The 57,671-nt window shown below is 42.6% G+C and carries 47 protein-coding genes (2 of these 47 only partly in view); 24 read left to right on the forward strand and 23 right to left on the reverse strand.

Translation table 11 applies throughout. The annotated features are described in order from the left end of the window. The 6 genes from ccsA to B151_RS0102155 all read left to right on the forward strand — a co-directional run. Positions 1-951, forward strand: the 3' end of a protein-coding gene (ccsA, locus tag B151_RS0102130; RefSeq protein ID WP_020401944.1) for a cytochrome c biogenesis protein CcsA. Its footprint begins 1,545 nt before the window's first position; 951 of the gene's 2,496 nt are visible here — the last part of the coding sequence; the start codon falls outside the window, past its left edge; the stop codon is at positions 949-951. 128 nt (positions 952-1,079) lie between these two features. Next, entirely contained in the window at positions 1,080-1,706 is a 627-nt protein-coding gene (locus B151_RS0102135; protein WP_157470644.1) for a hypothetical protein, read from the forward strand. A gap of 210 nt (positions 1,707-1,916) precedes the next feature. Next, on the forward strand, positions 1,917-2,771 hold the full coding sequence (locus B151_RS0102140; protein WP_020401946.1) for a 3-hydroxyacyl-CoA dehydrogenase family protein: 855 nt from the start codon (positions 1,917-1,919) through the stop codon (positions 2,769-2,771). Between the two features lie 227 nt (positions 2,772-2,998). After that, entirely contained in the window at positions 2,999-3,205 is a 207-nt protein-coding gene (locus tag B151_RS0102145) for a hypothetical protein (RefSeq protein WP_020401947.1), read from the forward strand. Positions 3,206-3,270: 65 nt separating this feature from the next. Then, a complete protein-coding gene (locus B151_RS0102150; RefSeq protein WP_020401948.1) occupies positions 3,271-4,383 on the forward strand; it encodes a 6-bladed beta-propeller in 1,113 nt (370 codons plus the stop codon). After that, complete coding sequence (locus tag B151_RS0102155) at positions 4,376-4,801, forward strand: TlpA family protein disulfide reductase (protein ID WP_020401949.1); 426 nt, start codon at positions 4,376-4,378, stop codon at positions 4,799-4,801. Before B151_RS0102150 ends, B151_RS0102155 begins: the two co-directional genes overlap by 8 nt. 23 nt (positions 4,802-4,824) lie before the next feature. Here B151_RS0102155 and B151_RS0102160 read toward each other — a convergent pair whose 3' ends face one another. Then, complete coding sequence (locus B151_RS0102160; RefSeq protein ID WP_020401950.1) at positions 4,825-5,478, reverse strand: hypothetical protein; 654 nt, start codon at positions 5,476-5,478, stop codon at positions 4,825-4,827. 29 nt (positions 5,479-5,507) lie between these two features. Here B151_RS0102160 and B151_RS0102165 point away from each other — a divergent pair, with 29 nt between their 5' ends. Genes B151_RS0102165 through B151_RS0102190 form a run of 6 tightly spaced genes read left to right on the forward strand, consistent with a single transcriptional unit; the run spans position 5,508 to position 19,036 of the window. Beyond that, positions 5,508-7,094, forward strand: a complete 1,587-nt coding sequence (locus B151_RS0102165) for an NFACT RNA binding domain-containing protein (protein ID WP_020401951.1) — start codon at positions 5,508-5,510, stop codon at positions 7,092-7,094. Further along, complete coding sequence (locus tag B151_RS17725) at positions 7,091-7,654, forward strand: shikimate kinase (protein ID WP_020401952.1); 564 nt, start codon at positions 7,091-7,093, stop codon at positions 7,652-7,654. The genes B151_RS0102165 and B151_RS17725 overlap by 4 nt, the downstream gene beginning before the upstream one ends. Continuing rightward, positions 7,647-8,738, forward strand: coding sequence for a 3-dehydroquinate synthase (gene aroB, locus B151_RS17730; protein WP_020401953.1), 1,092 nt, complete (start codon positions 7,647-7,649; stop codon positions 8,736-8,738). The genes B151_RS17725 and aroB overlap by 8 nt, the downstream gene beginning before the upstream one ends. A 7-nt stretch (positions 8,739-8,745) precedes the next feature. Next, positions 8,746-13,455 carry a translocation/assembly module TamB domain-containing protein gene (locus B151_RS0102180; RefSeq protein WP_020401954.1) on the forward strand — a complete coding sequence of 1,570 codons (4,710 nt, stop codon included), beginning with the start codon at positions 8,746-8,748 and terminating at the stop codon, positions 13,453-13,455. A gap of 10 nt (positions 13,456-13,465) precedes the next feature. After that, positions 13,466-15,631 (forward strand): ribonuclease R, encoded by a 2,166-nt coding sequence (rnr, locus tag B151_RS0102185; RefSeq protein ID WP_020401955.1) that lies wholly within the window; start codon positions 13,466-13,468, stop codon positions 15,629-15,631. 21 nt (positions 15,632-15,652) lie between these two features. After that, positions 15,653-19,036 (forward strand): peptidase MA family metallohydrolase, encoded by a 3,384-nt coding sequence (locus B151_RS0102190; RefSeq protein WP_020401956.1) that lies wholly within the window; start codon positions 15,653-15,655, stop codon positions 19,034-19,036. A 14-nt stretch (positions 19,037-19,050) separates the two neighbouring features. On the opposite strand, the gene B151_RS0102195 is transcribed toward B151_RS0102190, so the two are convergent. The 7 genes from B151_RS0102195 to B151_RS0102225 all read right to left on the reverse strand — a co-directional run bounded on the left by B151_RS0102195 (position 19,051) and on the right by B151_RS0102225 (position 26,543). After that, positions 19,051-20,187 (reverse strand): type IX secretion system plug protein, encoded by a 1,137-nt coding sequence (locus B151_RS0102195; protein WP_169332174.1) that lies wholly within the window; start codon positions 20,185-20,187, stop codon positions 19,051-19,053. A gap of 148 nt (positions 20,188-20,335) precedes the next feature. Beyond that, positions 20,336-21,166: a diaminopimelate epimerase gene (gene dapF, locus B151_RS0102200; RefSeq protein WP_245550337.1), complete on the reverse strand. Its 831-nt coding sequence runs from the start codon at positions 21,164-21,166 to the stop codon at positions 20,336-20,338. Continuing rightward, positions 21,163-22,344, reverse strand: coding sequence for a DNA polymerase III subunit (locus B151_RS0102205; protein ID WP_020401959.1), 1,182 nt, complete (start codon positions 22,342-22,344; stop codon positions 21,163-21,165). The genes dapF and B151_RS0102205 overlap by 4 nt, the downstream gene beginning before the upstream one ends. A gap of 6 nt (positions 22,345-22,350) precedes the next feature. Then, entirely contained in the window at positions 22,351-23,016 is a 666-nt protein-coding gene (locus B151_RS0102210) for a heme exporter protein CcmB (protein ID WP_020401960.1), read from the reverse strand. Between the two features lie 80 nt (positions 23,017-23,096). Further along, positions 23,097-24,581: a class I adenylate-forming enzyme family protein gene (locus tag B151_RS0102215; RefSeq protein ID WP_020401961.1), complete on the reverse strand. Its 1,485-nt coding sequence runs from the start codon at positions 24,579-24,581 to the stop codon at positions 23,097-23,099. Between the two features lie 4 nt (positions 24,582-24,585). Continuing rightward, positions 24,586-25,656 carry an o-succinylbenzoate synthase gene (gene menC / locus B151_RS0102220; protein ID WP_020401962.1) on the reverse strand — a complete coding sequence of 357 codons (1,071 nt, stop codon included), beginning with the start codon at positions 25,654-25,656 and terminating at the stop codon, positions 24,586-24,588. Continuing rightward, a complete protein-coding gene (locus B151_RS0102225) occupies positions 25,656-26,543 on the reverse strand; it encodes a 1,4-dihydroxy-2-naphthoate polyprenyltransferase (protein WP_020401963.1) in 888 nt (295 codons plus the stop codon). The genes menC and B151_RS0102225 overlap by 1 nt, the downstream gene beginning before the upstream one ends. A gap of 276 nt (positions 26,544-26,819) precedes the next feature. Between B151_RS0102225 and B151_RS0102230 the strand changes: the two genes are divergently transcribed. From B151_RS0102230 to B151_RS0102245, 4 genes are all read left to right on the forward strand, one after another. Further along, positions 26,820-27,830, forward strand: a complete 1,011-nt coding sequence (locus tag B151_RS0102230) for a glutamine synthetase beta-grasp domain-containing protein (protein WP_020401964.1) — start codon at positions 26,820-26,822, stop codon at positions 27,828-27,830. A gap of 151 nt (positions 27,831-27,981) precedes the next feature. Beyond that, entirely contained in the window at positions 27,982-28,320 is a 339-nt protein-coding gene (locus B151_RS0102235) for a tRNA-binding protein (protein WP_020401965.1), read from the forward strand. A gap of 67 nt (positions 28,321-28,387) precedes the next feature. Further along, entirely contained in the window at positions 28,388-28,840 is a 453-nt protein-coding gene (locus B151_RS0102240; RefSeq protein WP_020401966.1) for a DUF2141 domain-containing protein, read from the forward strand. A gap of 73 nt (positions 28,841-28,913) precedes the next feature. Then, positions 28,914-30,125, forward strand: a complete 1,212-nt coding sequence (locus B151_RS0102245) for an ABC transporter permease (RefSeq protein ID WP_020401967.1) — start codon at positions 28,914-28,916, stop codon at positions 30,123-30,125. A gap of 22 nt (positions 30,126-30,147) precedes the next feature. Here B151_RS0102245 and B151_RS0102250 read toward each other — a convergent pair whose 3' ends face one another. The 6 genes from B151_RS0102250 to B151_RS0102275 form a co-directional block, all read right to left on the reverse strand. Next, entirely contained in the window at positions 30,148-30,426 is a 279-nt protein-coding gene (locus tag B151_RS0102250; protein WP_020401968.1) for a GNAT family N-acetyltransferase, read from the reverse strand. An 80-nt stretch (positions 30,427-30,506) separates the two neighbouring features. Further along, positions 30,507-31,343, reverse strand: coding sequence for a 1,4-dihydroxy-2-naphthoyl-CoA synthase (locus B151_RS0102255; RefSeq protein WP_020401969.1), 837 nt, complete (start codon positions 31,341-31,343; stop codon positions 30,507-30,509). After that, on the reverse strand, positions 31,340-32,161 hold the full coding sequence (gene menH / locus B151_RS0102260) for a 2-succinyl-6-hydroxy-2,4-cyclohexadiene-1-carboxylate synthase (RefSeq protein ID WP_020401970.1): 822 nt from the start codon (positions 32,159-32,161) through the stop codon (positions 31,340-31,342). The genes B151_RS0102255 and menH overlap by 4 nt, the downstream gene beginning before the upstream one ends. Continuing rightward, the gene (gene menD / locus B151_RS0102265; RefSeq protein WP_020401971.1) at positions 32,158-33,873 is read right to left on the reverse strand and encodes a 2-succinyl-5-enolpyruvyl-6-hydroxy-3-cyclohexene-1-carboxylic-acid synthase; all 1,716 of its coding nucleotides are present in this window, start codon (positions 33,871-33,873) and stop codon (positions 32,158-32,160) included. Before menD ends, menH begins: the two co-directional genes overlap by 4 nt. Further along, complete coding sequence (locus B151_RS19295; protein ID WP_020401972.1) at positions 33,860-35,323, reverse strand: isochorismate synthase; 1,464 nt, start codon at positions 35,321-35,323, stop codon at positions 33,860-33,862. Before B151_RS19295 ends, menD begins: the two co-directional genes overlap by 14 nt. Before the next feature lie 247 nt (positions 35,324-35,570). After that, positions 35,571-35,846 (reverse strand): DUF4290 domain-containing protein, encoded by a 276-nt coding sequence (locus B151_RS0102275; RefSeq protein WP_020401973.1) that lies wholly within the window; start codon positions 35,844-35,846, stop codon positions 35,571-35,573. Between the two features lie 178 nt (positions 35,847-36,024). Between B151_RS0102275 and B151_RS0102280 the strand changes: the two genes are divergently transcribed. Beyond that, positions 36,025-37,011, forward strand: a complete 987-nt coding sequence (locus B151_RS0102280; RefSeq protein ID WP_020401974.1) for a PLP-dependent cysteine synthase family protein — start codon at positions 36,025-36,027, stop codon at positions 37,009-37,011. 41 nt (positions 37,012-37,052) lie between these two features. Continuing rightward, positions 37,053-37,376, forward strand: a complete 324-nt coding sequence (locus B151_RS17740) for a DUF3467 domain-containing protein (protein WP_040516394.1) — start codon at positions 37,053-37,055, stop codon at positions 37,374-37,376. A 78-nt stretch (positions 37,377-37,454) separates the two neighbouring features. Here B151_RS17740 and B151_RS0102290 read toward each other — a convergent pair whose 3' ends face one another. Together B151_RS0102290 and B151_RS0102295 are read right to left on the reverse strand one after the other, a co-directional pair. Further along, positions 37,455-38,537: an LptF/LptG family permease gene (locus tag B151_RS0102290; protein ID WP_040516395.1), complete on the reverse strand. Its 1,083-nt coding sequence runs from the start codon at positions 38,535-38,537 to the stop codon at positions 37,455-37,457. Beyond that, entirely contained in the window at positions 38,530-39,957 is a 1,428-nt protein-coding gene (locus B151_RS0102295) for an LptF/LptG family permease (protein ID WP_020401977.1), read from the reverse strand. The genes B151_RS0102290 and B151_RS0102295 overlap by 8 nt, the downstream gene beginning before the upstream one ends. A gap of 254 nt (positions 39,958-40,211) precedes the next feature. Between B151_RS0102295 and sov the strand changes: the two genes are divergently transcribed. Continuing rightward, a complete protein-coding gene (gene sov / locus B151_RS0102300; RefSeq protein WP_245550339.1) occupies positions 40,212-47,525 on the forward strand; it encodes a T9SS outer membrane translocon Sov/SprA in 7,314 nt (2,437 codons plus the stop codon). Between the two features lie 6 nt (positions 47,526-47,531). Here sov and lnt read toward each other — a convergent pair whose 3' ends face one another. Next, complete coding sequence (gene lnt / locus B151_RS0102305) at positions 47,532-49,091, reverse strand: apolipoprotein N-acyltransferase (RefSeq protein ID WP_020401979.1); 1,560 nt, start codon at positions 49,089-49,091, stop codon at positions 47,532-47,534. After that, complete coding sequence (gene rsmI / locus B151_RS0102310) at positions 49,088-49,771, reverse strand: 16S rRNA (cytidine(1402)-2'-O)-methyltransferase (protein ID WP_020401980.1); 684 nt, start codon at positions 49,769-49,771, stop codon at positions 49,088-49,090. The genes lnt and rsmI overlap by 4 nt, the downstream gene beginning before the upstream one ends. Positions 49,772-50,004: 233 nt before the next feature. Between rsmI and B151_RS0102320 the strand changes: the two genes are divergently transcribed. The 5 genes from B151_RS0102320 to B151_RS0102340 all read left to right on the forward strand — a co-directional run bounded on the left by B151_RS0102320 (position 50,005) and on the right by B151_RS0102340 (position 52,969). Next, complete coding sequence (locus tag B151_RS0102320) at positions 50,005-50,391, forward strand: VOC family protein (RefSeq protein WP_020401982.1); 387 nt, start codon at positions 50,005-50,007, stop codon at positions 50,389-50,391. Continuing rightward, a complete protein-coding gene (locus B151_RS0102325; RefSeq protein ID WP_020401983.1) occupies positions 50,375-50,722 on the forward strand; it encodes a hypothetical protein in 348 nt (115 codons plus the stop codon). Before B151_RS0102320 ends, B151_RS0102325 begins: the two co-directional genes overlap by 17 nt. 8 nt (positions 50,723-50,730) lie before the next feature. After that, the gene (locus tag B151_RS0102330) at positions 50,731-51,432 is read left to right on the forward strand and encodes an alpha/beta hydrolase (RefSeq protein WP_157470646.1); all 702 of its coding nucleotides are present in this window, start codon (positions 50,731-50,733) and stop codon (positions 51,430-51,432) included. A gap of 118 nt (positions 51,433-51,550) precedes the next feature. Further along, positions 51,551-52,222 carry a response regulator transcription factor gene (locus B151_RS0102335; protein WP_020401985.1) on the forward strand — a complete coding sequence of 224 codons (672 nt, stop codon included), beginning with the start codon at positions 51,551-51,553 and terminating at the stop codon, positions 52,220-52,222. A 60-nt stretch (positions 52,223-52,282) separates the two neighbouring features. Beyond that, entirely contained in the window at positions 52,283-52,969 is a 687-nt protein-coding gene (locus tag B151_RS0102340) for a TrmH family RNA methyltransferase (protein ID WP_020401986.1), read from the forward strand. 8 nt (positions 52,970-52,977) lie between these two features. Here B151_RS0102340 and B151_RS0102345 read toward each other — a convergent pair whose 3' ends face one another. The 5 genes from B151_RS0102345 to xerC form a co-directional block, all read right to left on the reverse strand. Next, positions 52,978-54,351, reverse strand: coding sequence for a M28 family metallopeptidase (locus tag B151_RS0102345; protein ID WP_020401987.1), 1,374 nt, complete (start codon positions 54,349-54,351; stop codon positions 52,978-52,980). A 95-nt stretch (positions 54,352-54,446) separates the two neighbouring features. After that, positions 54,447-55,421 (reverse strand): M23 family metallopeptidase, encoded by a 975-nt coding sequence (locus tag B151_RS0102355; protein WP_020401989.1) that lies wholly within the window; start codon positions 55,419-55,421, stop codon positions 54,447-54,449. Between the two features lie 84 nt (positions 55,422-55,505). Continuing rightward, positions 55,506-56,540, reverse strand: a complete 1,035-nt coding sequence (hprK, locus tag B151_RS0102360) for an HPr(Ser) kinase/phosphatase (RefSeq protein WP_020401990.1) — start codon at positions 56,538-56,540, stop codon at positions 55,506-55,508. Between the two features lie 19 nt (positions 56,541-56,559). After that, a complete protein-coding gene (gene hpf / locus B151_RS0102365; protein ID WP_020401991.1) occupies positions 56,560-56,859 on the reverse strand; it encodes a ribosome hibernation-promoting factor, HPF/YfiA family in 300 nt (99 codons plus the stop codon). Between the two features lie 41 nt (positions 56,860-56,900). Then, on the reverse strand, positions 56,901-57,671 hold the 3' portion of the coding sequence (gene xerC / locus B151_RS0102370; RefSeq protein ID WP_020401992.1) for a tyrosine recombinase XerC. Its footprint extends 147 nt past the window's final position; the window shows 771 of its 918 coding nt (coding positions 148-918); its start codon lies beyond the right edge, outside the window; the stop codon is at positions 56,901-56,903.

Raw genomic sequence — 57,671 nt, forward strand, 5'->3', positions numbered from 1 at the left:
ATTTTAGCTTCGTCGGCATATAACAGGCCTCTTGTAGATCAAAAAACGGCCCAATATAATGAGGCAGTCAGGCAGGGTGAGGTAACTGATGAGCAGGGCTTCAAGGTTACCCAAACGGAAGAGATGCTTATGTTGGATCTGGATCAGCCGGTATTGGTGGATGGCAGATACATGGTAACATACGAAGGCTACGAGTTGGATAATAAAGTTCGCAGAGGACAGCAAACCTATAAGATCAAGTTTGAGCCTATTGATGGCGGTAAACCTTTTTATATGCATCCTGAAGTTTATCCTATGTTGACCACCTCCTCAGCAGAAAATATACAATGGTCTGTGGATCCGGATGTACGAACAAGGTTGCTGAGTGATATATATTTATATGTTGGAGGAAGTTCTTACGTACAGGAACAAAATGATCGTGTTCAGGAAAATAGAAGCATGATGCAAAATGTGGCAGCCCAGGATACTACGGAGGAAGATCTTGTACAGAAGTTTGAATTTACACCGGGACAATCCATAGATATTGGCAAATATACGATCCGGTTTGTCAATTATATGAAGACTGACAGCACCGAACTGCCACCGAATACTCAAATTGGTGTTCGTGCAGAAATTGAATTGATCCATCCCGCCAGCGACAGGATAGTCACCTTGAACCCTCTATTTGCGGTGTACTCCGAAAATGGACAGAGTTATATCTATTCTCCGCCATCTTTTGCCCAGGAATTTGGACTCGAATTCCAGTTTACTGAGATCAAGCCTCAGCAAAACAGTATAGAGATCACCGTTACAGGGCTTGAAGAAGAATATGAACCGGAATGGGTGCTGATCGTAGCTGACGAAAAACCTTTGATCTCAGTAGTATGGAGCGGTACTTTCTTGCTTATGATTGGCTTCAGTATCTCAATTTTCCGACATTGGGGAAGAGAACGAAAGAAGAACATCGAATAAAGAACATTCAACACCGAACGTTTAACTTTAGCAATTACATGAATAAGCTGGCTAATAGAATTTTTAAGAAAATAAGTTCTTACTTCAAAGTTGGATGTTGGACGTTGGATATTCAAAAACTGATTTTTTTGACCTTCATTAGTTTATTTCCTGTAATCACAGTTGCCCAAACGCAAGATAATCTGCCGTCTCCGCGAGGTGCTTTTTTAAGGTCTTTGGTTGTGCCAGGCTGGGGGCATTATTACACAGATAAAACGGATTGGAATCGTGGGAAATATCACCTTGCCGGTGAAGCAGTGCTGGTACTTACCTATTTTGGTTTGGATATACGGGCTAACAGGCTTGAGAATGATTTCTACACGTTAGCCCTCAGTAAAGCGGGAGCGGACTTGTCAGAAAAATCACGGGATTATTTGATTGCTATAGGTAATTATGACAACCTCAGAGAATACAATGATGCCCAACTTCGGGCAAGAAACTGGAATAGTATTTATCCTGACACCCCGGAGTATCGGTGGAGTTGGGAAAGCAGTGCACAGAGAAGCCAATATCAGGATGCACGTGAGCAAGTGGATCGTAACAGAGGGCAACTCCCAACCTTGATTTCACTGATGGTTGTTAATCGTTTGGTTAGTGGGATAAGCGCCTTTATTAAAGCAAGAGATATGGGTAAAAATCTTCCGGAAGCAAGCTTTTCTTACGTCAATCAATTTGGCCAACAAGGCGTTACTGCAAATCTACGCTTCAATTTTTGATCAGTTTATTCTTTGTGAATTGCTGTAAAATTTCCACTCAGCATATCTACAATTATTTAACTGTTGAACTCATTGCATTCCGCATTTTTGTGATTCGGTGATCACATAGTTCACTGACAAAATATCTGTAAAAACCCGCGTTACCGGCTTGAAAAACGCTTCCAAAACCCCTAATCTGCATAAAATTCAAATCATAAATAAAACATTGAAATGGACGTAAAAAAAGTAGCCGTAATTGGTGGCGGAACGATGGGGAATGGCATCGCTCATGTTTTTGCCATGAGTGGGATATCTGTTAATCTGATCGAAACGAAACAAGAATTTGCCGACCGTGCGCTTTCTACCATCGAGAAGAATCTCGACCGAATGGTGAAAAAGGAAAAGATTGATGAAGCAAAGAAATCGGATACGCTGAATAGTATCTCTGTTTTCCTGAATGTGAACAAAGGAGTGAAGGATGTGGATTTGGTAGTGGAAGCTGTTCCTGAAAATCTTGAGATCAAAAAGTCGGTTTGGAAACAGGTTGACGAAGCTGCACCTGATCATACTATATTTGGTTCGAATACATCCTCCATTTCAATCACCAAACTTGCAGCGCTGACTTCTCGTCCCGAGAAATTCATTGGAATGCACTTTTTCAATCCCGTGCCGGTAATGAAGTTGGTGGAAATTGTCCGTGGACTTGAAACCGATGATGAGACCTATAATGTGGTTGAAGCTACTGCCAAAAAGCTCAATAAAGTGCCGGTTCCGGTAAATGATGCACCCGGTTTTGTAAGCAACCGTGTACTTATGCCGATGATCAACGAAGCCATTTTCTGTGTAGGAGAAGGGGTGGCCACTCCGGAAAACGTGGATGAAGTGATGAAGCTTGGGATGGCGCATCCTATGGGGCCACTGCGACTCGCAGATTTCATTGGGCTGGATGTATGCCTCGATATTTTGAACGTGCTGTATGAAGGGTTTAAAGACCCAAAATATCGCCCGGCTCCACTGCTCGTTAAAATGGTAGATGCTGGAAAACTCGGCAATAAAACCGGCGAAGGATTCTACAAGTACGATTGATTAAAACGTATTTATGATCTGATAAGAATAAAGCCCGACTCCAAAAAATTGGGCTTTTTTATAATATATTAGATTTGGTTTGATGGGTGAATTAGATCATTAGAGAAATGGCTATTTTAAACTAAAGTTAGTTTTATAGGATACTTGCGAAATAGTTTTTTTTTTTTTTTTAATTAAGAACATCGGGGATTTTCCTCATCTAAACCTAAGTTAAAAATGTGAAAGTTATGAATTATCTAAAGTTTATTGTTTCGACCTTAATAATGGTTTTTGCGGTGTTACTTTTTATTAATATTGACGATGCTAATGCCAATATCGAAGGTGATTGTGGTTGGTGGGCACAAGCAGACAGATATGGGAGATATGAATGTGCAGGTCCTGAAGATGACTGTTATGTATTATGTCCAATAGTAGTAACGCCTGAAGAAAACTAGACAGTAAATTAACGATTAAATAGCCTTAGTTTTACTAAGGCTATTTAATTTTACCCTATAAAGTGATGAGAAAGATAATTCCAATCATAGTATTATTATTATTCAATTATTCTTGTACTAAAAGTACTGAAAATCAAGATGAGCTCATTTCAATTAATGATGAGAATGGTAAAACCTTATTTCTGGAAAAGCAAAGAACTATTACATTAGAACACTCAGAACAAAACAGCATTGGAACTCCTTTATATAGAGTAGAATTTAATTCTGAGGATAATCTTTTTTTCTTTAATACAATCAATAGTAGTTTTTTGATTTATGATAAAGAAGGAAGGCTAATTAATTCATTCGGAAGAACGGGTAGAGGTCCTAATGAATTTGAGTTGGTTTATGCATATACAATTGATGAGAATAACAATATATATGTATATGACGATTCTCAGAGATTAATTAAAATTTTTGATAATGAATATAATCTTCAAAAAAGTGTTGAGGTAAATAATTCATCTTATTTCGTTTCTTCTCATGACTTAAAGGTTTTGGGTTCAAATCTAATGATGGGAATCATTCAGACAGATGTAGTAAGTAGCAGAATGGAATCAGGTTTATTGATTCAAAGCCCTCCGCTTTTACTTGCTGACAAATATGACTTAAAGCCCCAAAAAACAATAGGCAAATATGATCCCTATTTGAAAGGAATTGAGTCAACGTACAATCGCCCACTTTTTGATATTGATAGAGAGAATAGTTCAGTTTTATTATCTCATCAAAATTCATACCGTTTTCAGGAATATGATATTGAGAGTGGGAAAAGATTAGCTTATTTCGGTGTTCGTTCAGAATCTTTTGGTGAAGGCAATGAAAGGTCAAGTGCAGGTGATAATAGCAAGGAGCGTTATATGGGAAAAATATCAGAGAGTTCAACTGAAAAAATCTTCTATACAGATTCTTACATAGGAAGTTTTTTTATCAATGGAACTGAATCATGGTTTGATTCTAAAGATTTGTCAGATTTGAATTATCATATCTCTATTTATTCAAGAGATAATTATCATTTAATAGATGTTTTATCATCAGAATATAGGCTTATAGGTGTAAATAAAAATGAGCTTTACTTCATTGAAGATGAAGATCCTTTAAATTTTAGAATTGGTGTTTACAAAATAAAACAAGATGCGTGAAATTTTATTTATAACGCTGATTTTTTTTGCATTTGGGTGTTCTGAATGGGAATCTGGTACAGACTTTAAAAATGCTTTGTATGATTTGAATATTGAGTTCAGTGAAGAAGACTCTACGCTATTTCTTTTTACTTCTGTAAATGAATGTACACCCTGTAAAGAAGAATTATATTATTGGAACAATAAAGAAAACAATGATCTTGACTTAGTTTTAATTGTATCTGAAAGATACAAATCAAATTATGAATCTTTTATCAAAAATAACGATATAAGTATCAAATCTTATCTTGATCAGGATAACTTATTTAGAAAGAGGGAGCTAATTCCATTGGTGCCATATAAAGTGTTGATGGATGAAGGCCAAATTTTAAAATTAGGAGAATTGGGATACAACAGGCTACCTAATACCAGTCTATAACAAGAAATAATGTTTACTAAAAACTAAGCCGCAACTGATTCTTCCAAAATTTCATCTGAAAGGTAGATTACTTTATTCGCTTTTAACAAAAGGTCGTGCAGTTTTCGTCCTACCAAATGTTTTACTTCATTCAGGCTTTTGGGAGAAGTGAGTTCGTATTGAAAATAAGAAATCAGGTTGATGGCTGATAAGTAACGGCCATTCTCATCCCCGTCAATTTCGATGTGCCAGCGGGTGATGATATTTTCATCTTTCAGCAGGTCGTTTACTTTTTTACTGATCGATTCCATCCAGCGGCTTGCTCGCTCTACCCGGTAGTTGCCGGCTTCACCGGGCATTTCAGGCTGACAAAGATCGATATCAAACAGCCAGCTCATTTCCACATCAATGGTTGGGGGAACCGCTGATTTTGTAAGCGTTTCGATCTTTAAAAAAGGATGGCTATCCATGCCGTCAAGTTCCTTGGCCATGGTAGTTTCCCGAAAACTGTCCCAATCAAAATTGATGGAAAGCGAATGCATGTAATTGGAAACCTTATCCAGGTCAATGATTAATTCTAAACCGGTTGCATGAATCTTGTTATCTTCCCAAGTTCTGAACTTGGTCGTTTTTATCCCTCTTTTTCCCAGTTGTGTTTCTACGGTATTAACAATAGAATGGAAGATCGGATAGTGCATGAAACCTTGAATTTCCCCTCTGAATTTAAATGAATTATTACGAACTAATATACTTAAATAAGGCCCTCAAAAACAAGTTGGTTGGTGGGCATATTGAGCAGGCTGTAAGTCCTTATAAGAACTTTATTGAATTTTTTATTCGAACAAAATCAGATAGTTATCGTCTTTGTTTCAGTACAGCCCCCGGAAATATTGCCTTATATCTGGATAACTACAGAGGAGCCAAAAAAAGCAACACGATCAATTTTTTTGAAGAATTGTATGGATATGAGATCACAAACATCACCATTCCGGAAACCGACCGTTGGCTGTATATCCATTTTAAAAATGGCGCAGTTCTGTACTTTAGGTTGTTCAGTAATCGTGCGAATGTATTTTGGGTGAAGGACAACCAGGTAAAAGCAGTGTTTAAGGAATATGATAACATCGGGGATGAACCTCCATCACCCCAAAAACTGGCGGTTTATAAAGTGGAAGAAGACATCAGTCGAAAAAGTACCAAGAATAAGATCATTGGGATCAATGCGATGTTTCCGCGGCAGAATATTCAGGAGTTGATCGAGCATTTTGAATTGGACGATTATTCGGTAGAAGAGCTCCAGGATTGGGTGAAAGAAGTGTGCCAAAAGCTGGAAGATGAACCGCACCCGAGATTGCTGGAAAATGGAGAGACAACGCTGTTTTCGGAAGAAGTCTTGCCGGTAAAAACGGAACAGGAATTTGAGGATGTAAATCATCTGATACTTCATCGCTATAAAACATATTCGAGAAATCAGCGGCTCAAACAGCAAAAATCATCCTTACTGAAAAACTTGAAGCGAAAGATCAAAAGGCTGGATTCCGGTTTACGAAACCTTGAGCAGGCAGATAAAGGCCTGGAACGAGCCGAGAAATATGAACAATGGGGACATCTGTTGATGGCAAAGGCACATTTGGGAGACCTCAACAAAGAAGAAATTGAAGTTGAAGATCTTTATAACGAAGGGCAAAAAGTAACCATTCCGCTCGAAATTGATCTCGATATTGCTGAAAATGCGCAACGGTATTATAAAAAAAGTGCCGGCGCTGAACGATCTTATGAAGAGGCTTTGAAGCGAATTCCCGAAATGGAGAAGGAGAAGGAAAAAGCAGAAAAATTACTTGCAGAAGCTGAAGCCATTACCAATTTATGGGCTTTCCAGGATTGGGAAAAGGAACATGAGCATGAACTTAAGGCGTATCGAAATCAGAATGATGCCGGTGCAGACGAAGAATCGTTGCCCTTCCATAATTTCAAAGTTCAGGGTTATACGGTTTGGATAGGGAAGAATGCAAAGAGCAATGATGAATTAGTTCAGAGAGCGCATAAAGAAGATGTTTGGATGCATGCCCGCGGTGTGCCGGGTTCTCACCTTGTGATAAGAATGGGAAATGAAAAGGAGATGCCTCCCCGGGCCGTACTTCTTGAAGCTGCTTCCTATGCGGCATACAATTCAAAAGCAAAGGGGATGAAGCTGGCTCCGGTCATCATCACCAAGAAAAAATATGTCCGTAAGCCAAAAGGTTCTGCGCCCGGTGCGGTTGTAGTAGATAAAGAAGAAGTTGAGATGGTAACACCAAAAAATCCGGTGGTATGAATATTGAACGGTTAAAGAATTTCAAGCAAAGCATTTTTATAACCGGGTTCATGGCTTCGGGAAAAAGCACGATCGGCCGCATGATTGCCGAAAAGATCGGGTTTAACTTTATTGATCTTGATGCATATATCGTTGAAAAAGAAGGCTCATCGATCAACACGCTCTTTTCTGAACGGGGAGAAGCTTATTTCCGTGAGAAAGAGTGGGAGTATTTATTGGAGATCACTCAAACGCAGAAAGGGGTAATTGCTCTTGGAGGAGGTGCCTTACACAACCAACGTGTCGTAGATCATTTGAAGATACACGGATTGCTGTTGTTTATAGATACATCCATGAGCAAAATTGTAGATCGTGTGGCATCTGCCTCAGAACGGCCTGTATTGTGGGATGATCAGGGTAAAATAAAATCAAATGAGACTCTGTATGCTGAACTCAAAACCTTATATTCAAAGCGAGAAAAATTCTATAAACAGGCGCAGGTTCGTATAGAAACAGCATCTTTTCAAACGGCAGATGAAGTGGCTGAAGCCGCCATTCAAAAAATAGCAAGGCATGTCTGATACCATATTCGTAGAAACGTCCACACAGGATAATTATAAGATTCACTTCGGAGATGATCTTTCCGAAGAATTGGGACGGTTTATCAATACATACAGCTCAGATACCGCCTTTGTTTTGGCAGATGCCTTTGTTTTGGAACACCACCGGGATCATTTTGAACCGGTATTGAAGCAACAGTTTTCGAACCTTCATGTATTTGAAATCCCCCAGGGAGAACAAGCAAAAAGCATGAAGATCTACCAGGCTGCCTTAGATCATGTATTAAAGAACGGAGTTGAGCGACAAACGCCCCTGTTTGCAATTGGAGGAGGAGTGACGGGAGACCTTGCCGGTTTTGTGGCTGCCACGGCTTTAAGAGGCATTCCCTTGATACATATTCCCACCACCTTATTGTCTATGGTGGATAGTTCTATTGGTGGTAAGACGGGCATCAATCATACAACAGGGAAAAACCTGATTGGAAGTTTTTATCAACCTGAGGCGGTATTTGCAGATGTTCACTATCTTCAAACCCTACCTAAAAAAGAATGGGTAAATGGGTTAAGTGAAGTTTTGAAGTACGGATACATTCATTCCCCGGAAATTCTGCAAGAGGCCAAACAGCTGATAGACAAGAATGTTTTCACAGATGGAGCAGCGTGGCTTTCATTAATTAAAAAGAGTGCACGTATTAAAGTTGAGGTAGTATCTGAAGATGTACTCGAAAGCGGGAAAAGGGCGATCCTTAATTTTGGGCATACCTTTGGTCATGTGTTAGAAAGGGAAGGTAATTATGAAATGTTTTCTCACGGAGAAGCTGTTTTTGCAGGTATGGTTGCTGCATTGCATGCTTCTAATTATCTGGGGGTGAACATTGAGCTGTCCAATTTAATGCAATTCAAATCGTTGTATGAATTCAATTTGAAAGGCATTGAGAAGTCTCCCCGTGAGTTGGTGGAAATGATGAAATTCGACAAAAAAGTGAAGGACGGACAATTACGGCTCATTCTTCTGAAAAAAGAAGGTATCCCCTACATCTACAATGTGGCAGATGAAGACTTTATAGAAAAAGCCTGGCAGCATACCTTAAACATATTTAGTTAGATACATAGTGGCTTACGTACGCTGGTTATATAAATCATGGAATTTCTTTTGGACCTTTGTAGGTGTAATTGTGCTTACTGTGACTATTATGGCCGGTGCCATTTTTGGAGTGATGCAACTTCAGCCGGTAAAAAATTACGTTGCAGAACAACTTGAAGACCAGTTTAACCGCAAATTCGAAGGGATTTTGAGTATAGGACAGCTGAGCGGGTTGCTGCCTTTGACGGTTGAGATGAAAGAAGTAAAGATCTATCCAGACAAAAATACCTATACCCCGGTTTTTGACTCAGAATCTATTGTGGCAAATATTGATGTTTGGTCGCTCCTTAAAAATCAGTTGCTTGTAAATTCAGCGGAACTCCAAAGTCCAAGCCTGATCTTTGACAGGGATTCTTCTTTTTCATTGGAAAAAGCATTCACACTACTTCCCCAAGCTGATTCGACTTCCTCTGAGACGTCTCAAATAGTTGATGCAAGTAACAGACTTGGTTTTAAGATTGTGGTTCCTTCGGTAATGGTATATGATGGAAAGACAGTAATCAGGAATTACCGCGACAGAGACAGCTTGAGTATAAACAATGTTGATCTTCAGGTGTTTGTGGAAATAACCGATGAACAAAGATTTCTCGATATCGATAATCTAAGCTTCGATCTACCTAAACTGGATATCACAGGTTTCCGGGCTTATGGACAGATCTACAATGATGAGCGCTTCTTTGAGGTTAATGCTCTCAATGTGATCCATGGGAATTCTGCTATTCGTTTTAATGGTGAAGTAGATGGACTGAATTTTCTTAAGGGGAATATTCGGCAACAACTCGATGATGCCAGTTTTAGTTATTTGATTGACCGTATATCATTTACCCCTGAACTGTTGGCAACTTTTATTCCCCGGAGTACGGATTATATTCAGTCTAACATGATGGGATCAGTGGAAGGGGAAGGAACCCTGGATTCGTTATCAATTTCAGCTTCTGAGCTAATTTTAGGCGATAGCTTCATTCGGTTTGATGGGGGCCTTGGCCATTATCTAAAGCCTCAGGAAATAACATACAATCTTAATATACCTCAGCTTTCCATCGCTCAGCAGGAGCTTAAATCGTTTCGGCCTTTTCTGAATGATTCGCTGCAAACAGCTCTTGCCCAAACGAGCCTTCAGGCACAAATAGAAGGGAACACTCAGAATACTGAGATCAGCATGTCTGCCGATCATTACAAGCGTGGCAATATTGAATTGGAGGGCACCATGACGTGGGGGCAGGAAGTGGGAATAGACGCTCGTTTCAGAACAACAGCATTAGATATTGGATCGCTGGTAAATCCAAAGATAGGAACATCTGATTTGGGCCTGCGCGGACAATTCAAAACCAATTCTCTGGATATCATGGAAAGTGAAGGAGGGTTGACCATTGAGTCCGGTAACGGATCTTTGGATGACCGTACTTTTAACCAACTTTCAGTCCTTGCAAATTGGACAGACGGTTACATAGAACCTGACGTCCGGATTAATATCGATGAAGCCCTGTTTTCCACAACCGGATATGTGGATCTCAGCTCAGAAATACCGTCATATTCATTAAGAGGATCGGCCTCAAACCTGAAGGTAAAGGAAATTTTCAGATGGCAAGAACTTAAGCCGGTTACGGCAGACCTTGAATTTGATGTGACTCTTTTTGGTAAAAAACCAACGGATATGTACGGTCGATTAAGCCTGGACGTTCTACAAGCGGCCTTCGCTGAAGACACATTGGGACGACATCAGCTTTATATGGATTTTAATACTCCGGAAGCTGCTGAGCGCGAGATCAGGTTTACCTCTACAGCTTTTGATGCTAACGTAAAAGGTTCTTTTACACCTGATGTATTATTGGATCTTAGCAGGGAATGGAAGACCTATTTCATGGAGCGATATAAGGATGAGATTGCCCTGGATACCTCGTTTGTAGTTAAACCTGATACCGTAAACCTGATACCGAGTCAGGATTTCACCATGTCGTTGAATTTTAAAAATCTTGCGATTGTAAATGCTTATTTGCCGAAATTCCCCAAATTGGCTTCAACCGGCAGGTTGAATTCTACGGTGAATGTGAACAGCAGGCGTATGCTTTTTAATGCTTCATTCATGGATTCTAAGACATCCATTGAAAGTTTTGAAGCCGACTCTTTGAACATTCAGGCGACCGGAAGCTTTAGGATCAATCGGAAACTCAAAGATTTTTCAGGGCTTCAGGTACAAATGGATGCAGGACATTTGATCTATAATGCTTTCAATGGGCGAGATTTCCAACTTTCTGCAAACCTTGATGAAAATGCTTTGGATCTTGATATACGTGCCGATCGGTTGGCTGATGAAGCAAATTTCATGGTAAACATGGACGGCGTATTGGAAGAAGATCAGCTTCATTTCAAGATCGCAGATTTCAATCTGAGTTCAGATACGTATCAGTGGAGAAGCCTTGGAGAGCCGACCGTACGATATTATGACCGGGAAAAACTCACGTTTGAGGAATTTCAATTTGAAAGTGATAGTCAGTTTGTTCAGGTAAACGGAACATTCAGCAGTTCCCCGGAAGACTCTGTGAACTATGAGATCGGCAATCTGGATTTAGGAAAAATTTCTCAAATTCTCGATATACGCCTCGATTTTGCCGGCAAGTTAAATGGCAAATTTACAACTACAACACTGACCTCCATTCCTACCATCGATGGAAACATCGAAATAGAAGGGCTGTATTTAGGCAATAATTTATATGGCGACCTGAATATCAACAGTACTTATAATCCGGATTTTAAAAGATTTGATACCCAAATTATTTCAACCACTGATTCGACAAAGTATCCGGAGTATTATGCGAATAACGGTCGGAAGGGACAGTTTTTTCAAATTGATGGATATGTGTTAGCTCCACAAGGAGGGAGTTTTCCCTCGGCAGATTCTATTTTCGCCTTTAATGCTGATTTTGAGAATATTGATCTTTGGGTGCTTCCGTTGATCGGGCCAAAGGTATTTGCCGAAGGTGCCGGATTGGCTACAGCTACCGGAAAAATTTGGGGGAATTTAGACACATTCGATTATCAGGTCGATATTTCTGTTGGAACGGAAGATGCTGCTTTTATTCGTCCCCGCTTTCTGGATACCGACTATTATGCGCAGGGTGACATCACCTGGAACCGGAGCCGTGGTTTCATCTTTCGCGATATTTACCTGATCGATCCTTCTGGGGGTAATGCGATATTGAGTGGGTTTTACGATGTGAACGATTTTGCCCCGGTCGATACCATGGACATCAACCTGGATATGGATGAATTTCAATTTCTGAATAGTGCTTTTGATCCTACCGTCGCCTTTTTCGGTGAAGCTTTTGGCAGTGGAAGGGTCACGATATCGGGTACAAACCTGGATCCTGTACTGGCTACTGAAGGCCCGGTCATGATCACTGATTTCTCAGAAATATCCATTCCTTTACTGGAAGAAACTGAATTTGACGAAGATCACCGTTTTATACGATTTGTAAGTTCGTTTGATGATCAGGCGGTTTCCCAAAGCAAGAGCAGGTTTCAGAATAACAACACGGCTTCTCAAACATTAACAGCAGAAGAGGAAGAAGAACTTACTTTCGCAGAACGATTTACCCTGGATCTTCAGTTTGAGGCTCAAAATCCCATGAACGTTCGCCTTATTTTTGATCCGGTTACCGGAGATATCATAACTGCACAGGGAACAGGCCGTATCCGTATTCTTTTAGAAGATGAGCAAGTTTCCATGTTTGGCAGATTTGATATAAGTGGGGGACGGTATCAGTTTGTAAGTGGCGATATTTTTACGAGAAGGTTTGAGATAGAACCGGGAGGAACGATTATTTGGGAGGGTGATCCAGCTAATGCAAGCCTTAATGTAAATGCCATTTACAGTGCCCGGCCTGATATCAATACCTTAAGCGGAACCGGTCGCCGCGATCCGGAGAATGCACAACGTGTTCCTGTAGAATTGGTGCTTAACATTGGAGGAACTATCACCAGTATTGAAAACAATTTCTTTTTCAGGCTGCCCGATACGTTCGAAGCACAACAGAATTCCACATTATCTACTCAGTTGGCTTCCATTAACCGGGATGAAAATCTGAAACTGATCCAGGCCACAAACTTCATGCTGATGGGCGATTTTATACCGGTTTCATCTGCAGGCGATCCACAGGCAAATTTGTTTGCGGAGAATATTTCAGGCAGTGCAGCAGTTTTAAACCCGCTGCTTTCCAGCCAGGTTATTAACCCATTGTTATCAAATCAGGTAAATTCGTTATTGAACAGTGATTTGAGTAGTTTAGATGTAGATTTTAACTTAAACACCTATAATCAAGTAGATCTTGGGGTAGCACTCAGGTTATATAACGATAAGCTGATCTTAAGAAGAGAAGGACAAATTACAGGACGACAATCAAGTATAGGCGACCTTGGTGCAACCTATCGCATAAATCGCACTTTTGCGGTTACGGCTTTTCACCGCCAGGACCTCACTTTTGGAACACTTGGCAGCACCGAACAGTCTCAGCAATCTCAGGAAATAAATGGGGTAGGCCTGGAGGCCAAAGTTAGTTTTAATACGTGGGATGAATTCTTTAAACGTTTATTCTCACCCTTCAGAAAACTCTTTGGCACTAAAGAAGAACAAGATCAAGAAGAAATAACAGAAAACAGACAGGATCAAAATCCTGTTTAAAGAAAATTAAATGAGTAAAAAAGACAGATTAAAGAAATTTGAAGATCTGGTCATAGATTTGATCAAAAATAGTCCGGATCATACGTTAACAAGAGAGCAAATTATCAGTGTACTTAGGCTTGAAAGCAATAATGAGATAAAAAGGCTGGATAAAGCTCTTGGGCGACTGGCTCATCAAAACCAGATCAACCGAAAGGATAACTACGTGTCTCTTGGAAATTCCAGGAAAGCCAGGAATAATGGCTCTTCCAGGGAATCTGATGTCGTAGTAGGCAAGCTTGATATTTCTGCCCGTGGCACCGGTTATGTAATCACCGACAGCCTGGACCAGGATGTAATGATCTCAGCCAGAGATATTGGAACGGCTCTGAATGATGATATTGTACGAGTAAAGATCACCGGAACCCGAAAACGAAAAGGCCAGCCTTCGGGAAAGATCCTTGAGATCGTTGAACGGGGAAAAGATTTTTATGTAGGTACTCTCCAAAAGGTCAGTAAGGAAAACTATATCATTGAGGCCGATCCAAAATCAGTAAATACCAACTTTTTTGTATTGCCGGAAAATTTGAACACCGCCTCAGACGGTGATAAAGTGATCTTTGAATTGATACAGTGGGTACATCCCAAGGCTTTGCCCGAAGCACGTATTAGATCCGTTTTAGGTAAATCGGGAACCAATGATGCTAATGTGCTTTCTATTTTAGCCGAGAATGATATGATCGCGGAGTTTCCCGCTGAAGTGGAAGAATATGCGAATCAAATTCCGGTTAACATCCCCGATGCTGAAATTGCCCGCCGGCGCGATATGCGTAATGAGAATGTATTCACCATTGACCCCGCCGATGCCAAAGACTTTGATGATGCTTTGAGTATCAAAGTGCTGGATAACGGAAACTTTTATTTGGGAGTACATATTGCGGATGTAACGCATTATCTCACTCCAAAGTCAGTGTTGGATGAAGAAGCCCATCATCGTGGCACCAGCGTGTACCTGGTTGATCGTGTAATCCCGATGCTTCCCGAGGTGTTGAGTAATGGAGTCTGTAGTCTTCGCCCTAACGAAGATAAACTTACCTACAGCTGTTTTATGGAAATAGCCCCGAATGGCAAACTGGTTGATTATTCCGTTGAGGAAACGATCATTCATTCCAAACAGCGGTTTACATACGAAGAAGCACAGGAAGTTATAGAAGGAAAGAGCCATAAGTTCAGCAAGGAAGTAAAGACGGCTGAGAAACTGGCACGAACTCTTTTAGACCGCCGTTTCAGGGAGGGAGCCATCGATTTTGATACACCGGAACCCCGGTTTGTATTGGATAACGACGGCACGCCACTAAAAGTGATCGTAAAAGAGCGAATATTTGCGCACCGACTGATAGAGGAATGCATGCTTATGGCTAACAAAACCGTAGCTATGCATGTAGAGGAAATGAGAAAATCATCAGGCAAAAAGCGGTCTAAAGACTTGTACCCATTCTTTTACCGCATTCACGATAAGCCCGATACCGAAAAGTTGGCCGGCATTGCTGAACAGGTGAAACCCATAGGGATCAAGTTTGACGTTGAAAAGAACATCAGTCCAAAAAAAATTAACGATTTGCTCGGGAAAGTGGAAAATACTAGCCTCGAATACATCGTTAACGGCTTGATGTTAAGGGCAATGGCAAAAGCGGAATATTCCCCGGATAATATTGGTCACTTTGGGCTTGGATTTGCTCATTATTCGCACTTTACCAGTCCAATACGGCGTTATCCGGATGTCATCGTTCACCGATTACTGAAAGGATATAATTCCGGTACCAAAGTTTATACGCACTCCCAGCTCAAAAAAGACGGAGAACACTGCAGCGAACGAGAGCGGGTTGCCGTGGAAGCTGAACGTGATTCTGTAAAACTCAAGCAAGTTGAGTTTTTGAGCAAGAAAACCGGTGAGGTTTTTAACGGAATTATCAGCGGAGTTATGGAACGGGGAATTTTTGTTACCCTAAATGACATTTATTGTGAAGGAATGATCAGAATGAGTGACTTAAAAACTGATTATTTTGTTTATAATGATAAGCGCCATGCATTGGTTGGCCGTAAAAGCGGTAAACAATATCAGCTCGGTGATGAGATCAAGGTGAGAGTTAAGAGCACAGATCTTCAAAAACGACAAATAGACTTTGCACTGGCTTGATAATTATTTAATCAAACTTCTATGAAGAGCATATTTTCTTGGTTATCGGCACTTACAGTTTTAGTAATTCTGGCGGTTTCAGCACCTGCCACAGCTCAATACTACTCATTTGGAAAAAACAGGGTACAGTATGAGGACTTCAAGTGGAGGTATCTTCAAACCACGCATTTTGATGTCTATTACTATGGCAAAAAGAACTATGAACTGGCTGAGTTTGCTGCAAAAAGTGTAGAATCGGCCTATGTGCAGCTTCAAAGTGATTTCAATCATGAGATATCCAATCGTATTCCACTTATCATTTATGATTCGCATAATGATTTTTCCCAAACCAATGTAGTTGCTCTTCCTACCAATGCAGAGGGAATTGGTGGGGTTACCGATAAAATGAAAAACCGTATGACGGTTCCATTTACCGGAGATTATGCAGATTTCCGGCGCACGCTTCATCATGAGTTGGTTCATGCTGTTTTTAATGACATGTTCTATGGCGGTACCATCAATTCCATCATCCGAAATAATATACAGCTGGTATTTCCACTTTGGTTCGAAGAGGGTTTGGCTGAGTATACCGCCCTTGGATGGGATACCAATACGGATATGTATATCCGGGATGCGGTCATCAACAACTATTTACCGCCTATTCAATATTTGAGTGGGTATTATGCATATCGAGGAGGACAATCGGTATGGAATTTCATTGTAGAGGAGTATGGCCGGCAAAAGATAGCTGAGATCTTGCAGCGTATAAAAACTACCCGAAGTGTAGAAGCTGGTATTCGGCAATCGGTAGGACTGAGCCTGGAAGAACTGGATAAAGTATGGCAAGATGCTCTTCAGGAACGCTATTATCCTGAAGTTGCTGAGCGGGAACGAGCGGATATGATCGCGACATTACTCACTGAAAGAGGAAAGTTCGGAACGTACAACACCAGCCCAGCCATTTCCCCACAAAGCGATAAAATTGCTTTTATAACCAACAAGCGTGGCTTCTTTGATGTTGTTGTGATCAGTGCCATCGATGGATCCAAGCTTAAAACACTGATCAGGGGAGAGGATAATCCGGAATTTGAAGAACTCAACATCCTGAATCCCAACTTAACCTGGTCACCGGATGGCAGTAAAATTGCTTTATCCACTAAATCGGAAGGCCGGGATGATATCGCAATTATAGACTACGAAACCGGGAAAATTCGTAAGCTGAAATTCCCAAGTATTGATGCGATCAACTCGGTGGCATGGTCGCCCGATAACAAAAAAATTGCCTTTGATGGTAATATCGGGCCTTATCAGGATATTTTTGTTTACAATTTTGAAACTCAAAAGCTTGCCAACGTAACCGGCGATTTCTTCTCTGATATACAACCCGCCTGGCGCGAAGACTCCCAGTATCTTTATTTTGTTTCTGACCGGGGAGATAATATCAACCTTCATACCAGAACGGTTGAATATGATCTTTTAAGTGATAAAACGATGTATCAGACCGATATATATCGAGTTAATATTGACTCAAGACAAGCCACTCGATTGACCAATACACCGGTTTGGAGCGAAACATCTCCAAAAACCACCAGGGATGGGAAATTGATCTTTATTTCTGATGAGAATGGTATTCAGAACCTCTATGAGTTTAACCTGAATACCCGAATTTCTTCACCGCTTACCAATCTGCAAACCGGGGTTTCACAAATGTCGATTAGTGCCGATGGTTCGAGATTGGCATTTAATACCATCAATGAAGGTTATTTGGATGTTTTTGTGCTTCGTTCTCCCTTCAACCGCAAGAAAGATGAAGCCTTGAGTAAAAATTATTGGGCACAAAGAAGAGCAGCAGAATCTATTTATGATCGCGTGCCTGCAACCCGGATCGTTCAGGAACTTTATGCTCATGGTTTAAGGGACGCACAGACGATCCCGGATTCCACCTTGCTGGAAGAGGTGACTGAACCCAAGACTGCAGAGGTTGAGGAAGAGGTAGTACAGCAAGATTCTGTTGAAGAGGAGAATCAAAACAATGAGATCGATTTCAGAAACTACGTATTCAGTACAGAGGTAATGGAAGACAGTACCCTGGAACTGGAAGATATTGAAAGTTTTAATCCTGAGAACAACATTACAGAAGACGGGCGCTATCAACCCAAGAATTATCGACTTAAATTTTCAACCGATATTGCATATAACCCTACTTTTGTGGCTTCAACCTACGGATCTGCAGCTCAAACACAGTTTATTATCAGTGATCTGCTTGGCGATCATCAAATTTCCTTAGGTACGAATTTTGTAACAGATCTAAGGAACAGTGATTATTCCATACAGTATGGATACCTCAAAAACAGGACGAACTGGTTTATATCTTATTTCCATACCTCCAGAAGGTACCAGACTATTTTTGGAGACTTACTTCGGTTCAGAACTTTTGGGGGAGGGATCAACGTACAATATCCGCTGAATAAGTTTAAGCGGTTTGATTTTAGTTTTTCAGCGCTGGGCATCACCAGAGATTACAGCCGGGTAAACACTATTTTTTCCGGAATATCAGGAGGAGGACAACCCAGCAACGAACGAAGTATATTTCTTTATCCTGAAATTATTTTTACGAATGACCGTACCATTCCCGGTTTCCTGACACCACAAGCAGGAAGACGTTATTCTGTGGGTTTCTCCGGAAGTCCCGGGGTAGGCGATAATGCCCCCGCATTTGCTTCGGTATTGGGAGATTTCAGACAATATTACCGATTGGGTTCCAGCCAATATGCGTTGGCGTTCAGAGGCTCCGGAGCGGCATCTGTAGGCCCGGATAAGCAAACATATTTTATGGGAGGGCAATTAGGCTGGATCAATCAAAGGTTCAGTGACAATGGTCTTTCTTTTGACCGGCTGACGGATAGCTTTTTTACTGTTCCCGCATTGCCTGTGCGTGGTTATGCCTACAATAGTATTTATGGAAGTAATTTCGCTTTGATTAATGCTGAATTTAGGTTCCCTCTGTTTGCGGCTGTAGTGCCTGGAGCCCTGCCGATATTGCCTTTTTATAATATTACAGGAGCTGCTTTCGTGGATTTTGGTACTGCATGGGGACAGGATATCAGCTACAATTTTGAAAGCGGAGGCAGGGAGTATGAGGTGGTTGATGATGCCGGCAATGTTATTGATAACAGCAAATCACTGGATTTTAAATTAGCTCAGCAATTGCAAACTAATAAAGTCAGACAGGTTGGCTCAGATGCCATTCAAGAGTTAAGCGCTCCAGTAAATTATCTTGACGGTGACCTTTTACTAAGTGCCGGATTTGGGTTTCGAACCATTTTGCTTGGGCTGCCTTTCCGATATGATGTAGGCTGGCCATATGGCAGAGATGGTTTTGAAGGATCACCAATCCACTATTTTTCTATCGGAATTGACTTTTAACAGTCGTCAGGAATTTAATTTTGGCCAGACCTGAACGATTGGGTTCTTAATAATCGGTGATACCGGTAATCCGGATCCTGGAAATAAACAAAGCTGGTGTATTCTTGTTGACGTCGCGTAATGCTATCGCTAAGAATGAGATCATCTATACCGGTAGCGCCGCTTCTAATGGCGTATTTATAGGTGTAAGAGCCTTCTTTAATCAAAGAAGTTGTTTCCCAATACCCTGACGATTCGTTGTATTCCAGCTTATTCTTTTCAGATAACAACCATTGATTGAAGTCGCCAACCAGGTAAACGCCCTGATTTGATGCAAACTGTCCGCCATCCTCAAAGCGGAAGCGTACGTTTGCATATCGCGCATCATTTGAAGTTTTAGGATTCCCAAAAGAAGAGCCCCATCCGGTATTTGGGTCAGACGTAAAGTTGAGTACATCCTCCCTTAAAACAGCTAAAGGAGGTTCAAGATCAGGCCGCCATTCTATGATCTTGGAGTTATTCTGAGAAAACGTATTTACATTCAAACCAATAAAATCAAAATTGGCAGGGAATGCATTTTCTCTGGAAAGGTGGAACTGAGCCCGGTCTTCTTCTGAAAAATCATAATTTTCTGATTGTTTTGCATCTCCCCAAAAACGGTTCTGAACAAATTTAAAACTAAGGTCAAATTCGGGGAATTCAACAAAGTCCGGGTATATGAATTCACTAAAAGGCCGGTCCAGGGCTTCAAAACGTGCGCCTGCGTTATAGTCCGTTTCTACCCAGGAAGTGATCTCACCTTCTCTTTCGGCTACAAAGAAAGGCAGGGAAAAAAGGCGTGTGCCGGAGTTGAAATCCGTTACGTGCAACATATAATTTCCGCTGATCAGAAAGTTAAGTTGCTGATTTGGAAAAGAAATGGAATAGTGAAAGTAGTCGGGATCTGATAATTGATTCTTACTTCCTCCACCCAAAATGAGCTCCTGCATATCATCGAGGTACCAGTCTTGAGGGATGTTGCTTGGGTTCCAGTCTTTATCATGATGAGTAAACGTAATCCTGAATTGCCCCGACAGGTCGGTAAGTTCATCAAAAGCCAGCACCAATTTTTGGGAAGAACCCAGCTCTATGATCGGGGGATTGCTGACACTTCCCTTACGATATAGCTGCACACTTTTAATAGACTGAGGAGCCGGTAATTGATTAGGTACAAGATACCGGCTGATATAGTTTTGGTTTGTTCTGTAGTTATTTGTTGACTTTGAAATTGAAGCTGAGCAGCCTCCAATAAATATCAACAGAAGAATGAGGTGTAAAAGATTAAATCGAAATAGTGCCTTCAAATACAAAATGTGCCGGTCCGGTTAAAATTAGTTGATGATAGGTGTTGGTATCTGCATTAAAATCGAAGGAAGCCTTCAGCGTTCCCCCTTTTACATGAACTGAATAAGAGGCATGCTGGGTAGACGCTCCTTGATGAAAATGAGTGGCAATTGCGGAAGCAAGTGCACCGGTTCCGCACGCAAGGGTAAGATCTTCAACTCCACGTTCGTAGGTTTGTAACTGTATAGAACTTTCGTTTTCCGGGAATACAAAATTCACGTTACTTCCGGGAGGATCTACCGTTTTATGATACCTGATACTGCTGCCAAGTTGAACTAAATGCTCCTCGTTTTCCAGTTCAGGCTTTTTATCAAAAAACGTAACCAGGTGCTCGGTAGCTGCATCTGCCTTTATAAATGTGCGGCCTTCAAGAACCTTCTTTTCAGGAATCACATGAACAGGAAAATGAATACTGACCAGTCCATCTGGATGTACTTCTGCTTCATACACATTATCGTGAACATTAAATGTTTGCGTAGCATTAAAGCCAATTTCGTGCGCATACTGAACCAGACAGCGAGCTCCATTGCCACACATGCCGGCATCACTGCCATCAGCATTTCTGTAGATCATAGTGAAATCAACATCATCCCGTTGGGGCTGCTGCAACACAAGGATTCCATCTGCGCCAATTCCAAATTTACGATCACATAACTTTGGGGTGAACCGAATAATCTGATCTAAAGAAAAGGCATACTTTCGGTTATCGATCACTATAAAATCGTTTCCCGCACCCTGCATTTTATGGAATCTAAGTTCAGTCATCATTCAGCAAAAGCAGGTATATGTTTCCAGTTATTCTCATCCGGGATGTATGGATCAAGGCCTCGCATCAGGTTTGAAAAACGCAAAGCAAGCACGATAAATATAAGTTTTGGATTTACATTCTGACGTAAAGCAGGACGGTAGCTGTCCAGATGGTCTATCATTTCCTCAAGCCGGGCTTCGTCCAGTGCGGTAACAAACTTTTGGATAGATTCGAGCTGATCAATGTTTGTAATGAAGGCCTTATTTTCAGTTTCACGATATACCATCAGGTCTCTGATATACATTTCGATCAAATTGGTTAAGGCTATCAAGCCTTCTATGTTATTGGAGCTTTGCCAGTCCTGGACAATGGTTGAAAGTCGTGCAGCATCCTGACCATAGGCCATTCGCATGAATTCTACCACAGATTCTCTGTTTTCTTTGAGCTTGCTGACATCAAAGAAGCGGGTCATTGCATAGTTTCCGTTAGAGACCCGGGCAAGGTAGGAGGCCTCTTCGGGGTTCAATCCATCCACCTCTATCAATCCCTGTTCCACTTCATTATTCTTGAGCGCTCCAAGTGGAATATGCTGGCAGCGAGAGGTGATGGTGGGAAGCAAACTTTCGTAGCTTTCGGTAGTTAAAATGAACATGAGGCGATCGGATGGTTCTTCAAGTAATTTAAGGAACGCATTTGCAGTCTCTTTCCTCATTGTCTCAACCTGGGTCATGATCACAACTACGCGATTGCCTTCGTTGGGTTTAAGCTTGGCAACCGGACGAATATCATCCCTGAAATAGTCGATGGGGTAGAAGGCTTGTAAGTTTTTGGAAGAATCGTCATCCAGGGAAGGCCGCCGGGAAAAATCTATGATCTCATAAGGATCCTTTGCCAATAGCTCAAGCCGGCCCCGAAGTTCCTCTGTATTCGCGGATGTCGGCTTTGGAATAAAGACATGTATATCGGGATGGGTAAACCACGAAGATTTTTTGGAGGATTTATATTCTCCAAGGTCTGATAAGTGTTCTACGCCGTTGATTGCTTCTGCCAAAGCGAGAGCGAAGGCTGTTTTTCCCACCCCGGAGGGACCTGATAATAAGTATGCATGGCTGATTCGGTCAGAATCAAGAATACGTTCAACTTGCTCCTTAGCGCGTTTTTGTCCGATTATACGGCGATTTCCAAATTTGATATTCACGGTAACTTATTCCTCCCAGATATAATCAAAAAGTAAAACTCCTGCGGTTATGGTAACGCCCGCAAATCCAACTAATGCTGTCACGTTATTCATAGAAGCATCACCGCCACTCACAAAAGCCGTCTTACTGACATCAGCGAGCAACAGCACCAACGGCATGAAAAGGGGAATGCTCAATACAGAAAAAATAGCTCCCTTTCGGTCGGCTTGTGAGACCACTGCGGCTGTCATAGTGGCCACACCTGAAAGTCCCGCAGTACCAACAATAAGCATGCTTAAGAAGGCCGTCCAGGACTGAACTTCCAATCCCATCAGGAACAGGTAGCATATAAAAGTGACAATATTTATCAAAAGGGTAAAAATGAAGTTGTAGAGCAATTTGCCTGAATAAACGGAAGTTCCGTTTGAGTAGATCCTGAGTAAGTCGAATGTACGCTTGTCGGTTTCTGAGATGAAGCTTCGGCTTAAAGCAGAGAGGGCTGCAAATAAAATTATGATCCATACCAAGCCTGATTTAGGACCGGGTTCAAGCTGATCTGCCCGCAGTGTAAATAATACCAACAGCATGGCTGCCGCAACGAATGCCAATACCATGTTGAAGGCAAAGCGTGTGCGCAGCTCAATCTGCAGATCTTTCTTTAAAATGGTGAGCGTACTTCGTATCCATTGCATGGCCAAGTTTAAGGATTTTGCGGCCTTATTGACAGTAGTATAGTAGTATTTTTAAGAAGCAAAAAAATCTACAGCGCAGCTTACCTGAACTTTTTGATGAGCTCCCATCGTTTCACTTTACCCGTTGGAGTTTTGGGCAAGTCTTGAACGATTTTTAGTTCTTTTGGGATCTTGAAATCAGTCAGCGCATCTTTGAGTTGCTCCCTTATCTCTCCAAGTACCGGAGTTTTTCCATTAGTAAGGGTGACTACTGCGGTAACTTTCTGCCCCCATTCCTCATCCGGTAACCCTATGACTACCGCTTCTTTTATGGCAGGAAGTTTCAGGATAGCTTCTTCCACTTCGTTGGGATTTACGTTCTCTCCGCCGGTTACGATCAGATCAGTTCTGCGTGATTCAATAAACAAATGTCCGAACCCATTAATATGGCCATAATCTCCGGTGTTGAACCAGCCATCTGCATCAAAGTAAGTTTCATTCTCTTCTGAATTGTAGTAGCCGTCAAAAACCTGAGGGCCTCGAAGCCACAGAGCTCCTGACTGGTTTTTGCCCTGAACTTTTCCACTTTCATCTCTTATCTGCATTTCATTGGGAGGGAAAGGCTTGCCTACGCTCTTTAACGGTGTATACATTCCCGAAGGAGCCAGCAAAGGATTGGCAATGATCTGAGCGCAGGTTTCGGTCATCCCATAGCTGGAAACTACGGGGATTCCTCTTTCTGCAGAGGCTCTCAACAATTCCTCGGATATGGGACCTCCACCAAGTAAAATGGATTTGAATTCTCGATGGGTTTTAAATAGTGGATCGTCGAGCAGGCGTTTTAGCATCGTGGGGACCAAAGATGCAGCCTGAAATCGATAATTTTCTGCCAGAAATTCTTTGATCATTTCTTCATGAAATTCACCTAACCGATAAATAGCAGAGTTATAAATCAACGACCGGAGTATGATGGTGATTCCCCCTACATGATTCAGAGGAAGGCATAAAAGCCAAAAATGATTGGGGTCAGGTTTGAAATTACCGGCAGAAGCCTCAGCTGCACTTTTGATCTGTCTTCGCTTTAAGGGAACGATCTTAGGCTTACTTGTAGTCCCGGAGGTAAAGAAATATCCAAAAATCCGGTCATCCTCAATTAAATCCGGATCAGGCAGATCAATATTTCTGACATCATGAGTAAAGGAATTGAGGAAAAAATTCTCATCCATTTTGATGACATTCTCGTCTCCAAGGCGGGAACGATTTTTTGTATCAGAAAAGATGAGGGCCGGTTTTAGAGCATCCAAATACTCTTGCAACTCATTATTCTTGGCTTTGGGATTGATGGGAATGAATGGGATCCCAAGCCTCCAGCAAGCTGCGATAGCAAATATTAAAAGGTCATTAGACTCCGACACGAAAGTGATCGGCCATTTCAGAGAATCGGCTTTCTCTTCAACAAGATCTTTAAAAAAAGCCGTAAAGCGTTCTAAATCACTGTATGTATACATTCCATGCTGAGAAGTCAAAAAGACATGCGGCTGATCTTTTCGCTTGAATTCAAAGCTATGTAAACGCGATTTGAACATAAATTTATGTCAACTCCTTTAGATTTTTTAAATGTACTGAAATTCCCAGTCCGGGGCTTCCGGAAAATTTAATAATGGGTGTGTTGAGCCAATGGTCGTCAGAAACATCAGAACTGAGCAGGGAGCCGGTTGATAGTCCTTGTGCCTTATTTTTTGATGCCAAACCGGCAGCCAAAGCTGCTACTGCACTACGTCCTATAGCTGTTTCCATCGATGTAGTACATACAACGTCAATATTATGAGTATCAGCAAGTTGTTTTGTTACAGAAATATTTCGGAAAGTCCCCATCAGCATTGGTTTAATAATAATCAGATCTGCGGCTTCTTTGACTATTAGTTCTTCTGCGATCTTTTTGTTCCCAACCGATTCATCTGCAGCGATGGGAATGGACACTTGATCCGACACTTCCTTCAGAGATGAAATATCGTCAGCGGGAACCGGTTGTTCACAATACTCAATATCCAAAGATTCGAGGGCCTTTAATTGTTCAATGGCTTCAGCAACTGACCAAGCCTGATTTGCATCTATTCTGAGCTTCACCTTTGGAAATTGCTTTCTTAGGGAGGTCAGGATGGAGCGCTCGTGCTCAAAATTCTTTCCAACTTTTAGCTTGAGGGTTGAAAATCCTGCATCTACAAATTCTTGGGCTTGCTGCAGCGTTGTACTCTTTTCCTGTATAGATAAAACCGCATTGGTTTCAATCTGAGAAGAGAACTCCTCAAAAAGAAATTGCGGTAGTGATACCCGCTGCTTCTTTGCCTGCAGATCGTAATTCAACATATCCAATCCAAAACTCAAAGAAGGGAAGTGGTGAATCTGATCCAGTATCTCAATAAAAGTATCCGCTTCACCGGTATAGAATGCATCTTCCAAAGCAGAATGATTAGTGATGAGCACTTCTCGAACCTGTTTCAGTGTTTCCATGGAAAAGCCAGGAAGCGGAGCAATCTCACCATACGCTGTAACATGTGAATCGGTAAAGCTGACGATCAATCCTTCCCGGTGAGAAAAAGTTTGGCCGGCTGTTTTAAAAGGAAGCTTAAAAGGAATCCGATATGAGAAAATGCGAAGCATCAGTTCAATAAAATTCCAATGGAAAATAGTACGCCAAATAAAACCATAAACTGTGCAGTACGTTCCAGCATTGGATTTAACTTTTGCTTGTTGGCTTCCGTCCAGATTTTATGCACTAAAAAGAATGCAATGGGAAGAGAAAGAAAGGGGAGGAGGATCCAAAAGCTGAAGTCAAATTGTACATAGAAATGGGGAGGTATAGCAAAAGCTAAAAGGATCATTAATAGATACTCGATCTTCAAGGCGGTTTCTCCCAAAAGAACACCCAGCGTTTTCTTACCTGATTTTTGATCTTGATCAACATCTCTCAGGTTATTTACCACAAGGATATTTACACAAAGACCACCCACCGCAAGAGCCGCCCAAAACGAAGTTTCCGACCATTCAAGTACATTTACATAATAGGTGGTCATCACCGCAATGATCCCAAAGAAAAGGAATACAAAAACATCTCCCAATCCATTATATCCAAGTGGAAATGGTCCGCCAGTGTAAAGAACTCCAAATAACAGGGAAAGTAAACCAATTACGAGCACGATCCAGCCGCCCACCCAAACCAGGTAGAGGCCGGTAACAAATGCCAGCCCCATAGTAATGATGGTGGCGTTTTTCATGGTGCTTGGGGCAATAAGTCCTGCAGCGGTGGCCCGCCTGAAACCTATTCGTTCATCGGTATCAGAGCCTTTGATGAAATCAAAATAATCGTTGGCAAAGTTGGTCCCGATCTGAATTAACATGGCACAGATCAGTGCTACGGAAGTGGCCGTCCAGTTTAAAAGATTGGCTTCATAAGCGAGTGCGGCTCCTACAATAACGGGGACCACCGCAGCAGCTAATGTTTGCGGACGGGCAGCTTCGATCCAAAGCTTGAATTTTGATGCGCTCAAGAGAAATTTCTTAAAATTTATTGTGGATAACTATGCGGATAAAGATAACAGTTTTATAAGTGGCTTAAAAAATGAAGTAAAGCCAGCTCAAAAGAAAAATTTGTTAAGTCTGCGACAGACTGGAAGCGGTTGCAGGTTAAATAATTAAACAAATATCTAATTTTATCTATTAAATTTAATTCTTGATAAATAATTATCTAATTAATTTGTGTATTTCTTAAAAAGTGCTTTATATTTTGCCCGTCAATTCGCTAACCACCAAAACAATTTTATCCTATGGCATACTCAAAACTGGAATATATCTGGCTTGATGGATCTAAGCCTACTCAAGCATTAAGGAGTAAAACTAAAGTGATCCATGATTTCAGTGGCAAACTGGAAGATTGTCCTATCTGGAACTTTGATGGAAGCTCCACCAATCAAGCTAAAGGCAACGCCTCCGATTGTCTTTTAAAACCGGTGGCTATTTTTCCTGATCCTGATCGATTGCACAGTTACCTGGTAATGACGGAAGTTTTAAACGCAGACGGCACTCCTCATGAGACCAATGGGCGTGCAACCATAGATGCTGATAATGATGATTTTTGGTTCGGTTTTGAACAAGAATATTTTATTGTAGACCCGGAAACAAACCGGCCGATTGGTTTTCCGGAAAATGGATACCCGGCTCCGCAGGGACCTTATTACTGTGGGGTAGGAGGCGGTGTTGCTTTTGGCAGAGACATCATTGAAGAGCACCTCGATATGTGTTTAGAAGCCGGATTGAATGTGGAAGGTATAAATGCTGAGGTAGCTGCCGGACAGTGGGAATTTCAGATCTTTGCGAAAGGAGCTCATCGTGCCGGAGATGAGATTTGGGTAGCTCGTTATTTGATTGAACGAACTGCAGAGAAATACGGCCTCATCGTTGAGTGGCATCCAAAACCATTGGGTGATACCGACTGGAATGGTTCCGGAATGCATGCTAATTTCTCCAATGGTAAAATGCGCGATGAAGGCGGTGAAAAATATATGACCGAGGTATGTGAAGCTTTTGGAAAGCACATCAAAGAACATATAGATGTGTACGGAGCCGACAACCATATGCGCCTCACCGGTAAGCACGAAACTCAGTCTATCGACAAATTCAGCTTTGGGGTTTCTGACCGCGGAGCCTCAATCCGTATTCCGGTAAACACTATTGAAGACGGATGGAAAGGCCGACTTGAAGACCGCCGACCTGCTTCTAATGCAGATCCTTACAAAGTGGGAGCAAGAATAATAAAAACGGTAAATACGGTTTCTTAATAAGCCGCTTAGTTGTTATTTGCAAAGCCCTGTTTTTTGAAAGCAGGGCTTTTTTTTTGAAGTTATTTTTTAACAATTGATTGTTTTTCGAAATTTCAGGAACCCCGCTTTTTATAGAAGCCGGGGTTTTTTAGTTTTGGGTAAAAAGTAAATGAAAGAAATTAGTTGGAGTGATTTTGAACAAGTTGATCTGAGGATCGGGACCATCCTTAAAGCGGAAGATTTCCCGGAAGCACGAAAACCGGCTTATAAACTAACTATAGATTTTGGTGAAGAAATAGGTATCAGGAAGTCATCGGCTCAGATCACAGATCATTATGAACCCGGAATGTTAGAAGGAAAACAGGTGATGGCGGTGGTGAATTTCCCTCCTAAACAGATCGGGCCGTTCATGTCAGAATGCCTGGTAACCGGCTTTCCGGATGCATCAGGAAAGGTGATTCTTGCTGTTCCCGATAAAAAGGTGCCAAATGGAATGAAACTTTTTTAGTGATATTCGGCTTTAACACATCAACAAAAATTGGTAACACATTACCTGTCATTACGTTAAAAGATCTATGAAAATTTTAGCCTGGTCTTATATAATTTTATTACTGAGTTCAGTAACACATGCTCAAGAGATCGCATTTCCTGAAAGAGAGTCCGATCGTTCTAATTTTGAATTGACCATTGAAAGTATCCCCGAAAATAAAGGAGAGGTACGCATAGCTATTTTCAACAGTGAGGAAAAATACAAAGAGAAAGAAGATCCGGTTCATGCCGTGGTACTTAAGGTGGATGGTAAAAAGCTAACCTGGAGCGATGATTCCTTTCCCTTTGGAGAATATGCCATAGCCGTCTATCACGATAAAAATGAGAATGGCGAATTAGATACTAATTTTTTAGGTATTCCCAAGGAGGCTTATGGATTTTCAAATAATGCAAGGGGACGTTTTGGTCCTGCTTCATGGGAAGCTGCTCACTTCAAAGTGGATTCCAATCAAACTAAAATGGTGATCGAAGTTAAGTAGAGAAGTTGGTAACACGGTTTCTGCAACACCGTAGAAAAAAAGCCGTACTCACGGCAAATTTAAAACTACGATCATGCAGCAGATTTTTAAGTCTATATCCATCGCTTTACAAAACATCAAAACAAATCCGCTTTACACGTTCCTGTCCACCCTTGGCATCATTATCGGGGTTGCTTCACTGGTGGCAATACTCGCTTTGGGAGATGGATTAGAGCAAACCGGCCGGCAGCAAATTGAGACTACAACTTCCGTCCAAATGCTCAGCATCTCACCCAAAAAATTTGATGTGGTCAATGACGTGCGTGTCCCCCGGGAGAATACATACGAATTTGATGTTGAGCATGCCCGCGAGATAGAAGGGAGAATTTCGGACCTGGGTTTAACGGAATTGATAGCCCGAAGCAGCCGGAAAGCAAGTTTCAAAGACTCTACACTTGGAATTTATATTGAAGCCACCCTTGATGATCTCCCTTCATTTAATGAAATGGCTGTTTCGGGAGCATACTTTGGAGAGGAGGAAATAAGTGGAAATGCACTAACAGCGGTATTATCCACGGCATTAGCCCGGCAATGGGATACGGTTCCGGAGGCAATCATCGGAGAATCCATTCAAATCGAAAACAGATGGTATGAAGTGATGGGAATCATAGAAACCGGTTCGGAAGGATTGCAAGCTTTCATCCCCATAAGTACCTACCTGAATTATTTTGAAAATCCCAATGAACCAAATTTAGTGCTTAAGAGCTTTCAGGTTGAGGATGTCCCCGTGATCAGGGAAAGAGCAGAAACCTGGCTCGATGAACGTTTTGGGGAGGGCAGAGGCGCCTTTACGATCTCAAGCTACGAAGGAAGAGTCAAACAGCTAAGTCAGGGCATTTTGGTTTTTAAATTGGTGATGGGAGCGATAACCGGCATTTCTGTATTGGTTGGAGGGATCGGCATCATGAATGTGTTGCTGATTTCAGTTACGGAACGAACCCGGGAGATCGGGATCAGGAAAGCGACCGGGGCCCGTAAAAAGGATATTGTAATGCAGTTTTTATCAGAGTCCGTCACCATCTCGGTTGTGGGAAGCATATTGGGATGGATCGTCGGAATTGTAGGCGTATTCGGCTTAGTGGAACTAATAAACTATATGACGGATCTCAACTTCAATGCTGCGTTACAACCGGGAACCATTCTGATTGTACTGCTGATAGCCATTTGTGTTGGAATGATATTTGGCACTTATCCCGCCTGGAAAGCTGCAAACCTGACCCCGGTGGATGCCATTCGGCACGAATGATCTTTTCCTTCAGGCCTACATTCTAAAGTACATCCTGCAGTTCTTCATTCCTTTGTATTACGGACTTGGCATAGGGACAAAGAGGGAGGACTTTTAGTCCATTTTTTCGGGCATATTCCACTCCATGAATTACCAGTTTTTTCGCCAACCCTTGTCCGCGAACTTCTTCTGACGCTTCAGTATGGTCTATGATTATTCGGGATGAACCAGCTTTGGAATACGTCATTTCAGCCACACGCTTTCCATCTTTTTCAATAAAAAAAGCACCTTTGGTTTCAGAAGATTCGTGTTGGATTTGCATGGTTAGTTGAGTTAGTTAATGATTTCTCGTTCCGTCAGCTCAGCTGCGGAATGATAAAGTGAGGCTTTGCCTCAATAATACTATGAAGGCGATCGGTCAAATTTGTCCCAGTTCGGCTTACGTTTTTCTAAGAAGGCATTGCGGCCTTCTTCCGCTTCGTCGGTCATATAGGCCAAGCGAGTGGCTTCTCCGGCAAATACTTGCTGTCCCACCATGCCATCATCGATGGCGTTGAAGGCAAACTTGGCCATTTTGGTAGCGGTTGGACTTTTGGTCAGGATCTCTTGCGCCCACTCATAAGCGGTTTCTTCCAGCTTTTCATGCGGAACCACTTTATTCACCATGCCCATTTCAAAGGCTTCCTGCGCCGAATAATTGGCTCCGAGGAAGAAGATCTCCCGGGCTCGTTTTTGTCCCACCTGACGGGCAAGCAAGGCTGAACCAAATCCACCATCAAAGCTGGCGACGTCGGTGTCGGTTTGTTTGAAGATGGCATGTTCTTCACTGGCTAAGGTGAGGTCGCAAACTACGTGCAGACTATGTCCACCGCCAACTGCCCAGCCGGGCACGACAGCGATCACTACTTTAGGCATGAAACGAATGAGTCGCTGGACTTCCAGAATGTTGAGTCGGGCAATGCCGTCATCGGCTTTATACCCGGTTTTGGAGCGAACATTTTGATCTCCGCCGGAACAAAAAGCCCATTTCCCATCTTTTGGAGAAGGCCCTTCACCACTGATCAACACTACGCCAATGTCATTATCTTCTTTAGCATCATGGAGTGCTTCATATAACTCAAACACGGTTTTAGGACGAAAAGCATTCCGAATTTCAGGTCGGTTGAACGCCACTCGCGCAACGCCATTCGATTTTTTATAGGTGATGTCTTCGTATTCTTTAACGGTTTGCCAGTTCATGACGGGTATTGTGTTTGAATGAATGTTTCGAGTAATGCTACAAGTGAATCAGGCTGTTCCAAATGTACGCGGTGCCCGGCATCTTTCACAAGCTGAAGTTTAGCATCGGGAATTTCCCTTTCCATCTGTCGGTTGATGTGAACAAATTTTGAATCCCGTTCACCTGCAATAAGCTGTACCGGAATAGCCAAATCTTTGAGTCGATCACGAACACAAGGCATAGTGCCGGTACCAAAACCTTGCAGGGCATTAGCCAGCCAAAATGGATTTTGTTCCTGCTGAATACGTTCAGTTCTCTTTAAGAGATCAGGATCTGCTGTGGAGGAAGCAAACAGCGGCATGTTTTTCCAATCTTCGAGGAATCCTTCAAAGTTACCAGTTATAGCATCCGAGCGACGTGCGTCCAGGGATTGCCGGGCTTGCCGTTCGGTTTCGCCTTCGATGCCAAAAGTGGCACTTTCCAGGATCAATCCACGATAGAGGTCGGGGCGGTGGAGGGCCAGCTGAAGTGCAAGCCGTCCTCCCATACTGTAGCCATACAAATACAGTGGAACATCCAGCTGTTCGCTAATGAGTTTGGTTACGTCTGCCACTTGTTCTTTGGTGGAAAACCGATAGTGAAGTTCCGCTCCGTCTGTTCTTCCATGCCCCAAAAGGTCGATCGTAATAGGATTACAAAAAGACTTGAGATTTGGGATCAGGTGGGCAAAATTCTCTCCGCTTCCCATAAATCCGTGTAAAAGAACAAGATTTGGCAGGGTTTCTTTTTGTTGATGAACTTCAAAGTGATAAGAAATTCCGCGAATGCGAATGTTCATGAATCATTGGTGAACTTAAAATTCCATAAAGTGTGGCGAAGCTCCATTGACTCGTCCGCTCCGGTCATGCATTCCATAACGTGCACGCCTTTTCTTTCGATCAGTTTATCAAAGGTAGGAATTATTTGCTCCGGTTTCGAAATCAAGGTATGATCGATATTGTGCGCCCGGCAAAGTGCGGCAATTTTGGTCCGCTGAGGGGTTTCAAAGTACGTGGTATATTTTTCTTTGATCTGGTGGACAGGCAACATCCTGAATATAGTTCCACCGCCATTGTTCAAAACAATAATGACCAGCGGCCGGTCTACTTGGGCGGAAAGTAAAAGCCCGTTTGTATCGTGGAGAAAAGCGATATCACCGATCATCAGAAAGCCGGGTTTATCTTGTTTCACGCTCATTCCAATAGCCGTGGAAATAATGCCATCAATACCGGCTGCCCCACGATTTACGTGAATCTCTTTGCCGTCGAACTCCCCAAAAAGAGACATATCCCGAACCGGGAATGAGTTGGAAAGAAATACGAAGCTCTTTTTGGGCTGGGTTTCACTAATTTTAGAAAATACATATCCGTCCGTAATGGGAGAAGAAGGATACAACTGTTCCTCCCGAAAGCTTTTAAAAGATTTTTCGACCTTGCGCCAGGTTTTGATCCATTCCTTATCAGCGGCTCCTGTTACTTCGGGAATGACTAACTCTCCATCCAATAAGATCTGTTTTTGTGAAGACAATGTGCCATCAGTCCATTGGTTGGGATGCATGAAACTGATCTGCATCACGGTATCCAGTTTATCCAAATAGTTGTTCAGTGCCTTACTGACGGGTTGCATTCCAAATCTCAAAATGAGATCGGCTTCAAGATAGTCCCAGTTATCGGGATTCCTGAGAAAGCCATCAAATCCCTGAATAGTATGTCGGGAAGAGGACACATTGGAGCCAGGTTCAGCCAACACCGGGGCGTCCAGTGCCCGTGCCAGCGGAGTAATAAAATCCAATGAATGATGCGGAGATGTTGGCCCTACTACGATCAGCGGTTTTTCAGCGGATATTACATCCGACCAAAAAGTCTCACCTAATTCAACAGAAGACCGGCTTTGTTCATATTTTGGGGAAGGACGGCGGGCCTGCTTTTCATTTTCAAATTCAACCTGTTTTAGATATTTGGTATCCGGTTCAAAGGGCTTGGAAAAGGGAAAGTTAAGATGTGCCACACCGGATCTTTCCATTGAAAGTTGTACCGACTGTGAAGCAGCCAAACGTAATCTCTTCAAACTACGTGCATGCAGGTCAGGTTCGCCCACTTCATGGAAGAAGACCGAATAATTGCCAAAGATCTTAAGCTGATCAATGGTTTGCGAGGCTCCAAGTCCACGATAATGGGAAGGCCGGTCGGCACTTAAAATGATCAGCGGAATGCCAGATTGTGCAGCTTCTACAACTGCGGGAAAATAATTAGCGAGAGCGGTTCCTGACGTACAAACCAAAACAGCCGGCTTACCATGTGCTTTGGCCAGGCCGAGGGCAAAAAAAGCAGACGAGCGTTCATCGATACCAATATGCTTCTTGAAGCCGGAATGGGCTGAAAATGAAAGGGTTAAAGCGGTGGACCTTGAGCCCGGGGAAATCACGGCATGTTCAATACCTTCCTCAAATAAGGCACGTACGAATTCGGTACTCCAGTGAAAAGCAAGATTCTGAGGTTCATTTTCGAGCATGTTCCAACGCAGTTAGCATCGGGATGAATTTTAAATTCGTTTCATCCCATTCTTTTTTAGGATTTGAGTCCTCAACGATACCACATCCAGCGAAAAATCGCACTTCATTATTTTTAATTAATCCGCTGCGTATGGCTACCACAAATTCGCCGTGGCCAAACGCATTGATCCAGCCAATGGGGCCTGCATACCATCCGCGGTCAAAATACTCAAGCTTGTTGATATAAGGCATAGCGGCTTCACGAGGATAACCGCCTACCGCAGGAGTAGGATGGAGGCGGGATAACACTTCTGTCCTCGAAACACCTTCTTTTATACGGGCATGAACCGGAGTATATAAGTGCTGTACATTCGATAGTTTTTTAATGCCCGGCACTTTAGGATGCTCGTACACATCAGAATAGCGCTGAAGGTTTTCCTCAATGGCATCTAACACAAAAGCATGTTCACTAAGATCTTTCTTACTGTGCAACAACTCATGTTCAAGCACGGCATCTTCTGAAGCTGTTTTCCCGCGCGAAATACTTCCGGCAAGTCCTTCAGTCAATACTTCCCGTTCGTGGAATGAGGCAAGCCGTTCAGGAGTACTTCCCACAAAGGCAGTTTCACCATCCTGGCTGATCAGAAATGAATAACAATCCGGATATTGATTTCGCAGATAATTTAACAACCGTGTTCCCGAAACCGGATATTGGAGTTTTACATTCAACTCCCTTGCTAAAACGATCTTCTTGAAAGCTCCTTGTTTGATTAGGTCCGTGGCATTTTCAACAGAGTTGGTCCATTGCCAGTATTCGGGCGAATCAATTCCCGGAGCTTCTACTTTGGTTGGGAAACTTGCATCGCGATCAAGATTATAGCTTCCGGCATCACAAATGGCATCAAGGCGATCCAAAGTAGAGATGAAATCATCAACCGACGATTCTGCTGAAGCATTAGTATCGATCTGTTTAGTGATGGTTAATACGGTAAGATCTTTATTCTTAACCAAGATCCATTCCGGAAGATTAAACGAACCTGCACCGAATTGTCTCCATTCTTTCCCGATGTTATGATCAAAAAAAGAAAAGCCGCCAAGCAGATGCACTGAGGCATGCGAATGTTTCAGATTGGTGATGTGGTAAACGGATGAAAGCAATTGTTTGCCTTCATCAGAAGCTTGTCTGAATCGTTCCTTTCCGGTAGTCTGTATTCGTTTAAGTGAACCTCCGGCAGCAATAGAAAATTCAGCAGAGGGTTTTTCCCAATAATATTGAAAAGGTTTGGTTCCTGCATATTGCTCTAAAACAGCAAGAGCATCAACGGAGGGGATTTTAATGGAAAAGGACAGGTAGCGGAATGGATTATCTTCCTGGGCTACGAAATTGATGGCTTCTCTTAATGCCAGTTTTGAAATTTGATCCTGAAAGCAAGTCCGGACCTTATTAAATACGGGATTCTTTGAATCCATAACACTGCTGAAGTTTTATTTTCAATCTAAATTGAAAGTACGCAATATTACAGCAATGTTAAACTATATTTAGTTCCTTTTTAACAAAAGAGAAATAACTCTATTCAGAATCCTTTGATCTTATTTTTGAGGAAAAACTAAAAGTTTGAAATCAGCCCGGTTTTATTAGCACCTCATTTACTTGGAATGGGGAATTGGGATCTTAGAATTTACACCGGGCGTGATTTCGATTATTGCGAGTGAAAAACTACTCGGCATCATCGTTATCACCTGTGGCGTAGGGATTATGAATACCGTATTCATCGGGATTGTATTCAGCGAGGGTAAAGAAATGCTCCCAGGCAGCTTCGCTTTTGCCATTCTTATCGACCCAGGTTGGGTGACTTTGCTTAATCAGACCAACCACACGCTTGGCATATTTCACCCGCTCCTCAGTGTCTTCAATACGGGGAAGGGCGGCAATCATAAGGTCAAGATTATAGCCACAGTCAAAGTCTTTGGGTTTTTGCTGATGTATGAACATGTTTTAAGATAGGATTGAATAATTTGAATTCGAAAATAAGCGTTAATGAAGTGAGTTTAAAATGGAATTTTGGGAATAATTCTTATTCTCAGAGCAGAAATGAAATAGAACGGGTGCTTCCTAAAATATTTTCTTAGTTTTGCCCCCGCATTAAAAAGTAATCAACCACACGAAATTCATGTATTACAATTCCATTCTGGAGACGGTTGGGAATACGCCGCTCATCAAGCTAAATCACGTTAACGGAAATTCAGAAGGCACGCTGCTGGCTAAAGTAGAGTATTTCAATCCCGGGCATAGTATCAAAGATCGCATCGCCATCAAGATGATTGATGATGCGGAGGAGAAAGGATTGCTGAAACCAGGCGGGACTATCATTGAAGGAACTTCGGGAAATACCGGAATGGGATTGGCCCTGGTGGCAGTAACCCGCGGATATAAATGTATTTTCACCACCACGGATAAACAAAGTAAGACAAAAGTAGATTTGTTGAAGGCTTTGGGTGCGGAAGTCATCGTTTGTCCTACCAACGTGGAAGCGGATCACCCCGATAGTTATTATTCAGTGGCGAAGCGACTCAGCGAGGAAATCGAGAATTCTTACTATCCAAATCAATATGATAATAAGAGCAATCTGCAAGCTCATTATGAAACAACGGGGCCGGAGATCTGGGAGCAAACGGAAGGTAAGATCACGCATTACGTAGCCGGAATGGGAACCGGTGGTACGATCTCGGGAGTTGGCAAATTCCTGAAAGAGCAGAATCCTGATATCAAGGTGATCGGTATCGATAGTGTAGGTTCTGTATATAAGAAATATTTTGAAACGGGTGAGTTTGACAAGAATGAGATCAAGCCGTACATGACGGAAGGAATTGGGGAGGACATTATCCCGGAAACAATCGAGTTTGAGTGGATCGATGAAGTGATTCAGGTAAATGATAAAGATTCCGCGCTGGTTACACGTCGTTTGGCAAGGGAAGAAGGCCTATTGATCGGGTGGTCGTGTGGGGCTGCGGTAAAAGGAGCTTTGGACTATATTGAAGAAAACCCTTTAGGAAAGGACGATATAATGGTTATTATAATGCCGGACAGTGGAACCCGATACATCCAAAAAGTATATAATGATGAGTGGATGAAGGAACAGGGTTTCCTGGAAGCATAAATCGGTTCAACAGAAACAGAACAAATACAGACAATTATATTATGGCGAAGAAAGATCAGACGATGAATCCCGGACAAATGGAAATTGAACTCAAAGAGGATGAGGCTACCGGAACTTATTCCAATTTGGTGATGATCACGCACTCGCCCTCAGAGTTTATTTTAGATTTCATAGCCGTGATGCCCGGTGTTCCCAAAGCCAAAGTGGTCAAAAGAATGATACTGACGCCTGATCATGCCAAACGCCTTGCCAATGCCTTGAATGACAACGTTGCCAAATATGAGAGTGAGCACGGTACCATTAGCTCCAATAACAACAGTAAAGTGGATATGCATATGTACCGAGGACCAAAACCGGAAGCTTGAGAACATCGAACATCCAACATTGAATAAGGAACATTGAACGTTAAGACAGCTTTTTTTGAGCTGTCTTTTTTTTTGGGCTTATTTTTTAGCCTGGAAGAGCAGAATGAGGCCTACCACGAAAAAGAAGATGTGCGGTAATGTGGCTGCCACAGCAGGAGATAGCGTACCGTAATACCCAAAAGGTTCAATGATCTTCATAAAGGCGAGATACAGAAAGCTGATGGTAAGTCCGGCTGCAAGATAAGCTCCTTTTCCGCCACGGCGCCTCACGCTGGCAAAAGCAAACCCTACAATAATGACCACAATGATGGAAAAGGGATATGCCAGCCGCCCGTAAAATTGAACCTGGGGAATCTCAATACCTCCCGCTCCGCTTCGTTCAATAGATTCAATGTAATCTACCGCCTCTTCATAGGTAAGTTGGTAAATGTCGGAGGTTGTTCTGGCAAGGTCTCTGGGGAATATGCTAAGTACCGTGTCTTTTTCGCGATATTCTTTTTCAATGAAGCCCGTTTCAGTAAAGAACTGCTCCGTTACGTTTTCGAATCTCCAGGTTTGTGTGGAATCGATCCATTTCATCCGGTTAGCAGTTGTACTTTTTGTGATCTGCCGGTCTTCAAATTCGATCAGCCGAACCCGGTAAGCAATTTGTTTGGTCTTATCAAAGTAATTGACCTGAAGTTTAGTGTTGGGAGAGGGCTGTCGGTAAATATCACTTCGGTCTATATTCTCTGATTTATCCTGAAGGTATTCTTCTTCAAATGCTATTCGTTCGGCATTGGATTTAGGGATCACATAGGCATCCAAAAGACTGATTGAAGCCGCGGTCAAAATAGCGAAGATCATGTAGGGCACGATCAGCCTGTATAAACTTACTCCCGCCGCCTTTAGAGCGGTAATCTCCAAACGGTCGGATAATTGTCCGGTCAGAAATAAACAGGCTACAAAAACCGCTACAGGAAGTACCAGGCGGGTCATTTCGGGCACATAATTAAGGTAATACCGATTGAATATTTCTACCATAGTAGCCCCCTGATCTGCAAAATCATCGCTGTTCTCAGAAAAATCTACCATAATGAAAATGAAGATCAGCATCACCAATACAAAAAGAGTGATACCCAGCATCCTGAAGAATATGTAACGGTCGAAGCGTTTATTCACGGTTTTTAAATAGGTTTGGCAGGTGCAAGTCTGTGCTAAGGCGTACGATCAGAAAAGCCCCGACAAGAGTCAATATCACATTGAAAGACCACATTCCGATAAGCGGGGTGATGAAAAGCCGGTCGGCCAGTTTTTCACCTTGTATCAAAGAAACCCAGTAGAAGGTAAGTACTACGGTGGATATCAAGGCGGCAAACCCGAAATTTCCTTTTTTGGTCATAATGCCTACCGGCGCTCCAAATAGTATGAATACGACACAAGCAAAGGGGATAGAAAGTTTCTTATGGATCTCTACCAGAAAACGTGCGACTCGTTTTTGCCTCCATTCGATGTTCGCATATACCGATTGTACCTGAGTTTGATATTCCTTCATTTGCCGAATGGATTCTTCAACAAAGAAACGCTGGATCTCTGCTTTTTTGAAGGTATTGGTTACCAGGTAGGGACTTTCCACGCCTCCAATGTTCTTCAGAGAATCCGGTAAATTCCTATTTGGATTAAAAAAAGATTCCCGGCCGGTGTATTCATCCGAGGGGATCACCGTTACATTATTTCCAATATAGGTCCGCTGTGATTTGATCTCCCGATACAAAGAATCAACCACGGCAAGCATAGCTCTGGAACTCATGGTACGGTCACTTCGATTTCTGTTTTCGGGATTGGAACGCATAAAAGACAATTCAGAAATGTCCAGGGTCATAATGTGTTTTTTAAACTCATTACGCTCAATAAAGTTATCGGTGCGACTGGAGGTACGGGAGAATTCGAGGCTTTTACCATTGATCAGATGCAGCGAAAGCGCTTGTTCTCCTTTACTTTCCAGAATCCCTTTTTCGGCCATAATATAGGCCCGGTTCTTATTATTGACCGGTTTTTGAAACAATGTAATATCGTAGAGGCTATCTGTTTCCCCATCAATGCGTTCAACCAAAAAGGTGTAGCCTTCGATGCCATCGTAAAATGTATTTGGTTTGAGTTCGAAGCCGGGTTTTTTAAGGCGAATATCAATAAAAAGCGAACGGGCTTTTTGATTGGCCTCGGGTAATACATTGTTTGAGAACCATGCCAAACCCAGGAAAAGTAAGATCGAGGTGATCAGTACCGGCCGTATGATCTTGATGGGATTCACTCCGGAAGCGCGTAAAGCGGTAAGCTCATTGAGTTCCGAAAATTTACCGAATGCCATTAGGGTTGCAACCAATACAGCCATAGGAGCTGCCAAAACAACCATGTAGGCAAGGTTGGTAAGGATCAGTTCAATAATGATCTGAATGGGAATATCTTTGCCGATGAGATTGTCGATGTTCAGGATCAGGAATTGCATCAGCAGCAAAAACATCAGCGTAAAAAAACAAAACAAAAAAGGACTTACATGCCTTTTTAGCAGGTCTATTTGCAGTTTGTTGATGAATCTGATCAAGTCTTGTCGTTGTTTTGGTACTTTTTAATTTTTATGAACGTAAATAATAGACATTTTTAGTCTATCAATTTAACTTTTGAAATGCGGATTAAATTTTCAAGATACTCAAATTAATAGTATTATCGACGCACCCATTCATCTACAATGCTAATAAAGAAAAAAAAAGGATCAGCCTATCGCATAACGCTACAGACTTTACCTAACACAAGAGCTAGTACATACAGGTGCATTCTTTTTTAAAATTAGTAATTTACTTGCCATTCTTTTGTTTGATGAATGGGATGATATCGGTGGATATCTTTGCGCAGGATTCAACAGCCACCGATACGACCATGATCGGTTTAGATGCTGATTCTGTTGCTTCAGATTCTATTCCCAAAGGCATGAAGTTTATTTACCGACCGCCTTCGGGTCCGGTGAGTGTAGCCCCGGCGGTTCAACCCGGCAAGCTCTACTATATAAAGTCGGCCAAGGAGAGATTTGAGACCATCTGGGATACTACCGATACATATACGGTACAGCGCAAGATCGAGGGAATTGATGTCGGCGTTCCTTCAAAATACACATTCAGTGAGTTTGCCCAACATAAAAAGCGGCAGCAGATAAAACAGATACAGTATGAGCTGATAGAAGAAGGCAAGCAGCAGCAAGCTGATCAAAAAGGGTTACTGGATTTCAGCCTTCAGATTCCGGGAGGTGAGTCATCGGTTTTCACAACTATTTTCGGGAAGCCGGAAGTGAATCTTCGGGTTAATGGTTCTGCGAATATGAATGTGGGGGTTTCCATTCAAAATATCGATGATCCAACCATTGCTCCGGATCTTCAGCGCCGCATAGACCCAACTTTCAATCAGAATTTGCAGTTAAACATTCAGGGGACAATCGGTGATAAACTTACCATTGCCACCGACTGGGATACCGAAAGGGCGTTCGATTTTCAAAACCGGCTTAGTATTGTTTACCGTGGATATGAGGATGAGATCATAAAGCAGATCGAGCTGGGGAACGTTTCTATGGAAACGGGGAACTCACTGATACGAGGGGGGGCTTCCTTGTTCGGCATAAAATCGATCGCAGAACTTGGGCCGCTGAAACTTACTTCCGTAGTATCTCAACAGAAAGGAGAAAGCGAAACGGAGACGATCACCGGTGGTTCACAGGAAACACAGATCTCTATTCGTCCAATTGAATATCAAAATAACCGGCACTTTTTCATTGATTTCTATAATCGCCAGGAATTTGAAGATAATGTGGAGAATCCACAGCAGATTACACAGGCGTATCAAATTTCGGATATTAAAGTGTGGATATCGGAGCCTCAGATCAATACAACCGATCCCGAGGCCGTGCGTGCTGCAGCTTTTGCGGATCTGGGTGTGGTAGAAGGTTCGGATGGAACATATAGCCTTCCAAATCCTGCATTAGACAGCATTGATGATAATTTACTGGAGCAAAACCGAAGTAATACCAGTGCTTCTGCAGCCGATTTCAATGTATCGGGGAATGATTTCTATAATGGATATTTTCGCCCGCTTCAGGAAGGAGCTGATTATACCATATATAAAGCATTGGGTTATATCAGTTTGAACAGAACGCTGAGTACCGGCGCTTACCTGGCGGTGTCTTTTGTCAGGAGAGGAGCACCCGGAGAAGGGGTAGATAACATCGAGGTCGGTGATATCTCATCCCAATCACCGGAGCTGACTTATTTAAAACTGCTGCGAACCGACAACCCGACCCCTGACCTGAAAACGTGGCCCTTAACTATGAGGAACGTATATTCGTTAGGTGTTTCTGACCTTACGCAGGATGGCTTGGAGCTGGATATCAAATTCACCAGTGGTAATGTGGACGATACCAACCTGCCAAACCGAAGCAGTACATTGCTTCAGGATCTTGGGCTTGACCGTACCGATACCCAGGGAGCTTTAAGCCCGGATAACCGCATTGACTTTTCAGGGATGGTGCTGGATCCCCGTACCGGTGTGATTTTATTTCCGTATTTGGAACCTTTTGGAGGCAGAATTGCGGATCTCCTGGAAGCATCGTCTGCTTCAGATTCTGTGATCAACTCCCTGGCCTACACAGAATTATACAACGAAAAGCAAAGTACGGCCGATAACAGCAACAAGAATAATTATTACAAGATCGAGGGCTCATCAAAAGGCGGAGTATCCGGAAACTTTACGCTCGGTTTTAGCCTGGTTGAGGGTTCGGTTAAAGTATTTGCTAACGGAACCGAATTGACAGAGGGAGTTGATTATGAAGTGGATTACTCTTTTGGAAGCATCACTATCCTGAATGAGCAGTATCTTGCAGCAGGTCAGGATATTCAGATCGAGTATGAAAATAATCAGCTTAACCAGATCGGTCAGAAGAACTTTACGGGTTTGCGAGCAGAGTATAAGATCACCGATGATATTCAAATAGGTGGAACGTATTTCAAGTTGAAGGAACAACCCCTGTCTGACAAGATCCGTGTTGAAAATGAGTCTATTAATAATACCATATTGGGGATGGATGCGACGGCAGAATTTGAAACCCCCTGGGTTACCCGGCTCATCGACAAAGTTCCCTTGCTTCAAACTAAAGCTGAATCGAATGTGAGCTTTAGCGGTGAATTTGCTCAACTGCGTCCCGGTGTCTCTCAAACCAATGCTGTGCGGGAGGCCATTGACAACGGTGAACTGTATCCGGATGAGGAAAACGGTCTCTCCTTTGTAGATGATTTCGAAGGCTCGGAAGTTAGTATAAGTCTTAACAGCGCCACACGCTGGAATTTAGCTGCAGCTCCGGCTGCAATTACGGGGTATGAGCCTGATGCGGCGTTCTTCGAGAATGAGACTTCTCCGATCACCAATTCACTGGAATCCAAGATAGCACGTTCTGATCTTCGAAGTCAGTTTTCTTGGTATACCATCCCAAGAAATGTGGAAAGCTTGCTTGGAGGGGTACAAAGAACGGCTGAGTCCAGAAAAGTACTTACGGAATCGGTATTTCCGGGAAGGGAAGTTGTGAATGCGCAGGATCAGGAAATCTCAACACTGGATGTGTACTATAACCCGCAGGAAAGAGGTCCCTATAATTACAATTACGACCTGAAGAATAAACTGGAAAACGAGCCGGAAAAGATGTGGGGCGGTATGACGGCCGTATTGCCATCCGGACAAGAGGATCTTACTCAAAATAACATCGAGTTTATTGAATTTTGGGTGCAGCCCATTTTACCGGGAGGGAGGGAGCCTACAGCGCAGGATCTTGAAGATTATGACGGGAAGATTTTTATAGAAATTGGTACGATCTCGGAAGATGTGGTGCCAAACTTCGATCTCAATACAGAAGACGGATTGGCCAGCAACCCGGATAACCTGGAACCGGATAACTTAAGTACACAACCCCGTTCTTTTGTGCCGGCCAATCCAACAGCTCCACAAGGACAGTTTTCCAACGAAAACAGGGATCTTGAAGATGTCGGGTTTGATGGAGTTCCCAATACCAATGGCTTTGATGATGAGAAAGTGGAAACGGCTCTTTTCGCTGAATTCATTGACTCTATGCGGGTATCTTATGGAGAAAATTCGCCTGAATTTCAGTCTATTTTAGCGGATCCTTCTAATGATGATTATGTGTATTACGGGGAAGGGATTGTCCAGGATCTGCCGTTGAATGAACGATTTCACAGATTATTGGGGTATCACGAAGGTAATACTCCGGTTGCAGGAGGAGAGAAGCGGGCTATTACCCCAAGACCAGACACAGAAGGTTTAAAGAGTCGTTCCAATATTGAAACCAATAACAATTATTACCAGTACGAGATCGCTCTAAATCCTGCAGAAGACCTGCAGATCGAGACCAATCCGGATCAGCTTGATGAAAGAACCTACATTGTTGACCGTGTACCGGGAGATTTCCAGGAAGAGCGTTGGCATCTCGTAAGGATCCCTTTGTCTGACTTTAAACGCAAAGTTGGAGAGATCGATGGATTTCAGAATATCAGCCATATCCGTATGTGGATGTCAGGGTACAAGAAACCTTTCACCATGCGTTTCGCGACTTTTGAGTTCATTGGAAGTCAGTGGAGAAAAGTTGAAAACATAGATGAGACCCAGAATACCACCGGCGACTTTCAGGTTTCTACGATCAATATAGAAGAAAATGCCAACCGTGAACCTGTACCGTACCGCCAGCCGGAAGGATCTATTCGTGCCTTGAACCGGGGCGTTCAGGTGAATACGCTTCAGAATGAGCAGTCCATCGTGTTGAAAGTAGAAGAATTGGGGCCACAACAGATCCAGATGATAAAAAGAGTATATCCCGGCGGACTTAATTTGCTGAACTACAGCAATATGAGAATGTTTGTGCATGGGGAAGGATATAGGGAAAACTCCCAGGATCTTGGGCGAACCAATGCCGAGCTTGTGATCAGAATGGGAACCGACCTGAATACGAATTACTACGAGTACCGCCAACCGGTTACCCCTTCCGATCCGGATTATAACTATGCTCCCTACAGCTCCGAAGGTGGAAGCGGGGAATTGGCTCTGGATGCCGAACAAGTGTGGTTATATGAGGAGAATAGCATGAACATTGTTTTGGCTGCTTTTAATGAGTTAAAGCAACTTCGGGAACAACGTGGTATCACTGACATTAATCAGCGTTTTGAAATGCCCTTAATGCAGGACGGAGAACAGATTGCAGAAGGGGCGGTCATAGCCATTAAAGGAAACCCCTCTTTGGGACGCATCGGTGAAATCGGTATGGGAGTTCGGAATCCCTACGACCCCACCGATACCGGTTCGCCCGGAAGCCCGAGTTTGGATGCTGAATTTTGGCTGAACGAACTACGTCTTTCTGGTTTCGATAATGAGAAAGGCTGGAAAGCCAATGCCAAGGCTAGTTTCAAGATGGCAGATTTCGCTACGGTAAACACCAATTTCACCAGAACAACGACCGGTTTTGGAGGGTTGGATTCTCGTTTGGGTAACCGTAGTGTTGCCGATGAATTTGGGTATGATCTGAACTCTACAGTAAACCTTCATAAGCTGATCCCGGATCGTTATGGCTGGAGTTTCCCGGTTAATGTTTCAACCCGGCGAAATATTTCAACGCCCAAATTCTTACCGAATCAGGGAGATACCCGAACTCAGGATTTCATCAATGCCACCCGAAATAATGATGAGCTTTCTGAAGCTGAAAAGGAGACGATCATCAGTGAAAGGCTGAATGACATTGAAACCGTACGGGAGAGTTTTTCGGTGAATGCCTCAAACATCTCGAAGAAAAACTCAAAGAGTAAACTGGCTCAATATACGCTTGATAATACACGGCTCAGCTATGTTTATAACCAGGGTAGTTTGAAGAATCCGGAGATCCAGTTTCAGGATGACTGGAATTATACTTCATCGATTTCTTATAATTTATCGTTCAATAATGTGAAGTTGTGGCAGCCTTTTGGGTTTACAGAAGACCTTCCGTTTTTAGGGGTGATGTCGAAGTTGAGGCTCGGTTATATGCCAACATCCATCACTGCTTCCGCAAACTTGAACCGCTCTTATAATGAAAAAAGACGCCGGCCTCAGTTAGATAATGAAGGGATGGATCAACTTCAGCCTTTGCAGCAAAGCCAGACCTTCAATCATAAATCCAGCTTTGGTCTCAACTATAACCTGACCCCAAGTATTCCGATCTCTTTCAGAACGAATACGAATTTTGATCTTTCCGGGGCAGGCCGTGAAGATATTCCTAAAACCGGGCTTGATATCGACAGTACTTCGTATCAGTTACGGCCTACCTTCGAAACCCTACAAGGGGTCTTTTTTGATACACTGTCTGCCCGACGCTCCAATTATCAGGAAACCTATACGGCGAGCTGGAGACCGAAATTAAACCAAATCAAAGCCCTGGATTGGCTCACCTATTCCGCTTCGTACAGTGGCGGTTACGGCTGGACCAACAGCCCCAGCGGATCCGGATTGGGAGCTGAAGTTTCCAATACTTACCGTCTTGATCATACCTTGAAGCTTGGTATTGGCAGTTTATTAGACCGTATTAGCTTCTTTGAAGAAATGAAGCAAACGGATCAGGAAGAGACTCGTGACCGGCAAAGAAATAAGGCTAACAACAGGTCGCAAGCAGGAGAGGGTGATGAGAAACCTACCCCCGACCTTTTTAAGGACCTCCAGTATATTGGACGAAAGCTTGTGTTGGCTGTTTTCAGTATGCAAAATATTGACCTGAGTTATAATCAGAGTAAAACTTCAAACCAGGCCGGATATTTGGGAAATTCCCAGATCTTTTATGCCTTCTCCGATCCTTCAAGTGGAAAATACTCACCGCCTATTGGTTACCGTTTGGGTTTTGCTGAAGAAATTCCAATATCGCAGCTTATACAGGAAAGTCCGTCCAGTTCAACGATCAATATTCCCAAAAACAATACCTTTTCCGATAAACTGGCTATGGGAACCAAGCTCAATCTATTCTCTAATCTGTCTGTGGACTTGAATTGGTCTACCGAATGGGACGAGCGCGTAACGAATAACATATCACTTACTCCGGGCGGGGATTTTGGTACTACGCTTTCTGCGAGCGGAAATATCGGATCTTCTGTTTGGGCATTTGGTTCCGGCTACAGGTCCATATTTGAACGCCAGCTACAAGCTGCTTTTGATGATCTGAATGCTGAAGAGGGAATCATTAGTGATATGCCGGAAGCCGGAGGAAATGGAGACGGCCGAATTGTTTTGAATCGTAATACTCTGGCTGAAGATTTCAGGTATGCTTACATCGGCAGTGGAAACAAAGCGATCGGTAAAAAAGGGTATACACCCATTCCTATGCCTAATTGGAGAGTAACCTGGTCAGGGGTTGAGAAGATCATTCCTTTCATCGGAAATGCGATGAGTGCGGCTTCCCTTACACATGCTTACCAGGGTAATTACCGGTTGGGATGGAATCTCAATACCATCACCGGTATCCAGGATGGGCAGGGCTTAGGAGCTTTCTCTGTGATCAACAATAAAGGAGTTTATGAACCTGCTTCTATCAATGTAGAGCAACGATTTTCCCCATTGGTTCAGTTAAATATTACCTGGGAATCTAAATTGAGAACCCAGATCAGTATGGATCGCAGCCGAACCACCAGCCTGGCACTTTCCAGTAGTACGATAACGGAGCGGACTTCTCAGGGGCTGAATGCGACTATCAATTATACGTTCAGAAACCTGACAATACCATTCTTTCCCAAGATCAAGAACAATGTAGATCTTTCAATAACAGGAGGGGTGGCTGATGATACCGAAGAGAAATTTAATTTAGGGCAGGATATTGATGAAGTATTAAGCACGGCTGACCTGATTCCTGACGTCAACCAATATGACTTCAACGATCCTTTTGTAACAGGACAAACCCGCATCAATGCCTCGCTGAATATAGGCTATCGTTTCTCACAGACTGTAACCTCAAATTTTGAGTACACCTTTACGAACGTATCTCCAAAATCATCGGCATTCCCGCCACGAACCAATCATGAAATTCGCTTTAATTTCCGAATTGCGATCCAATCCAGGTAGGGGATTTTATAGGTTTGAACCGGAGTTTCTGAAGCTGTAAAACCCACAAAAAATGAAGCTCAGAATCAAGCAGGCCAATGGCAGCCAGTCTCCAAAACGGGTGTAGAAGGTTTTGGTACTTCGGTTGTAAATGGTAGCCGTAAATCCGGTACGTGTCCAATATTCAGTTTCCCGGATGATCTCACCGTTTGGCGATATAATGCCCGATACTCCATTGTTGGCGCTTCGAGCAATCCATCGGTCAAATTCAATCGCTCTGAGGCGGGCATAAGCAAAATGTTGCAAATGTCCTGACGTGTTTCCCCACCAGCCATCATTTGTGATGATGGTGATAAAGGAAGCATCGTTACGAACAAATTCCCGGATCCAGGAAGGGTAAACTGAATCATAGCATATAAGTCCGGGAGTGGTAAAATCCGGCGTTTGTATCATATCAGGATCATCTCCTTTTCCAAACCCGGCTATTTTACCCCAATTAACCCAATCAAAAATATCGACCGCAGCTAAAGTTTCTACGAAAGGAATTCGCTCAACAATAGGAACCAGGTTGGCTTTCTCGTAGTCAGAAATATTGCCATCAGGTTTTATAAAAAGTGCGGCATTGAAATAATTGTAGGGACGCCCGGAGTCTTTCAAAATTCCCCGGTATAATTCATCCGTATTAGATTCATAGCTTTTAAACAAACCGGTTCCGGTTATAAAACTGGTATTCCAGCTTTTGGCGGAATCGGCGATTCTCAGGGCTGTTCTGGAATCTGCAAAAATAGCTCCATCTATCGCATTTTCCGGCCAAATAATGAGATCGGTACCTGGGGTGATGGTTCGGGAAGTGAGGGTAAAAAGGCTGTCAACAACTTCTCTGAGGCCGCTCATGCCGCCATAGCTTAGGTATGAGTCATGATTGGGCTGGACGATGGCAACCTCAACGGGTTCACCGGAAGTGGATCCAATTTCGGTAGTGCTGCTATATAGCACAAAAGACCACGCCGGGAAAAGTATAAAAACAGCAATGGTCGTATAGGCTAAAATTTTGTCGCGACTCAATAAAAAACGATAGGTGAGAGCTGAAGTAAAGATCACCCAAAATGAGATCCCTAAAAACCCGGTCACGGAAATGTATTGTATGATCCCGGTCCAGTTAGCCCAGGCATTTCCAATAGCCAGCCACGTCCAGGAAAGATCCCAATGATGGTGTAAATATTCATAACCGACCCAAGCTGAGGCTTGTAAAAGAGCGATCAAAACCGGTGATTTTCCTTTGTCTGCAAAAAACTTGGCAAGGCACAAAGGGATGGTCATTAATACGCTGTTGGCAAGGATGGCTGCAATACCTGCGGGAAGACTTGCCATCATCAGCCAATAAGTTCCAATCAGGTTCCAGGTCACGAATCCGGCATAGCTGTAATAGGCAAGCTGTTTGTAAGAATCTGTTATACTTGATAAGTGGAAAAGCAGAATAAAGGCCGGAAAGCTTAAAAATGAGAGGTTAACCGGGGGGAAACTCAACCCCAGTAATATTCCTGCCGTTATTGAAACCGCCCACTTATTCTCTAAAAAATCATTCATTCTGAATATCCTTTTCCTGAAACAACTACTACAATTTCACCTTTAATGGAATCTCGTTGCTCAAACTCTGTTCTCAGCTCACTTATGGTGCCCCGTAAAATTTCTTCAAACTTTTTGGTGAGTTCACGTGCCACGGCGGCTAAACGGTTTTCCTCAAAATGCTCTTCCAGCTCACCGAGAAGTTTTAGCAATCTGTTTGGGCTTTCATAAATGATGATGGTTCTTTCCTCTTCAGAAAGTTCGCCCAATCTCTTCTGTCTCCCTTTTTTGTGGGGAAGAAATCCTTCAAACACATAACGGTCGCAGGGAAGTCCGCTGGCCACCAAGGCCGTTGTTGCAGCATCCGGGCCCGGGATCACGCTAACGGTATGACCGCCGTTTTGAGCGGCCCGAACAGCTAAAAAACCGGGATCAGAAATACCCGGCATTCCGGCATCACTGATTAGCGCAACATCTTGGTTGGCATCTAAAATATTCAGCAGATGCGCCACTTTTCGGTGCTCATTGTGCTGGTGAAAGGCAAAGGTTGGTTTATCGATGCCAAAATGCTGGAGCAAATGGCCGGAAGTGCGCGTGTCTTCACAAGCGATGTAGTCAACAGATTTGAGGACCTCAGCCGCCCGCGGTGAAAAATCTTGCAGGTTACCAATGGGAGTTGCGACAATAAATAGTGTAGACACGAAATAATTTTTGGGTTTGAAAGTCTACAAATATCAAACTACATCATCCAAAAAACAAACAGTACTATGAGCCATAGAATGAATTTGAAAATTTGTGTGATAAGGTTTAAAAAACGGTCTGCCAAAAATCATAACGCTTTCCGGATATCAAAACCTTTTATCCCCGCTTTGGAATTTCCTGCGGGGGTTGTATGTTTGAGCCCAAAACAATTTAAAACTATCTATATAGCAATATGAATTTCACACCCTCCGGAATAAATCACATTACCATTCGCGTAAATCGAATTGACGCTTCTAAAGAATTTTATGGAGATATCCTTGGCCTGGAATTGGTTAAAACCATGGGACAGAGCATGGCCGTTTACAAGATAGGGGAAGAAGATACCCTGGTGATTGTTGAAGCTGAGACAAGCTATGATCCCACCTCAAGAGATTTCCGGGTCGACCATTTTGGGTTTTATGTGGATTCTCCGAAACAGGTAGACGAGCTGGCTAAATACTTTCGTGAAAAGGAAGTAACGATCATGAGCGGGCCGGCTAACCGAAAGAAAGGCAGGTTTTTGTTTATAGGTGATCCTGATGGAAATATGATTGAATTCTTCTATGAAGAAAAAGAATGACATAGAAAAAAAGCTTGACCAGAAAGAATTCGAGAATGAATTGGATCGTGATCTGAGCCATCAATACAATAAGATTGGCACACGGGAAAAGTTTCTTGAGGATAAGAATCCGTACGTGATCGGTGCGATCAATTTTTTTGGGACGCTGTTCTTTACGGTTGGATTTTATCTTGCGGTCAAACTGTTATTTTTGAGGTTTGCAATGGAATTTTTGGCTAATGTTTATGCAATTCTGGATCCCTTGGTTTATGGTATTTCATTGATTTTAGCGATCGTTGCAGTCATCAAAAAACAATCTCCATTAGATACCTTTTTAAATAGATTTTTTTGAATAAAACCATGCCTAAGAAACAGATTTCCGGTGAAGCCTCTTTCGAGATTGGTGTGCCGTTTAAATTAAAGGAGATCGGTTCGAGAAAAGTTGAGAAACCACTCATTATTTATCTTCACGGGTACAATCAAAACATCCGCTATTTTGAAAAGAAGATGAAGCCGATGATGGACTTGGAGGCTTATCATTTATTTATTCAGGGGCCTTATCCGGTTTATGATTCATCCCGCCAAAAAGAATTTTCAAAATGGGGCAGGGCTTGGTATGTGTACGACGGAAGCCAATCTCTTTTTTTGGAATCCCTGGAAAAAGCGTCTTCTTTCCTCGAGAAAGTCATTGACCAAGTTAGAGCAGAAGCCGATGTAAGCAGAGTTTGCGTTTTTGGTTATTCTATGGGAGGGTACCTTGCCGGTTATTTTGCTCTTTCCAGAAGTACTATGGCAGATGAGGTTATTGTGGCAGGCGGACGTATAAAAATTGAAGTTTTTGACGGTAAAAGAGATCAAGCCAAACATTTGAATGTGTTGGCAGTACATGGAAAAAACGATACCAGTGTTTATCCTGATCCGCAGCGGGAATGTATTGAGGTTTTAGCCTCAGAGGGCTTTAATGCCAGTTTTAAATTAGTAAATGAGAGACATGAACTTACCGATGCATATTTAATAGAAAGTAAAAAGTGGCTGAATAATTTTGGGTATGTTGAATCATGAAAAATTAAGTTATACTTTTGACTCTAATGTTTGTTAAGTTATTTTAATCCCGATAAGGTTTCGCAGTACCTTAATCACAATTCTACAAACAAAGCTATTATTTAAACCGGCACAGGACATGAATATACTTGTTATTGAAGATGACCCCTCAGTACGTACTTTAGTTAAGGCCGTACTGGAACACAATGGCAATTCCGTTTCTACCGCTGATAATGCTACCGATGGGGAAGCAAATGCAGTTAAAGACGATTATGATATGATCGTTTTGGATTTAGGCCTGCCGGATGGAGATGGATACGAAGTTTGCAAAAATATTCGCGATAAGAATGTGTCTACCCCGGTGCTGATTCTTTCAGGAGAGCAGGAAACCGATGTAAAAGTGAAATGTTTGAAAGTGGGTGCAGATGATTATCTCACCAAGCCTTTCAATACAGAGGAGCTCATTGCAAGAATGGATGCGATCAAGCGACGTTCTGAATCATCCGGGGAACAGCAATTGCTTTGTGGAGAATTAAAAGTGGACTTGTTGAGAAGAGAGTTTTCGGTGAATGGGGAAAAAACTCAGTTAACGAATAATGAGTTTAACCTGTTGGTTTATTTTATGAAGAACAAGAACCGGGTAATCTCTCAGGAAGAGCTTGCTGAAAAGGTATGGGATATCCATTTTGATACGCAAACAAATTATATCAATGTATATATAAGTTATTTGCGTAAGAAGATCCGTGAACATACCGATGTTGATTATATCGAAACCATCAGGAAAAAAGGATTCTTATTCCGCTGTGAATAACCGTCATTAATTACTATTTGGCCTCGTGCATCGTTAAGCTGTACGAGGCTTTTTTATTTTATGGATATTGATAAAAGAAAAGAACTGATCAGCTATTTGCGGGAGTTTGCAACTGAATCTCGGTGGGAGAAAATTGTATCTACGGCCCAACAAAGAACCCGCCATTTAACAGTAATTGTTGAGGATATCTATCAGCCCCATAATGCCAGCGCGGTGCTTCGAAGCTGTGATGGGTTTGGTATTCAGGATGTGCATATCATTGAAAATCAAAACAAGTTTGAGGCATCGAATCAGGTTACAATTGGTGCAGATCAGTGGTTGACTATTCATCGGTACAACAAGCCTGGCACAGATAACACTGAACGTTGCTTTTCAAGGTTGAAGGAAAATGGATATCGCATCATTGCCACTACACCCCATAAAGATGATACGAACCTTAATGAGCTTGATATCACTAAAAAAACAGCTTTGGTTTTTGGTTCTGAAATTGATGGAATCAGTGAAAAGGCTGTTGAATTGGCCGATGGTTTCATGAAAATACCGATGTATGGCTTTAGTGAAAGCTTTAATATCTCGGTAAGTGCGGCCGTTTGTTTATATAATCTCACCCGCAGGTTGCGTGCTGCCGATATCCCCTGGAAGCTCTCCAAAAATGAGATCGAAGAATTAACCCTTGAATGGCTGAGGCAATCCATCAGAGCCGGAGAAAAGCTTGAGAAGGCTTTCTTAAAAGGGGAGGGAAGCTGATTTACTGCTTACCTTGGAATTCTCTGCTCAATATCTGCCGCGGCATAAGCGAATACAGCCATAGTTGCCACACACTCATTGAAATCTTCTTTATCCAGTTTGTCCATAGTGTCTGCAGCTGTGTGGTGATACCAGAAATAGCGGGATCCATCTACAACTAATCCCATTCCGGGTACACCTTCGCGCATAAGGGGACCAATGTCAGCACCTCCACCGCCTTTGGTCACTTCACCCGAATCAATAGGCTTGAGCAATGTTCCGATCTCGGTTAGTATTTGAAACGCCTCTTCACTTCCGGTAAAGCCAAACCCTAAAGGATCGAATACACCGGCATCAGATTCCATGGCTAAAATGTGATCATCCAACGACTGTTCTTCCTCTTTCACCCATCGGTGATATTCATTACCGCCCTGAATTCCCACTTCCTCACTTGTCCAAAGTACAACGCGAATGGTTCGTTTAGGTTTGATTCCCATTTCGTTCATAATTCGAACTGCTTCCCAGGCTGCGATGGAACCACCTCCGTCATCCATAACTCCTTGTCCCACATCCCAGGAGTCGATATGGCCGCCTAATACCACTATTTCTTCCGGATGCTCCGTGCCTTTGATCTCCGCAATTATATTTCTGGATTCGGTATCCGGAAAGGTTTCGGCATTCATCTGCAAATGAATTTTGATTGACTCACCCCGGTCATATAACCGTTGAATCAACATGGCGTCTTCTACCGTGATAGCCGCATGAGGAATTTTTTTTACATCATCCTCATAGTACATCACTCCGGTGTGAGGAGTTTGCATTGAATATGGCCCAACGGACCGAATCAGGCTCGCCACCGCACCGTGTTTAGCAGCTTCAATGGCTCCGTTCGTGCGGTACTGAACGGTTCTTCCATAAGAAGTGAATTCTGCATTAAACAGAACGATCTTTCCTTCAACCCGATCTTTTACCTTCTCCAACTCTTCAAAGCTTTTAACCACAATTACTTCCGCTGTAATTCCTTCTTTTGGAGTGGCTACACTTCCACCAAGTCCCAACATGGGCAAATTCTTTTTTCTGGGTGAAATAAGGGTGGCTGACTCTTCATTTCTCACCCAATGAGGAACCATCACCGGTTGAGTCCAAACTTTATCAAACCCATCTTGCTCCATAGTTTCGACGATCCAGTCAATGGATTTTTCGAGGCTTTCACTTCCGCTAAAACGATGGCCGAATGTGTCTGCCATGTAGGTAAGCCGGTTCCATGCAACATCACTTTCCATGGCCATTGTGATGATCTTTTGTGCGTTTTCTTTATTGGTCTCATTTAAGACAGATTGTGATCTTAAGGATCCGTTCACAAGGAAGAGAAGAACCATAATCAATGGAAAAGCAGACTTCATATGTATCTATTTGGATTAAAAGTTGGAAGGGAAAGAAAAAGAAAACCGTGGATTGATGCTATAAAAAAAGCCACTCAAAAAGTGGCTTTAAGAATTTAGTCAAGAGAGTTTTTATTGGTCTCTGAGATCTCTTTAAAGAGTGCATATTCTTCCGGGGAGGTATCAGCAAAAAGGTAATAGATAGGATCTACAGGTTGGCCTTTGTAGTGTACTTCGTAGTGTAGGTGAGGGCCTTCCGATAAACCGGAATCACCGGCCATGGCGATTTGTTGTCCACGAGATACTTTAGCTCCTTTTTTAATACCCTTGGCAAAACCGGAGAGATGTGCATATAAGGTCTCATAACCAAAACCATGATCAACGATGACAATAAGACCAAGTGTACTTTGGCGGCCGGCATATTTGATCACACCGTCGCCGGTGGTTAGCACGGCATCACCTATATCGGCTCGAAAATCCAGCCCGTTGTGTGGCCTTGGATACTTAAGGATAGGATGATTTCTCATTCCAAAGCCACTAAGCAGGATACCGGCAGTTGGCTTTATGGCAGGGATGTTACTCATCCGTTCTTTGTTATTATTATACTGCTGTTTGATCTCCTCAAAACTCAGTTTCTGAATACCTATTTTTCGTTCAAGGTTATCAATTTTGGAAGCCGTCCATTTCAGTAGTTCTGTGGTAGGTTCATTGTATACATCAAATTCACTGTAAGGATCTGTTCCACCTATACCGGCCTGACGTTCTTCATAAGAGATCTTCTCCATTCCCAACACAGAACGGTATACCTCATTATCTTTTTCGGCTATTTCCTTGATCTGATCGTCCAGAGCGATCAATGAACTCTTGGTTTCCTCAAGCTGAGAATACAGCACGTCATTTTCAGCCTTCAAGGCTAATTCGGCAGGTGTACCAATGTAGGTGGATAGGAGGATGATGCCGATTCCGGTTAAAACCACGCCGGAAAGGATCCATATAGATAAGTTATAAACGACTTGTTCAATGCGATTGTACTCGATGGGTACAAATTCGCAGTTCTTTTCATCGTAGTAGTAATGATTCTTAATAGACATATACTAACCTTATTGAAAAACTTGTCAAAGATAGTAAGCTGAGCTTCACATTCAAAGAGGAGCAGAAAACTCTAATGTTACAAATTATTCGATGTCGCCTTCAAAATATTCGATGGCACGTCTGGGGGTCATATCATTATTTCCCTTTGCCTTTGCTCCAATACTCGATTTAATACGCTCCTGAAAAGCTTTGGCAGGATCATATCCGTAGTGTTTGAGGAGATAGTTCATTGCGATCACTTCGGCTATAACAGTAATGTTTTTTCCGGGGGTAATGGGCAGGTGAATAAGTGGGATGTCGAGTCCTAAAATGTTTACAGAATCGTTGTTTAGCCCGGTACGCTCCACTTCGCGGGTTTCATCCCAAAGGGTGAGCTCGAGTACTACTTCCAGTCGTTTTTGATACCGAATGGATCGAATCCCAAACATAGACATAACATCGACGATACCCAGCCCGCGAATTTCCATGAAGTGTTTGCTCATTTCAGTTGCAGACGACATCAATACATTATTCTTTTTTGTGAGCATCACTACATCATCTGCAACCAAACGATGTCCTCGTTCAACCAGATCTAAAGCCACTTCACTTTTTCCAATACCTGATTTTCCTGCAACGAGGATGCCGATCCCGTAGACGTCCATCATGGAACCGTGAACCATGGTTTGTATGGCAAACTGATCTTCCATGAAATCACGCAAAAGATACATGAAGCGGGTGGTTTCGAGTGGGGTCGAGTAAACAGGGATCCCTGAATCCTTGGCAATTTCAAGTAAATATTTTGGAAGTTGATTGCTGGCGGTCAAAAAGATAACAGGTATTTTGAACTGAGCAATATTCCGAAATGCTTCCTTTTGCTTGTCTTCGCCCATATGCTCCAGGAATTGGGTCTCTGTATTTCCGATTACTTGTATGCGTTGATAAGTAAAAAGATCAATATAACCTGCAAGAGCCAATCCCGGCCGATGCAAGTCTGCTTCGACAATATAACGGTCGCCACTGCAATTTTCGGCTGCACACGACTCAATTTTGATGTTCACACGTTCCCTTAGTTTTTCCACCAGGTATTCAACGGTGATCTTTTCTTTTCTTGGGATTGGCTCTTGAGGTTTAAAAGGCATTCTTGATCAGTTAATAGATTTAATTAGTGGCGTTCATTTTTTCTTTATAGCGTTTCAGTTGCCTGCTTACAACTTCAATAGCGTTATGGACGGCCTGTTCGTAGGAAGTTGCCGATTCTTTTGCCGTAAGAACTTTGCGAGGCACTTTTACCACCAATTCTGCCTGTTGAGGAGCATCATCGTCAGGGGTGGGTTCTAAAATTATATCACACATCACGATACGGTCATAAAACTGTTCGAGCTTTTCGACGCTGTCCCGGCAGTATTGTTGAAGATCTGCGCTTGCTTCAAAATGGCGTGCTGTGAATGTAGTTTTCATTATGATACTCCTTAATCTTAATGATTTAGTTAATTAATAATTTATGTTTTAGCTCGTGGATGGGCTTGCTCATACACGTTTTTTAGCCGTTCAATGCTGGTGTGTGTGTAAACCTGCGTTGCGGCAAGGTTGGCATGGCCCAAAAATTCTTTGATCACCCGTATGTCGGCTCCATTGTCTAACATATGTGTGGCAAAACTGTGCCTCAACACGTGTGGACTTTTCTGTGTAACCTCACTGGTTTGTTTTAAATATTTTTCTACCATATAACGTACAGCACGGTCATATATCCGTTGTCCGCCGGCTGCGATGAATAACGCTTTTTTGGCGTCCTTATCTGTTCGTTCTCCATATAATTCGGTTCTCCTTGTTAAAAAATCTTTCAAAATGGATACGACGGTTTTTCCGAGGGGAATGATACGTTGTTTATTTCCCTTCCCATTAACAATTACTTGATTCTGGCGAAGGTTTACGTCTGTTTTATTTAGCCCGGTTAACTCACTTAAACGCATTCCTGTTCCATAGAATAATTCCAGAATAGCCCGATCTTGTAAACCTTGGATAGTGTCAGTTTCTACAGCTTCCATCATGCGTTCGATATCCTGTACGGTGGCGGTTTTTGGGAGTGTTTTTTCTGTTTTAGGGACCACCAGCAGATGTGCCGGGTTCTTGTCGATATAGCCTCTTTTAAAACAGTATTTAAAAAATGAACGAAGCGCTGCTACTTTTCTTGCAATGGAACTTTTGGCTAAGTTTTGTTCCGACAGCTCTCCCAGCCATAGCCGGATACTCAATCGGCTGATGCCTGAAAC

This window comes from Gracilimonas tropica DSM 19535, assembly GCF_000375425.1.
In the GTDB taxonomy this organism is placed as follows: domain Bacteria; phylum Bacteroidota; class Rhodothermia; order Balneolales; family Balneolaceae; genus Gracilimonas; species Gracilimonas tropica.

Coding starts and splice junctions, on each gene's coding strand:
- B151_RS0102355 (WP_020401989.1), bottom strand. CDS start 55,421: ATGTCTATTAAGAATCATTACTACTACGATGAAAAGAACTGCGAATTT.
- B151_RS0102280 (WP_020401974.1), top strand. CDS start 36,025: ATGTATTACAATTCCATTCTGGAGACGGTTGGGAATACGCCGCTCATC.
- B151_RS0102215 (WP_020401961.1), bottom strand. CDS start 24,581: ATGTTCAAATCGCGTTTACATAGCTTTGAATTCAAGCGAAAAGATCAG.
- B151_RS0102150 (WP_020401948.1), top strand. CDS start 3,271: ATGAGAAAGATAATTCCAATCATAGTATTATTATTATTCAATTATTCT.
- B151_RS0102190 (WP_020401956.1), top strand. CDS start 15,653: ATGAAGAGCATATTTTCTTGGTTATCGGCACTTACAGTTTTAGTAATT.
- B151_RS19295 (WP_020401972.1), bottom strand. CDS start 35,323: ATGGATTCAAAGAATCCCGTATTTAATAAGGTCCGGACTTGCTTTCAG.
- B151_RS0102330 (WP_157470646.1), top strand. CDS start 50,731: ATGCCTAAGAAACAGATTTCCGGTGAAGCCTCTTTCGAGATTGGTGTG.
- B151_RS0102235 (WP_020401965.1), top strand. CDS start 27,982: ATGAAAGAAATTAGTTGGAGTGATTTTGAACAAGTTGATCTGAGGATC.
- menH (WP_020401970.1), bottom strand. CDS start 32,161: ATGAACATTCGCATTCGCGGAATTTCTTATCACTTTGAAGTTCATCAA.
- B151_RS0102335 (WP_020401985.1), top strand. CDS start 51,551: ATGAATATACTTGTTATTGAAGATGACCCCTCAGTACGTACTTTAGTT.
- B151_RS0102145 (WP_020401947.1), top strand. CDS start 2,999: ATGAATTATCTAAAGTTTATTGTTTCGACCTTAATAATGGTTTTTGCG.
- B151_RS0102160 (WP_020401950.1), bottom strand. CDS start 5,478: ATGCACTATCCGATCTTCCATTCTATTGTTAATACCGTAGAAACACAA.
- B151_RS0102230 (WP_020401964.1), top strand. CDS start 26,820: ATGGCATACTCAAAACTGGAATATATCTGGCTTGATGGATCTAAGCCT.
- B151_RS0102245 (WP_020401967.1), top strand. CDS start 28,914: ATGCAGCAGATTTTTAAGTCTATATCCATCGCTTTACAAAACATCAAA.
- B151_RS0102250 (WP_020401968.1), bottom strand. CDS start 30,426: ATGCAAATCCAACACGAATCTTCTGAAACCAAAGGTGCTTTTTTTATT.
- B151_RS0102325 (WP_020401983.1), top strand. CDS start 50,375: ATGAAGAAAAAGAATGACATAGAAAAAAAGCTTGACCAGAAAGAATTC.
- B151_RS0102155 (WP_020401949.1), top strand. CDS start 4,376: ATGCGTGAAATTTTATTTATAACGCTGATTTTTTTTGCATTTGGGTGT.
- B151_RS0102345 (WP_020401987.1), bottom strand. CDS start 54,351: ATGAAGTCTGCTTTTCCATTGATTATGGTTCTTCTCTTCCTTGTGAAC.
- B151_RS0102255 (WP_020401969.1), bottom strand. CDS start 31,343: ATGAACTGGCAAACCGTTAAAGAATACGAAGACATCACCTATAAAAAA.
- hpf (WP_020401991.1), bottom strand. CDS start 56,859: ATGAAAACTACATTCACAGCACGCCATTTTGAAGCAAGCGCAGATCTT.
- B151_RS0102210 (WP_020401960.1), bottom strand. CDS start 23,016: ATGCAATGGATACGAAGTACGCTCACCATTTTAAAGAAAGATCTGCAG.
- menC (WP_020401962.1), bottom strand. CDS start 25,656: ATGCTTCGCATTTTCTCATATCGGATTCCTTTTAAGCTTCCTTTTAAA.
- B151_RS0102340 (WP_020401986.1), top strand. CDS start 52,283: ATGGATATTGATAAAAGAAAAGAACTGATCAGCTATTTGCGGGAGTTT.
- hprK (WP_020401990.1), bottom strand. CDS start 56,540: ATGCCTTTTAAACCTCAAGAGCCAATCCCAAGAAAAGAAAAGATCACC.
- lnt (WP_020401979.1), bottom strand. CDS start 49,091: ATGAATGATTTTTTAGAGAATAAGTGGGCGGTTTCAATAACGGCAGGA.
- B151_RS0102140 (WP_020401946.1), top strand. CDS start 1,917: ATGGACGTAAAAAAAGTAGCCGTAATTGGTGGCGGAACGATGGGGAAT.
- B151_RS17740 (WP_040516394.1), top strand. CDS start 37,053: ATGGCGAAGAAAGATCAGACGATGAATCCCGGACAAATGGAAATTGAA.
- B151_RS0102165 (WP_020401951.1), top strand. CDS start 5,508: ATGAATTATTACGAACTAATATACTTAAATAAGGCCCTCAAAAACAAG.
- B151_RS17725 (WP_020401952.1), top strand. CDS start 7,091: ATGAATATTGAACGGTTAAAGAATTTCAAGCAAAGCATTTTTATAACC.
- dapF (WP_245550337.1), bottom strand. CDS start 21,166: ATGATGACTGAACTTAGATTCCATAAAATGCAGGGTGCGGGAAACGAT.
- rnr (WP_020401955.1), top strand. CDS start 13,466: ATGAGTAAAAAAGACAGATTAAAGAAATTTGAAGATCTGGTCATAGAT.
- B151_RS0102240 (WP_020401966.1), top strand. CDS start 28,388: ATGAAAATTTTAGCCTGGTCTTATATAATTTTATTACTGAGTTCAGTA.
- B151_RS0102275 (WP_020401973.1), bottom strand. CDS start 35,846: ATGTTCATACATCAGCAAAAACCCAAAGACTTTGACTGTGGCTATAAT.
- B151_RS0102320 (WP_020401982.1), top strand. CDS start 50,005: ATGAATTTCACACCCTCCGGAATAAATCACATTACCATTCGCGTAAAT.
- aroB (WP_020401953.1), top strand. CDS start 7,647: ATGTCTGATACCATATTCGTAGAAACGTCCACACAGGATAATTATAAG.
- menD (WP_020401971.1), bottom strand. CDS start 33,873: ATGCTCGAAAATGAACCTCAGAATCTTGCTTTTCACTGGAGTACCGAA.